Source organism: Companilactobacillus mishanensis (genome assembly GCF_003946505.1).
GTDB classification, from domain to species: domain Bacteria; phylum Bacillota; class Bacilli; order Lactobacillales; family Lactobacillaceae; genus Companilactobacillus; species Companilactobacillus mishanensis.
Window position 1 is genome coordinate 1 of the sequence record NZ_RHON01000001.1, and the last position, 57,671, is coordinate 57,671.

Annotated in this window: 59 protein-coding genes, 1 tRNA gene, 1 riboswitch and 1 other annotated feature (1 of these 62 running past the window's edge); of the genes, 53 read left to right on the forward strand and 7 right to left on the reverse strand. The window is 36.5% G+C overall.

Features of this window, described 5'->3' with window-relative positions; translation table 11 throughout:
• Positions 1–61 precede the first annotated feature (61 nt).
• Positions 62–134, reverse strand: a tRNA-Glu gene (locus EKM63_RS00005).
• A gap of 274 nt (positions 135–408) precedes the next feature.
• Entirely contained in the window at positions 409–1,083 is a 675-nt protein-coding gene (locus EKM63_RS00010; protein WP_125702439.1) for a CPBP family intramembrane glutamic endopeptidase, read from the reverse strand.
• A 100-nt stretch (positions 1,084–1,183) separates the two neighbouring features.
• Between EKM63_RS00010 and EKM63_RS00015 the strand changes: the two genes are divergently transcribed.
• From EKM63_RS00015 to EKM63_RS00025, 3 genes are read left to right on the forward strand one after another with little or no spacing between them, the layout of a single operon-like run.
• On the forward strand, positions 1,184–2,905 hold the full coding sequence (locus EKM63_RS00015; protein ID WP_125702441.1) for an ABC transporter ATP-binding protein: 1,722 nt from the start codon (positions 1,184–1,186) through the stop codon (positions 2,903–2,905).
• The gene (locus EKM63_RS00020; protein WP_125702443.1) at positions 2,905–4,794 is read left to right on the forward strand and encodes an ABC transporter ATP-binding protein; all 1,890 of its coding nucleotides are present in this window, start codon (positions 2,905–2,907) and stop codon (positions 4,792–4,794) included. Before EKM63_RS00015 ends, EKM63_RS00020 begins: the two co-directional genes overlap by 1 nt.
• Before the next feature lie 57 nt (positions 4,795–4,851).
• The gene (locus EKM63_RS00025) at positions 4,852–5,823 is read left to right on the forward strand and encodes a serine hydrolase domain-containing protein (protein WP_125702445.1); all 972 of its coding nucleotides are present in this window, start codon (positions 4,852–4,854) and stop codon (positions 5,821–5,823) included.
• A 16-nt stretch (positions 5,824–5,839) separates the two neighbouring features.
• Here the strand turns inward: EKM63_RS00025 and EKM63_RS00030 are convergent, their stop codons facing one another.
• On the reverse strand, positions 5,840–7,189 hold the full coding sequence (locus EKM63_RS00030) for a Mur ligase family protein (RefSeq protein WP_125702447.1): 1,350 nt from the start codon (positions 7,187–7,189) through the stop codon (positions 5,840–5,842).
• A gap of 150 nt (positions 7,190–7,339) precedes the next feature.
• Between EKM63_RS00030 and EKM63_RS00035 the strand changes: the two genes are divergently transcribed.
• From EKM63_RS00035 to EKM63_RS00140, 22 genes are all read left to right on the forward strand, one after another.
• On the forward strand, positions 7,340–7,921 hold the full coding sequence (locus tag EKM63_RS00035) for a thymidine kinase (RefSeq protein ID WP_125702449.1): 582 nt from the start codon (positions 7,340–7,342) through the stop codon (positions 7,919–7,921).
• Between the two features lie 14 nt (positions 7,922–7,935).
• On the forward strand, positions 7,936–9,033 hold the full coding sequence (gene prfA, locus EKM63_RS00040) for a peptide chain release factor 1 (protein WP_125702451.1): 1,098 nt from the start codon (positions 7,936–7,938) through the stop codon (positions 9,031–9,033).
• Positions 9,011–9,862, forward strand: coding sequence for a peptide chain release factor N(5)-glutamine methyltransferase (gene prmC / locus EKM63_RS00045; RefSeq protein WP_164504871.1), 852 nt, complete (start codon positions 9,011–9,013; stop codon positions 9,860–9,862). The genes prfA and prmC overlap by 23 nt, the downstream gene beginning before the upstream one ends.
• A gap of 2 nt (positions 9,863–9,864) precedes the next feature.
• Positions 9,865–10,875 (forward strand): L-threonylcarbamoyladenylate synthase, encoded by a 1,011-nt coding sequence (locus EKM63_RS00050; protein ID WP_125702455.1) that lies wholly within the window; start codon positions 9,865–9,867, stop codon positions 10,873–10,875.
• A gap of 12 nt (positions 10,876–10,887) precedes the next feature.
• The gene (upp, locus tag EKM63_RS00055; RefSeq protein WP_125702456.1) at positions 10,888–11,517 is read left to right on the forward strand and encodes a uracil phosphoribosyltransferase; all 630 of its coding nucleotides are present in this window, start codon (positions 10,888–10,890) and stop codon (positions 11,515–11,517) included.
• An 87-nt stretch (positions 11,518–11,604) separates the two neighbouring features.
• A complete protein-coding gene (gene atpB / locus EKM63_RS00060) occupies positions 11,605–12,315 on the forward strand; it encodes a F0F1 ATP synthase subunit A (RefSeq protein ID WP_125702458.1) in 711 nt (236 codons plus the stop codon).
• Positions 12,316–12,338: 23 nt separating this feature from the next.
• Positions 12,339–12,551 carry a F0F1 ATP synthase subunit C gene (gene atpE, locus EKM63_RS00065; RefSeq protein ID WP_048702666.1) on the forward strand — a complete coding sequence of 71 codons (213 nt, stop codon included), beginning with the start codon at positions 12,339–12,341 and terminating at the stop codon, positions 12,549–12,551.
• Between the two features lie 71 nt (positions 12,552–12,622).
• Entirely contained in the window at positions 12,623–13,144 is a 522-nt protein-coding gene (gene atpF, locus EKM63_RS00070) for a F0F1 ATP synthase subunit B (protein ID WP_125702460.1), read from the forward strand.
• The gene (gene atpH / locus EKM63_RS00075) at positions 13,131–13,679 is read left to right on the forward strand and encodes an ATP synthase F1 subunit delta (protein ID WP_125702462.1); all 549 of its coding nucleotides are present in this window, start codon (positions 13,131–13,133) and stop codon (positions 13,677–13,679) included. Before atpF ends, atpH begins: the two co-directional genes overlap by 14 nt.
• A 15-nt stretch (positions 13,680–13,694) precedes the next feature.
• The gene (atpA, locus tag EKM63_RS00080; protein ID WP_125702464.1) at positions 13,695–15,224 is read left to right on the forward strand and encodes a F0F1 ATP synthase subunit alpha; all 1,530 of its coding nucleotides are present in this window, start codon (positions 13,695–13,697) and stop codon (positions 15,222–15,224) included.
• A gap of 17 nt (positions 15,225–15,241) precedes the next feature.
• Positions 15,242–16,159: a F0F1 ATP synthase subunit gamma gene (locus EKM63_RS00085; protein WP_125702466.1), complete on the forward strand. Its 918-nt coding sequence runs from the start codon at positions 15,242–15,244 to the stop codon at positions 16,157–16,159.
• A gap of 20 nt (positions 16,160–16,179) precedes the next feature.
• A complete protein-coding gene (gene atpD, locus EKM63_RS00090; protein ID WP_125702468.1) occupies positions 16,180–17,631 on the forward strand; it encodes a F0F1 ATP synthase subunit beta in 1,452 nt (483 codons plus the stop codon).
• A gap of 15 nt (positions 17,632–17,646) precedes the next feature.
• On the forward strand, positions 17,647–18,078 hold the full coding sequence (locus tag EKM63_RS00095) for a F0F1 ATP synthase subunit epsilon (protein ID WP_125702470.1): 432 nt from the start codon (positions 17,647–17,649) through the stop codon (positions 18,076–18,078).
• A gap of 103 nt (positions 18,079–18,181) precedes the next feature.
• The gene (locus EKM63_RS00100; RefSeq protein ID WP_125702472.1) at positions 18,182–18,412 is read left to right on the forward strand and encodes a DUF1146 family protein; all 231 of its coding nucleotides are present in this window, start codon (positions 18,182–18,184) and stop codon (positions 18,410–18,412) included.
• A gap of 29 nt (positions 18,413–18,441) precedes the next feature.
• Positions 18,442–19,764 carry a UDP-N-acetylglucosamine 1-carboxyvinyltransferase gene (gene murA / locus EKM63_RS00105; RefSeq protein ID WP_125702474.1) on the forward strand — a complete coding sequence of 441 codons (1,323 nt, stop codon included), beginning with the start codon at positions 18,442–18,444 and terminating at the stop codon, positions 19,762–19,764.
• Positions 19,765–19,859: 95 nt separating this feature from the next.
• Positions 19,860–20,849, forward strand: coding sequence for a rod shape-determining protein (gene mreB, locus EKM63_RS00110; protein ID WP_125702476.1), 990 nt, complete (start codon positions 19,860–19,862; stop codon positions 20,847–20,849).
• 8 nt (positions 20,850–20,857) lie between these two features.
• Positions 20,858–21,040, forward strand: a complete 183-nt coding sequence (locus tag EKM63_RS00115) for a DNA-directed RNA polymerase subunit beta (RefSeq protein ID WP_125702478.1) — start codon at positions 20,858–20,860, stop codon at positions 21,038–21,040.
• A 2-nt stretch (positions 21,041–21,042) separates the two neighbouring features.
• Complete coding sequence (gene yidD / locus EKM63_RS00120; RefSeq protein ID WP_225418235.1) at positions 21,043–21,336, forward strand: membrane protein insertion efficiency factor YidD; 294 nt, start codon at positions 21,043–21,045, stop codon at positions 21,334–21,336.
• Positions 21,337–21,345: 9 nt separating this feature from the next.
• Positions 21,346–21,567: a DUF2969 domain-containing protein gene (locus EKM63_RS00125; RefSeq protein WP_125702482.1), complete on the forward strand. Its 222-nt coding sequence runs from the start codon at positions 21,346–21,348 to the stop codon at positions 21,565–21,567.
• An 11-nt stretch (positions 21,568–21,578) separates the two neighbouring features.
• A complete protein-coding gene (locus tag EKM63_RS00130) occupies positions 21,579–22,781 on the forward strand; it encodes an FtsW/RodA/SpoVE family cell cycle protein (protein ID WP_164504872.1) in 1,203 nt (400 codons plus the stop codon).
• Positions 22,782–22,796: 15 nt separating this feature from the next.
• Positions 22,797–23,090, forward strand: a complete 294-nt coding sequence (locus tag EKM63_RS00135; RefSeq protein ID WP_125702486.1) for a glycine cleavage system protein H — start codon at positions 22,797–22,799, stop codon at positions 23,088–23,090.
• Between the two features lie 101 nt (positions 23,091–23,191).
• Entirely contained in the window at positions 23,192–24,055 is an 864-nt protein-coding gene (locus EKM63_RS00140; protein ID WP_125702488.1) for a helix-turn-helix domain-containing protein, read from the forward strand.
• A gap of 62 nt (positions 24,056–24,117) precedes the next feature.
• On the opposite strand, the gene EKM63_RS00145 is transcribed toward EKM63_RS00140, so the two are convergent.
• Together EKM63_RS00145 and EKM63_RS00155 are read right to left on the reverse strand one after the other, a co-directional pair.
• On the reverse strand, positions 24,118–24,588 hold the full coding sequence (locus tag EKM63_RS00145) for a universal stress protein (protein WP_125702490.1): 471 nt from the start codon (positions 24,586–24,588) through the stop codon (positions 24,118–24,120).
• Between the two features lie 370 nt (positions 24,589–24,958).
• Positions 24,959–26,245 carry a replication-associated recombination protein A gene (locus EKM63_RS00155; RefSeq protein ID WP_125702494.1) on the reverse strand — a complete coding sequence of 429 codons (1,287 nt, stop codon included), beginning with the start codon at positions 26,243–26,245 and terminating at the stop codon, positions 24,959–24,961.
• 57 nt (positions 26,246–26,302) lie between these two features.
• On the opposite strand from EKM63_RS00155, the gene EKM63_RS00160 reads away from it, so the two are divergent.
• A complete protein-coding gene (locus EKM63_RS00160) occupies positions 26,303–26,896 on the forward strand; it encodes a DUF1054 family protein (protein ID WP_125702496.1) in 594 nt (197 codons plus the stop codon).
• A gap of 84 nt (positions 26,897–26,980) precedes the next feature.
• Here the strand turns inward: EKM63_RS00160 and rpsD are convergent, their stop codons facing one another.
• Complete coding sequence (gene rpsD, locus EKM63_RS00165) at positions 26,981–27,589, reverse strand: 30S ribosomal protein S4 (RefSeq protein ID WP_125702498.1); 609 nt, start codon at positions 27,587–27,589, stop codon at positions 26,981–26,983.
• 330 nt (positions 27,590–27,919) lie between these two features.
• Here rpsD and EKM63_RS00170 point away from each other — a divergent pair, with 330 nt between their 5' ends.
• The 12 genes from EKM63_RS00170 (at position 27,920) to thiT (ending at position 41,710) form a co-directional block, all read left to right on the forward strand.
• Positions 27,920–29,608, forward strand: coding sequence for a septation ring formation regulator EzrA (locus tag EKM63_RS00170; protein WP_125702501.1), 1,689 nt, complete (start codon positions 27,920–27,922; stop codon positions 29,606–29,608).
• Positions 29,609–29,684: 76 nt separating this feature from the next.
• Complete coding sequence (locus EKM63_RS00175) at positions 29,685–30,830, forward strand: cysteine desulfurase family protein (protein ID WP_125702503.1); 1,146 nt, start codon at positions 29,685–29,687, stop codon at positions 30,828–30,830.
• A gap of 9 nt (positions 30,831–30,839) precedes the next feature.
• Positions 30,840–32,057 carry a tRNA uracil 4-sulfurtransferase ThiI gene (gene thiI, locus EKM63_RS00180; RefSeq protein ID WP_125702505.1) on the forward strand — a complete coding sequence of 406 codons (1,218 nt, stop codon included), beginning with the start codon at positions 30,840–30,842 and terminating at the stop codon, positions 32,055–32,057.
• A gap of 38 nt (positions 32,058–32,095) precedes the next feature.
• Positions 32,096–32,286, forward strand: a binding site (T-box leader).
• Positions 32,287–32,320: 34 nt separating this feature from the next.
• Positions 32,321–34,972, forward strand: coding sequence for a valine--tRNA ligase (locus tag EKM63_RS00185; protein WP_125702507.1), 2,652 nt, complete (start codon positions 32,321–32,323; stop codon positions 34,970–34,972).
• A gap of 64 nt (positions 34,973–35,036) precedes the next feature.
• Positions 35,037–36,305: a bifunctional folylpolyglutamate synthase/dihydrofolate synthase gene (locus tag EKM63_RS00190; protein WP_125702508.1), complete on the forward strand. Its 1,269-nt coding sequence runs from the start codon at positions 35,037–35,039 to the stop codon at positions 36,303–36,305.
• Between the two features lie 8 nt (positions 36,306–36,313).
• Positions 36,314–36,955, forward strand: a complete 642-nt coding sequence (gene radC, locus EKM63_RS00195) for a RadC family protein (RefSeq protein WP_125702511.1) — start codon at positions 36,314–36,316, stop codon at positions 36,953–36,955.
• 92 nt (positions 36,956–37,047) lie between these two features.
• The gene (locus EKM63_RS00200) at positions 37,048–38,049 is read left to right on the forward strand and encodes a rod shape-determining protein (protein ID WP_125702513.1); all 1,002 of its coding nucleotides are present in this window, start codon (positions 37,048–37,050) and stop codon (positions 38,047–38,049) included.
• Positions 38,050–38,094: 45 nt separating this feature from the next.
• Entirely contained in the window at positions 38,095–38,958 is an 864-nt protein-coding gene (gene mreC, locus EKM63_RS00205) for a rod shape-determining protein MreC (RefSeq protein WP_125702515.1), read from the forward strand.
• Positions 38,958–39,500, forward strand: coding sequence for a rod shape-determining protein MreD (mreD, locus tag EKM63_RS00210; protein ID WP_125702517.1), 543 nt, complete (start codon positions 38,958–38,960; stop codon positions 39,498–39,500). The genes mreC and mreD overlap by 1 nt, the downstream gene beginning before the upstream one ends.
• Positions 39,497–40,159 (forward strand): septum site-determining protein MinC, encoded by a 663-nt coding sequence (locus EKM63_RS00215; RefSeq protein ID WP_125702519.1) that lies wholly within the window; start codon positions 39,497–39,499, stop codon positions 40,157–40,159. The genes mreD and EKM63_RS00215 overlap by 4 nt, the downstream gene beginning before the upstream one ends.
• 2 nt (positions 40,160–40,161) lie before the next feature.
• Positions 40,162–40,962: a septum site-determining protein MinD gene (gene minD, locus EKM63_RS00220; RefSeq protein ID WP_125702521.1), complete on the forward strand. Its 801-nt coding sequence runs from the start codon at positions 40,162–40,164 to the stop codon at positions 40,960–40,962.
• A gap of 29 nt (positions 40,963–40,991) precedes the next feature.
• Positions 40,992–41,091: riboswitch (TPP riboswitch) on the forward strand.
• Between the two features lie 49 nt (positions 41,092–41,140).
• On the forward strand, positions 41,141–41,710 hold the full coding sequence (gene thiT / locus EKM63_RS00225) for an energy-coupled thiamine transporter ThiT (RefSeq protein WP_125702523.1): 570 nt from the start codon (positions 41,141–41,143) through the stop codon (positions 41,708–41,710).
• Positions 41,711–41,764: 54 nt separating this feature from the next.
• Here thiT and EKM63_RS00230 read toward each other — a convergent pair whose 3' ends face one another.
• A complete protein-coding gene (locus tag EKM63_RS00230) occupies positions 41,765–41,881 on the reverse strand; it encodes a DUF4044 domain-containing protein (RefSeq protein WP_125702526.1) in 117 nt (38 codons plus the stop codon).
• 236 nt (positions 41,882–42,117) lie between these two features.
• Here EKM63_RS00230 and mraZ point away from each other — a divergent pair, with 236 nt between their 5' ends.
• The 15 genes from mraZ to ileS all read left to right on the forward strand — a co-directional run.
• Positions 42,118–42,549, forward strand: coding sequence for a division/cell wall cluster transcriptional repressor MraZ (gene mraZ, locus EKM63_RS00235; RefSeq protein WP_125702528.1), 432 nt, complete (start codon positions 42,118–42,120; stop codon positions 42,547–42,549).
• Complete coding sequence (rsmH, locus tag EKM63_RS00240) at positions 42,539–43,489, forward strand: 16S rRNA (cytosine(1402)-N(4))-methyltransferase RsmH (protein WP_125702530.1); 951 nt, start codon at positions 42,539–42,541, stop codon at positions 43,487–43,489. The genes mraZ and rsmH overlap by 11 nt, the downstream gene beginning before the upstream one ends.
• Before the next feature lie 15 nt (positions 43,490–43,504).
• Positions 43,505–43,876, forward strand: coding sequence for a cell division protein FtsL (gene ftsL, locus EKM63_RS00245; protein WP_125702532.1), 372 nt, complete (start codon positions 43,505–43,507; stop codon positions 43,874–43,876).
• Entirely contained in the window at positions 43,873–46,041 is a 2,169-nt protein-coding gene (locus EKM63_RS00250) for a penicillin-binding transpeptidase domain-containing protein (RefSeq protein ID WP_125702533.1), read from the forward strand. Before ftsL ends, EKM63_RS00250 begins: the two co-directional genes overlap by 4 nt.
• 20 nt (positions 46,042–46,061) lie before the next feature.
• Positions 46,062–47,027: a phospho-N-acetylmuramoyl-pentapeptide-transferase gene (mraY, locus tag EKM63_RS00255; RefSeq protein ID WP_125702535.1), complete on the forward strand. Its 966-nt coding sequence runs from the start codon at positions 46,062–46,064 to the stop codon at positions 47,025–47,027.
• 10 nt (positions 47,028–47,037) lie between these two features.
• Positions 47,038–48,405: a UDP-N-acetylmuramoyl-L-alanine--D-glutamate ligase gene (murD, locus tag EKM63_RS00260; RefSeq protein ID WP_125702537.1), complete on the forward strand. Its 1,368-nt coding sequence runs from the start codon at positions 47,038–47,040 to the stop codon at positions 48,403–48,405.
• Positions 48,406–48,407: 2 nt separating this feature from the next.
• On the forward strand, positions 48,408–49,517 hold the full coding sequence (gene murG, locus EKM63_RS00265; RefSeq protein ID WP_125702539.1) for an undecaprenyldiphospho-muramoylpentapeptide beta-N-acetylglucosaminyltransferase: 1,110 nt from the start codon (positions 48,408–48,410) through the stop codon (positions 49,515–49,517).
• A 14-nt stretch (positions 49,518–49,531) separates the two neighbouring features.
• Complete coding sequence (locus EKM63_RS00270) at positions 49,532–50,233, forward strand: cell division protein FtsQ/DivIB (RefSeq protein ID WP_125702541.1); 702 nt, start codon at positions 49,532–49,534, stop codon at positions 50,231–50,233.
• 76 nt (positions 50,234–50,309) lie between these two features.
• On the forward strand, positions 50,310–51,662 hold the full coding sequence (gene ftsA / locus EKM63_RS00275) for a cell division protein FtsA (protein ID WP_125702543.1): 1,353 nt from the start codon (positions 50,310–50,312) through the stop codon (positions 51,660–51,662).
• A 47-nt stretch (positions 51,663–51,709) separates the two neighbouring features.
• The gene (gene ftsZ / locus EKM63_RS00280; protein ID WP_125702545.1) at positions 51,710–52,957 is read left to right on the forward strand and encodes a cell division protein FtsZ; all 1,248 of its coding nucleotides are present in this window, start codon (positions 51,710–51,712) and stop codon (positions 52,955–52,957) included.
• A 15-nt stretch (positions 52,958–52,972) separates the two neighbouring features.
• Positions 52,973–53,383, forward strand: a complete 411-nt coding sequence (locus EKM63_RS00285) for a cell division protein SepF (RefSeq protein ID WP_125702547.1) — start codon at positions 52,973–52,975, stop codon at positions 53,381–53,383.
• A 29-nt stretch (positions 53,384–53,412) separates the two neighbouring features.
• Positions 53,413–53,667 carry a YggT family protein gene (locus tag EKM63_RS00290; RefSeq protein ID WP_225418244.1) on the forward strand — a complete coding sequence of 85 codons (255 nt, stop codon included), beginning with the start codon at positions 53,413–53,415 and terminating at the stop codon, positions 53,665–53,667.
• A complete protein-coding gene (locus tag EKM63_RS00295) occupies positions 53,667–54,467 on the forward strand; it encodes a YlmH family RNA-binding protein (RefSeq protein WP_125702551.1) in 801 nt (266 codons plus the stop codon). The genes EKM63_RS00290 and EKM63_RS00295 overlap by 1 nt, the downstream gene beginning before the upstream one ends.
• A 16-nt stretch (positions 54,468–54,483) precedes the next feature.
• Positions 54,484–55,230: a DivIVA domain-containing protein gene (locus EKM63_RS00300; protein ID WP_125702552.1), complete on the forward strand. Its 747-nt coding sequence runs from the start codon at positions 54,484–54,486 to the stop codon at positions 55,228–55,230.
• A 188-nt stretch (positions 55,231–55,418) separates the two neighbouring features.
• Positions 55,419–57,671 carry the 5' portion of an isoleucine--tRNA ligase gene (gene ileS / locus EKM63_RS00305; RefSeq protein WP_125702554.1) on the forward strand. It continues 528 nt past the right edge of the window, so the window shows 2,253 of its 2,781 coding nt (coding positions 1–2,253); it begins with the start codon at positions 55,419–55,421; its stop codon lies beyond the right edge, outside the window.

The window sequence follows — 57,671 nt, forward strand, 5'->3', positions numbered from 1 at the left end:
CGTAAACTCAACGTTTACAGCCCTTTTATAAAAATGAAAATGTTATAAAATAGTTAAAATATCACCCGTATGGGAATCGAACCCATAACTCCACCTTGAGAGGGTGGCGTCTTAAACCATTTGACCAACGGGCAATCAAACAATACTGGTATATTTTACCTTGACGATTGTCTGTCTGTCAATAAACTTTTAATCATTTTTTTATTCTAATTATTAAAACCATTAAATAAATCAATATTACAACATAGACCAGTGTTACAATAACGCCGGCAATTGCGATGTACTCAAGTATTATCCAGTGTGTTACAGATGTTGTAGCAAATAATAATATTGATAGAATTGCATACATCAAAACACTTCGAAGGGTATTTTTGAAGGATTCTTCCAATTTCTTTTGGTCTTTATTCATTAGTATGGGATGACCATGGAAAGCACATTGTTTAGGAAGTGAACAGTAATGTTTGCTTTGATATTTTTAGTTTTGTAATAAACGAAGGCAATAATGATTCCCAAAAGTATTTTGGAAATCGCATATGCCCAGTCAGTATTTGCTGAAATTGGAGCATGGGCAAATCCGAAGACAATACCACTCAAAATGGCCGAGATAACTTGATGATTTGGAAAGAACCAGTTCATGAAGATCCCTCTAAAAAGCAATTCTTCAAAAATGGGTGATATCACAATTATAGATAACATTAAGATTAGGATGTTATTGTTTCCCAATGTCATTAATGCGTCAGTGTTGGCATTGGAACTTTTGGCAAAACGCAAAGTGATGTAATTTATGGCAACAATCAAGACGATAGAAATTAATATAGTTATCCAGGTTTTTAACGTAAATTTTTTAGTAGGAAATTTCTGAGCTTTTCTGAAAACCAAGTAAAGGATTATTCCAGCTATGATCATTAATATGATCGACAAGTAGGGAGCCACTTTCATATAAGCTTGATAATTATTTCCAAGCTCTTTTTTGGTGACAACAAGAATGCTAAGTGGAAATTGTTCTACTATAAATAGCAGAATAAAGGCTATAATGTACAATAGACTTTTAAATGGATTGAATTCATTATTTTTATTAGTCAATGGAAGACCACCTTATTTTTATATATATCATAGAATTTTATCGCAATTAGTGATTTAATACTACAATGACTGTTCTGGTCAAGGAAAAGGGAGTGAAGGAATGTTTAAAGTTGTTCGAGGGCGACTGAATATATGGCAAGTTGTAGGGTCAATATTGTTTATGATCGTACAAGTTGTTGCTTCATTATATTTGCCCAACATTACTGCTGACATTGTAAACAACGGTATTGCCAAAGGTCAAACTGGTTATATCGTTCAAGCTGGTATGAAGATGATCTTTGTATCGGTAATTACAGTGATTGCATCAATCTGTAATGTTTTTCTTGCATCTCAAGCATCACAAGGATTAGGTCGAAATCTTAGATCTGATTTATTTAGAAAGGTTCTATTTTTTACCCACGATGAGTTCGATAATTTCGACACTTCATCACTTACTACTAGAACTACCAATGATGTTATGCAGATCCAAAACGTTATTATCATGGTCTTGAGAATGATGATCATGGCACCAATTTTACTAGTTGGTGCAAGTATAATGGCATATCAAAAGAATGCTGAAATGACGAAAATATTTATTGTTGTTATACCTGCTTTAGTTATCGTCGTCGGAATTGTTATGTATTTTGCTGTTCCGTTGTTCAAAGCTATGCAGAAAAAGACTGATAGATTGAATCTGATCTTCCGTGAGGGACTAACTGGTGTTCGTGTTATCAGAGCCTTCAGACAAGATACTTTTGAACAAAACAGATTCAAAGATGCCAATGAAGATTACACACATAATGCTATCAAAGTTTATACAATTGTTGCTTTAATGGCACCTTTTGTAACCTTGATCATGAGTGGTACGAATATTGGTATCACATGGTTGGGTGCACATTACATTGCCAATCAAACTATGCAAGTTGGTAACTTGATTGCTTTCATGACATACGCAATGCAGATTTTAATGAGTTTCATGATTTTGTCACTTATATTTGTTTTGATTCCTCGTGCTTCAGCTTCTGCTGCACGTATCAACGAAGTTTTTGATACAGAGAGTCAAATCGATACAGTTGCAAAACCTGCCAAAATCAAAGATGAAGTTTCACTTGAATTCAATGATGTTAACTTTAGATATTTAGGTGCGGAAAGACTTGCTTTGTCTAATATCAATTTTAAAGTTGATAGCGGTCAAACATTAGCAATCATTGGTGGTACTGGATCAGGTAAGACTACTATGATCAATTTGATACCACGATTCTATGATTCAGAGACTGGTGTCGTAAGTCTAAATGGCACTGATGTCAAAGCACTTAACTCTGCTGATATCAACGAACAAGTTGCTATGGTTCCTCAAAAAGCAGTCTTGTTCAAAGGTACTATCAAGTCAAATATGCTTTATGGTAAAGCAGATGCGACTGATGATGAGATTTGGCACGCATTAGAAGTTGCTCAAGCTGCTGAGTTTGTTAAAGAACTTGATGGTCAGTTGGATGCTGTTGTTGAACAAGGAGGAGATAACTTCTCAGGTGGTCAAAAACAACGTCTTGCTATTGCTAGAGCATTGGTTAAAGATGCATCGATCTATGTGTTTGATGATTCGTTCTCAGCACTTGATTTCAAGACTGATTTGAATCTTCGTACTGCTCTAAAAGCTGACGAAAAGATTCAACAAAGTGTTGTCGTGATCGTTGGTCAACGTATCTCAACAGTTGCTGATGCTGATCAAATCGTGGTCCTTGATAACGGTAAGATGGTCGGTTTAGGTACTCACGAAGAATTGAAAGAAAATAATAAGACTTATCAAGAAATTATCGAGTCTCAGATCAAGGAGGCAAAATAATGGCTAAAGAAAAAGATACTTCAACTACTAATTCTGGACCAGGTCCACAAGGACATCATGGCCCAGGCCCAGCTGGTCCAAAACCTGCTAAGCCAAAGAACTTTTGGAAAACGGTTGGAAGATTAGCCAAGTACATGTCTGTTTATATTTGGGGACTGATTGCTGTTGTTGTTTTGGCAGTATTGTCTTCAGTATTCCAAGTTATGACTCCTAAAGTACTGGGACAAGCTACCACAGAAATATACAAGGGATTTATGACTGGTGTTGCTCAACAAAAAGCCGGTATCAAAGTTGATCAATTTCCAATAGATTTCACAAAAATCGAACAAATTATTTTAATTGTGTTCTTGATGTACCTTGCTTCCGGTTTATTTAGTTTTATCCAACAATTCGTTATGACTCGAATCTCACAACGGACTGTTTATAAATTGAGACGTGACTTAAAAGGTAAGATGAGACGTTTGCCAATCAGCTATTATGATGAACATTCAAACGGTGATATCATGTCTCGTGCCATAAATGATATGGATAACATCGCTGGTACATTGCAACAGAGTTTGACTCAACTGGTAACAAGTACAGTGACGTTCATTGGTGTTTTGTGGATGATGTTCACGATCAGTTGGCAATTAACTCTGATTGCTCTGGCAACTATTCCTTTGAGTTTGGTAGTTGTTGGATTCATTGTTCCAAGCTCACAAAAATTCTTTGCTGCCCAGCAAAAATCACTTGGTTTATTGAACAACCAAGTTGAAGAAAATTATGCTGGACACGTGGTCGTTAAGAGTTTCAACCATGAAAAAGAAGCTATCGGTAAGTTTGATGAAGAGAATGCTACTTTGTACAAAGCTTCATGGAAAGCTCAGATGATTTCTGGTATTATCATGCCTTTGATGACACTTATCAATAACCTTGGTTATGTTTTCGTAGCCATGGTCGGTGGTATTCAAGTTGCCAATGGTAGTGTTTCTCTTGGTAATATCCAAGCTTTCTTACAGTACATGAATCAATTCTCTCAACCAATTACGCAGTTAGCTAACTTGGCCAATACTATCCAAGCTACTGTAGCTTCAGCTGAACGTATTTTTGAAGTTATCGATGAACCAGAAATGGATAATTCAGCTGTCGATGTTCCAGATATTCAAACTGATAAGAAAGTTATTTTGGATCATATGGACTTCGGATATGCTGACAAGCCATTGTTGATGAAAGATTATAATCTGGAAGTCAAACCTGGTGAGATGGTTGCTATTGTTGGTCCTACCGGTGCCGGAAAGACAACTATCATCAATTTACTGGAACGCTTTTATGATGTTAAGGGTGGTTCCATCAAATTGGATGGTAAGGATATCCGTAATATGAGTCGTGAAGATGTCAGAAGTCACTATGCAATGGTTCTTCAGGACACATGGCTGTTCACCGGAACTATTTATGACAACTTGAAATATAGTAATCAGGATGCTTCTAAAGACGAAGTTATCGCTGCTGCGAAAGCTGCTCACGTTGATGCCTTCGTTCGTCAATTGCCAGATGGATACGACACTGTCTTGAATGAGGAAGCTTCAAATATTTCTCAAGGACAACGTCAGTTGATCACAATTGCACGTGCCTTTGTGGCTGATCCAGAAATCTTGATTCTTGATGAAGCAACTTCATCTGTTGATACAAGAACTGAATTGCATATTCAACATGCGATGGAACGTCTATTGAAGAACAGAACAAGTTTCGTTGTTGCTCACAGACTTTCAACTATTCAAGATGCTGATAAGATCATTGTTATGAATGAGGGCTCTATCGTTGAGACTGGAAATCATGATGAACTTATGGCACAAAATGGATTCTATGCAGACCTTTACAATAGTCAGTTTGCTGGAAACGTTGCTATTTAAACAAATTTGGTATAATAAAAGACATGCAAAGCATGTCTTTTTTGTTTGGAGATAATTATGAAGAAATTTTTGGAAACAGAAGCTCAAATAATAGATTTAGTTAATAAGCAAGTTGTGCCTGGTGTCAGTTATGGATTTATCAGTGGCTCAAAATCTGAAATTCACGTACTTGGCAAGAAATCATGGCAACCCGAAATTACGCCTTTATCACAGGGTGACCAATATGATTTGGCGTCGCTAACCAAAGTTATGGGAACCGTACCTTTAATAATTCAATTGATCAAAGAAGGTAAGATCGGATTACACGATCCGATCCATAATTATTTACCGGGCTTCAAAGATAGTCGAGTAGAGATCTTTCATCTGTTGACTCACACTTCTGGGATTGCAGGATACATTCCTGATCGTGATAGCTTGTCAGCAGACCAATTGATTGATGCTCTGTTAAAATTACCGGTAACTGAAAATTTCGATAAAAAAGTTGTCTATACAGACACTGGCTTGATTTTTTTAGGTTTGATAATTGAACAATTCTATCGACAACCAGTTCAAAAAGTTATCGAAAACACTGTTTTAAAGAAATTGAATCTCAACGATACTACATTTGAGCCTCAAATTGGTCGTTGTGTGCCCACGTACAGAGTTGATGGAAGATATCTTATTGGTATACCAAATGATCCGAAAGCTCGTCAGTTGGGCTTACGTTGTGGTTCAGCAGGGATGTTTTCCACTATTGATGATGTTATGAAATTCACTCAAATAATGTTGGAGCCTGATAATAAAAATTTGTATCATAATTATACGCATCTTGATCCAGGTAGATCTTTGGGATGGGACATAAAACCTGAGGGATCTGGTCATGTACTTTTTCATACAGGTTATACAGGTCATTTTATTGCCGTTGATTATGAAACTCAAAATGCGATGGTAGTTCTGACTAATCGAGTTCATCCAGTTGAGCATAATGAGTTGTTTTTAAGACGCAGAGACAATATTCTTCAGGATTTTTTGAATGAAGACAAAAAATAAGAAGCCAGTTGGCTTCTTATTTTTTCTTTGTTTTAATATAGCCTTGATCACTTAAAGTCCGACGTAATGACATCATAGCTGTATATGTTGCTAAAACATATAACTTCTTTGTCGGAACATTTGGGATTTCTTTGACGAAATCTTCGATTTCAACAGTTTGACGGTTCTTATTCATATCGAGTCCGGCAATTTTGAAGCGATAGGTAACATCCTTTAATCGTTTTCCACCAGTGATCACCAGTGGGATCTTATCATAATCGAAATCTTCAAAGTTAGCGTCCCAGATCCAACTGGTATCAATACCATCTGCATAGTTAGCATTCAATAGAAATGCCAACGAGTAATCTGAATCATCACTCAAAATTGTTTCGATGACTTGATTTAGTCCAACTGGATTTTTGACTAAGATAATATTTACATCTTTTTCACCGACACGGATGGTTTCTTGACGACCAAAGACTTTCTCATCATAAGAGAAGGCTTTAGATATCTGTTTTTGGCTGATTCCAAGTTCAGATGCGACAGCGTAAGCGGCTAGTGCGTTATACACGTTATATTTTCCACCGATATTCATCTCAAATTGATTGCCATCGATTTCAAATTTGGTTTTGTTAGGTAGTAGCATACTAATGTCGGTAACTTCGTAGTCAAGTTTATTACGTTCGAATCCACAGTTTGGACAGAAATAGCTTCCCAAGTTGGCATACGAAATATTGTGATAATGCAGAATGTGGTTACATTTAGGACATAACACTCCATCAGTATTCGTTGGAGCCTTGATATCAGTATTTTCAAATCCTTTGTCTGAGAATCCATAGTAGACGATTTTGTTTGGTAATTCTTTAGAAGAGAAGATTGCGGCATCGCCATTAGCTATGATCGTAGCTTCAGGGGCCAACTTGATACCATTAAGGATTTTTTGATAAGTAGTGTAGATTTCACCATATCGGTCCATTTGGTCTCTAAAAATATTAGTGAGCACGAAATACTTAGGCTTAATATATCTACAAATAATTTCAACGTTTGCCTCATCGACTTCTAAGACGGCTAATGGTTTGTCGCTCTTTTTACGATGAGTGATGAAACTAGTAACGATACCTTGGATCATGTTAGAACCAGTTGGGTTTGTTAATACATCATCGTATTTTTGAACTAACATCTTGTTGATCAATGATGTAGTTAATGTCTTACCGTTAGTTCCAGTCACGATTATCAAATCGTAATTTTTCCCGAGACTTCCTAAAATATCGGGGTCGATCTTGTAAGCAATTTTTCCAGGATAGGAAGAACCACCATTGAAGAAATTACTAAGTACAAAATATGAAGCTTTTCCTGTAAGTGTTGCAAAACTTGATTTAAGTGTCATTCTAAAACCTCAATTTGTTTAATTAAAAATATATTATCATACCTATTTTGTATTTTATTCAATTTTGTTTGAATTTAGACAATGTTTAATGTGTCAATTCATCATGGTTTTGGGTATAATTTTCAAGGATATAATTTTGGAGGCGGAAATTTGGCTCAACTATTTTTTAAATTTGGTGCAATGAACAGTGGCAAATCAATTGAAATATTGAAGGTTGCTCATAATTACAAAGAACAAGGAAAGTCAGTGATCTTGATGACTAGCGTTTTGGATACTAGATCCGGCACTGGCAAAATCTCCAGCCGAATTGGACTCGAGGCAGATGCAATTGCCTTAAAACATGATTCTGATGTTTATGATATCGTTAAAACAAAGAATACCGACGCTGCTTGTGTTTTGATCGATGAATGTGAATTCATGACAAAAGAACAAGTTATTCAAGCAACTCAAGTTGTAGATAAACTTGGAATTCCGGTAATGGCATTCGGTTTGAAAAATGATTTTCGCAATGAATTATTTGAAGGTTCTAAATATCTGTTATTATATGCAGATAAGCTAGAAGAGATGAAAACAATCTGCTGGTTCTGTAAGAAAAAGGCTACAATGAATATGCGTATGTCTGATGGTAAGCCAGTGTATGAAGGCGACCAAATAGCAATTGGTGGAAACGAAATGTACTATCCAGTATGTCGTCGTCACTACAATAATCCTCCAATGTTAAAAGATGAATAGAAAGGATTCTTAAATTGGATAAAATTTTTGATCAATTAGAATCACTCATCGATAGATACAACGAATTACAAGAGTTAATGAGTGATCCAGAAGTTATTAATGACACAAAACGTTATATGAAGCTTTCTAAAGAAGAAGCTGATATGCGTGATGTTGTTGCTGCATTTAAGAAATATAAAGAGTTAAAACAAAGTATCAGTGATAGTGATGAGATTTTGCGTGAAACCGATGATGCAGAAATGCAAGCAATGGCTAAAGATGAATTGAACTCATCAAAAGAAGAACTTGAAAAGGTTGAACACGAAATCACACTGTTGATGTTACCAAAGGACCCTAATGATGATAAAAATATTATCATGGAGATCCGTGGAGCTGCTGGTGGTGATGAAGCCAGTTTGTTTGCTGCTGACTTATTGAGCATGTACAGCAAATATGCTGAAAAACAAGGTTGGACCTTTGAGATCATCGATGAAAATGCTACCGAAGTTGGTGGTTACAAAGATGTCGCTGTAATGATCACAGGAAACCGTGTTTACTCAAAACTCAAGTATGAGAATGGTGCACACCGTGTTCAAAGAATTCCTGCAACTGAATCAGCTGGACGTGTTCATACATCTACAGCTACCGTTGCAATCATGCCAGAATATGATGAAGTTGATGTTGATATTGATCCTAAAGATATTCGTACCGATGTTTATCGTTCATCCGGTGCTGGTGGTCAGCATATCAATAAAACATCTTCAGCTGTTCGTATGACCCATTTACCTACAGGTATCGTTGTTGCCATGCAAGACCAACGTTCACAGCAACAAAACCGTGAGAAAGCTATGCAAATTTTGCGTTCACGTGTTTATGATTACTATGAATCAGAAAACCAAAGTGAATATGATGAAAAACGTAAATCTGCCGTTGGTACTGGTGATCGTTCTGAACGCATTCGTACATATAATTATCCACAAAACCGTGTTACTGATCATAGAATTGGACTTTCTCTCAACAAACTTGATCGTATTATGAATGGTGACCTCGATGAAATTATCGATGCATTAGTTGTGTTTGATCAAACTCAAAAATTGGAGCAAATTCAAAGTGGAGAGACTAAGTTATTCTAAAGCCCTTGATAGGGCTTTTTTCATGTTAAAAGAAGCAAATAAGTTTCCTGAAGATGCGGAATACTTATTAGAAGAGCTATCAGGATTCAATTACACGCAACTACAATTGCATCGAAATGAGCCAATCCCAAATCGAACATTGCATAGATTTCGTGATGGATTGGTTAGACTGAAAAATGATGAACCAGTGCAATATATCCTTGGACACGCATATTTTATGGGAAAAGATTTCACAGTGGATGAAAACGTCTTGATTCCTAGACAGGAAACTGAAGAAATGGTTCAGAAGATAATTGATGATCATGATGAGGATAACCATGAAGTTCTCGATATTGGAACTGGATCAGGAGTTATTGCTATCAGCTTAGGACTGGCTTTTCCAGATGATGAAATCTTAGCAACTGATATTTCTGATGGTGCATTGAAAGTAGCACAGTTAAATTCTGATAATTATCAGACGAATAATGTGTATTTTCAGCAAAGTGATTTATTCAGTAAAATCAAACCACAAAAATTCAATACGATTGTTTCGAACCCTCCATACATTGCAGAATCAGAAAAAAATGTCATGGATGAGAGTGTTATAAAGTTTGAGCCGGATTTGGCTTTATATGGCGCAAATAATGGTTTAGACTTTTACCAGAACATTTCATTGAATGCTGAAAAGTATTTAACAGACGATGGTTGTTTGTATATGGAATTCGGTTATCAACAAAAATCTGAAATTAAACAAATTTTTGCTAAAAACATGCCCGAATATGTTGTAGAATTCTATAAGGATATTGATGACCATTATAGGTATTTAAAAGCATATAGGAAGAAGGTGTAACGTTGGAAACAGAAATTCTGAAGAGCGATAGATTGTCAGAAGCTGTTGATTTTTTAGCAGATGGCAAGTTAGTCGCTTTTCCAACTGAGACAGTTTACGGATTAGGAGCAGATGCAACTAGACCAGACATTGTCAAAGATGTTTATGCCGCCAAAGGTCGTCCAAGCGATAATCCATTGATAGTGCATGTTGATAGCCCAGCAATGGTTTGGGAGTATGCAGATACGAAATACAAACCATTAGCGGAGAAGTTGATGAACAAGTTTTGGCCGGGTCCATTGACAATAATCATGCCGATCCAACCTGGAAAGTTATCTAAAGAAGTAACCGGAGGGTTGACTACTGCTGCGTTTCGAATGCCCAACAATAGTTTGACTCTTAAATTGATTAAGGAATTCGGGAAGCCGATAGTTGGACCGTCCGCTAATACTAGTGGTAAACCTAGTCCTACAGAAGCAAAACACGTCTATCATGATTTGAAGGGGAAGATTTCCGCTATTTTAGATGATGGACCAACTGTCATAGGTGTCGAATCGACAGTAATTGATTTGTCAGCTGAAATTCCTACAATTCTTCGACCAGGAATGATCGATAGTGATCAATTAGAAGAAGTAATTGGAACAGTCAGAAGTGATCATCATAAAGTTACTGATAGTGAAGTTCCCAAAGCACCAGGGATGAAATACAAACACTATGCGCCCAATGCTCAAGTAATTATTATCGATGATCCAAAGGATTTTAAGAATGCACTTTCTGAATGTTGTGAACAAACTGGTCGAATCGGAATTTTAGCTACAGACGAGATTCTTGAACAATTGCCAGACAACTTTCATAAGTTCTCATTAGGTACAGATATCTACAGTGCGTCAAAACATTTATTTGCTGGACTTCGAGCTTTGGATGATGATAAAACTGCCTTCATTCTGGCACAAGGTTTTCCAGATGACGCCCATGGCGAAGCTTATAGAAACCGTTTGAATAAATCTGCTGGTCAACAACATTATAAAAATTAAGGAGAAATATTTATGTCAAAATTTCAAGTACTAAATCACCCATTGATCCAACACAAACTTACTATTATTAGAAGCAAGCACACAGGAACAAAGGTGTTCCGTGAAGTTGCCAATGAAATTGCTGAACTTATGGTTTATGAAATCACAAGGGATTTACCATTAACTGATGTCGAAGTTGAAACACCAATGGGTAAATCAACTCAGAAGATGATTGCAGGAAAGAAATTAGCTGTTATTCCTATATTACGTGCTGGACTTGGCATGGTCGACGGTGTATTACAATTGATCCCAGCTGCTAAAGTTGGACACATTGGTATGTATCGTGACGAGAAAACTCTTCAACCACATGAATATTTTGTTAAACTCCCAAGCGACATCGATCAACGTGAATTGTTTATCGTAGATCCAATGTTAGCAACTGGTGGTTCAGCCAACATGGCTATTGAAGCTTTGAAGAAGCGTGGAGCTAAACATATGAGATTGGTTGTTTTAGTTGCTGCACCTGAAGGTGTAAAAGCAGTTCAAGAAGCTCATCCTGATGTTGATATCTACGCCGCATCTCTTGATGAAAAACTTACAGATACTGGTTATATTTTCCCTGGTCTAGGTGATGCTGGAGATAGATTATTTGGTACAAAATAAATAATTCACTATTTAAATAAAGTTTTTATAGTGTTATCATTTTGAGGTATCAAATGTTCTCAATAAGCGAAGAAAGGGGGGTTATTATTGGATGATAAATATAAGTTCTTTGACGCGTTCGGATTAACCTTCAACGTTGCGAATTGCTTATCTGCAGTAGTTGCGGCAATCCTTGTTTTCATATTGGTATATTCGCTATCAAGAAAGATCACTATGAGACCTGGAAAAGCTCAGAATGTAATGGAATGGATGGTCGACTTTACGAATAGTATTGTTAAACAAGCATTCCCTGACGGTTCCGGCAAAAATTTCAATCTATATGCCTTTGTGCTGTTCTTGTTTATTTTTGTTTCTAACCAATTAGGTCTTATTCTCCAAGTTAAGGTTGGCGGATACACCTATCTAAAATCTCCAACCGCAAATCCAATGATCACAATGTCACTGGCATTGGTCTCATTGTTGCTTGCACACTATTATTCAGTTAAGAAATTTGGATTTGGTGGTTACTTAGGTAACTTTGCAAGACCGGTTGCATTTTTAACACCAGTTAACCTTCTAGAGGAGTTTACAAACTTTCTAACGTTGTCACTTCGTCTTTACGGTAATATCTTTGCTGGTGAAGTTCTTCTAGCACTTATTGGAACTGTTGCTAAAAGTTTTGGTATCGTATCTTTCGTGGTAGCAATACCTATTGAAATGATATGGCAAGGCTTTTCAGTATTTATTGGAGCCATCCAAGCGTACGTATTTACCACATTATCAATGGTTTATATTTCACGTAAAATGACAAAAGAATAACATTTATTGGAGGATTTTAAATTATGAAAGAAATCGCGGCAGCTATTGCAGCTGGTCTAGCAGCTTTTGGTGCATCAATTGGTAACGGACTTGTTATCTCTAAAACACTTGAAGGTATGGCTCGTCAACCCGAAGTATCTGGTCAATTAAGAGGTACTATGTTTATTGGTGTTGGTCTTATCGAAGCTGTTCCTATCATTGCTATTGCTATTGCATTCGTTATTCTTTTCGTATAATACATACAGTCAAACCGGCGATAATATAAATCGCCTTTTTATGTTTTATAGGAAAGGAAGGAGCAGAGAATATGGCAAGTATTTTAGTACTTGGAGCAGGTAAATTAGCTTTGGGTGACATGCTATTTATTCTTATATCTTTTATCCTTTTAACTCTTGCAGTTAAGAAGTACGCTTGGGGACCTATCACAAAGATGATGGATGCCAGATCAGAAAAAATCACTGGTGATTTGGATTATGCTGATCAAGAACGTGCTCGTGCCGATAAAATGGCAAAGGAACGTGAAGAAGCACTTAGAAATTCACGTGCGGAAGCTATTGAGATCGTAAATAAGGCAAAAGAAAATGGTGATGATCAAAAGAAAACCATTGTTGCCAGCGCTCATAGTGAAGCTGAAAATGTAAGAACAAAAGCACAGTCAGACGCTGAAAAAGCTAAACAAGATGCAATGCAAGAAGCACAAAATGACATTGCAAACTTGTCATTGGAAATTGCTTCCAAAGTCATTTCCAAAGAGCTTAATTCTGACGATCAAAAGTCACTTATCGACTCTTATATTAAGGAGTTGACTGTAAACAATGAAACTAAGTAAATTTCAAGTTGGTAAACGTTACAGCAAAGCCTTATATGAAGTCGCTGAAGAACAAAATAATGTTGATGAAGTGCTAGAAGATCTAAAAGCACTCAAGACTGTTTATACTGAAAACCCAAGTCTGAGCTTTGCTTTAGCAGGGCGCTCACTTTCTCGTATTGAGAAAGCTAAGATTTTGGATGCGTTGAAGTCTCAATTTGGTCCCTTGATGCAAGATTTCTTATCGATGCTGTTTGAACGTAATCGTTTAGACTGTGTAGATGAAATTGCTGATGCCTTTATCGCAAAATACGATGAAGACAACGGTATTGTTGAAGTTTCTGTAACTTCAACTATTGCCTTGGATTCTGAACAAGAAGACAAACTCAAAGATGTAGTTAAAAAACGTTTTTCAGTAAAAGAAGTAAACTTAACAAAAATAGTAGATCCTTCAATCATCGGTGGAGTTATTATCCGTGTTGGTGATCAAGTAATCGATGGAAGTATTCTTAAAAAGTATACTGATATCAAGAATTTGCTATTGGTTAACAAATAAGTCGAGGTGAAAAGAATGAGCATCAAAACTGAAGAGATTAGTTCACTGATCAAAGAACAGTTGAAGAACTATAAAAATGAACTCTCAGTTGATGAAGTAGGTACAGTTACATACGTTGGTGATGGTATTGCTCGTGCTAATGGCCTTGAGAATGCCATGGCAAGTGAATTACTTGAATTCCAAGACGGTACTTTTGGTGTGGCTCAAAACCTTGAAAGTGATGATGTTGGTATCATCATTTTAGGAAATTACGATCAAATCCGTGAAGGCGATACAGTTAAGAGAACTGGTCGTATCATGGAAGTTCCAGTTGGTGAAGAAATGATTGGACGTGTCGTAAATTCTTTGGGTCAACCAGTAGATGGACTTGGAGATATTAAGACTGACAAAACTAGACCTATCGAATCTCCTGCACCAGGTGTTATGCAACGTAAGTCAGTTTTCGAACCGTTACAAACAGGTTTGAAAGCTGTCGATTCATTAGTTCCTATTGGCCGTGGTCAACGTGAGTTGATTATCGGTGACCGTAAAACTGGTAAGACTTCAATCGCTATTGATACGATCATCAACCAAAAGGATCAAGATATGATCTGTGTTTATGTTGCTATTGGTCAAAAGGAATCAACTATCAGAAACCAAGTTGAAACTTTGAGACAACATGGTGCCATGGACTACACAATCGTTGTTGAAGCTGGACCTAGTCAACCAGCTCCTATGCTTTATTTCGCACCATATGCTGGTGCTGCAATGGGTGAATATTTCATGTACAACGGCAAACATGTTTTGATCGTTTATGATGATTTAAGCAAGCAAGCTACTGCTTATCGTGAAATATCACTATTGCTACGTAGACCACCTGGGCGTGAAGCATATCCTGGTGATGTTTTCTACTTACATTCACGTTTACTAGAACGTGCTGCTAAGTTGAGTGATGATTTAGGTGGTGGGTCAATGACCGCACTTCCTATCATCGAAACACAAGCCGGTGATATTTCTGCTTATATTCCAACAAACGTTATTTCTATCACTGATGGACAGATTTTCTTGAGTAGTGACTTATTCTATTCAGGTACACGTCCAGCTATTGATGCTGGTGCTTCTGTTTCTCGTGTTGGTGGGGATGCTCAAATTAAAGCCATGAAGAAAGTTGCTGGTACTTTACGTCTAGATCTTTCTTCATATCGTGAATTGGAATCATTCGCACAATTTGGATCAGATCTTGATGAAGCTACAAAAGCTAAGTTGGATCGTGGTCGTAGAACGGTTGAAGTTCTTAAACAACCTGTTCATGCTCCAGACCCTGTTGAGCATCAAGTATTGATCTTGTTTGCTTTAACACGTGGATTCCTGGATCAAGTTAAAGTTGAAGATATTCAAGAATATGAAGCTTCACTTTCTGAATTTTTCGAAGCTAACCATGCTGATCTATTGAAGACAATCAAAGAACAAGGCGTTCTGCCTGATGAAGACGATATGAAAGCTGGAGTTGATGAGTTTACTAAAAACTTCTTGGCTTCAAAGACCGTCGATGAGTCAGAGAAATAATACTGGAGGTTTGAAAAATGGCTGAGTCCCTAATGGACATTAAAAGAAGAATTTCTTCTACTAAAAAAACCGGTCAAATAACAAGAGCCATGCAAATGGTTTCTGGTGCCAAACTTTCACGTATTGAAAAACAATCTATGGCTTATCAACTTTATGCAGATAAGGTTGCAGAAATTGTCAGACATTTGACAGTGGGGGATGTATTCAAACAGATTTCCGTTGGTGGAAATTCTGCTGACCCATTGAGTCTTAATAATATTTTGCAAATTCGTGATGTTAAAAGAACTGCCTATGTAGTTTTGACGAGTGATCGTGGACTTGTTGGTGGATATAACAGTAATATTTTAAAAGCCATGATGGATATTTTTAAAAAGAAATATAACAATGACAAGAGTAAATTTACTATTATTTCACTTGGAGCCACAGGAACTGAGTTCTTTAAAACTCGTGGCTATGACATTTCGTATGAATATCGTGGTTTACCTGATGTACCTACTGTGGAGGATGTCGCTCCGATCGTGAAATCTATTTTACAGTTGTATCAAGCAGGAACTTTCGATGAAATTCATGTTTGTCATAATCATCATATTAATTCATTGGTATCTAAATTCACTGATGCAAAATTATTGCCTCTTGAAGCACCAAAGGATACAACAATGGAAGAGGAACACATAGCCAGTGAATATATTACGGAACCAAATCCGGAAGAAGTTCTATCAGCGATTGTCCCTCAATATATTGAGAGTTTAATGTTTGGCGCTATGATGGATGCTAAAACAGCAGAACATGCTGCTTCAGTTACAGCGATGAAAGCTGCTACGGATAATGCAGATGATTTGATATCTGATTTATCGTTGCATTATAATCGTGCTCGTCAAGCTCAAATAACTACTGAGATCACAGAAATCGTTGGCGGTGCTGCGGCACTAGAATAGTTTAGAAAGGAGCCAAATTAATGAGTAGCAAAGGAAAAGTTATTCAAGTTATTGGACCAGTTGTTGATGTTGAGTTTCCTTTAGATGGTGATCTACCTAAACTAAACGATGCTCTTCATATCACAAAAAGCGACGGTTCAGAAATCACCGTTGAAGTTGCGTTGGAACTTGGTGATGGCGCCTTGCGTGCTATTTCTATGAGTTCAACTGACGGACTTCAAAGAGGTGCTGATGTTGTTAATACAGGAGCTCCTATTTCAGTTCCTGTAGGTAAAGAAACACTTGGACGTGTGTTTAACGTTTTAGGTGAGACAATTGATTTCGGGGATCCATTCCCTGCAGATTACAGACGTGATAGTATTCACCGTGATGCACCTGCATACGATGAACTAAACACATCTACTGAGATCCTGGAAACAGGTATCAAAGTTATTGACTTACTCGAACCATACGTTCGTGGTGGTAAAGTTGGATTGTTCGGTGGTGCCGGTGTTGGTAAAACCGTTTTGATCCAAGAGTTGATTCATAACATTGCTGAGGAACATGATGGTATTTCAGTATTCTCAGGTGTTGGTGAAAGAACTCGTGAAGGTAATGACCTTTATTATGAAATGAAAGAATCTGGTGTTCTTAAACAGACTGCCATGGTTTATGGACAAATGAACGAATCACCTGGTGCTCGTATGCGTGTTGCCTTAACAGGTTTGACAATTGCTGAGTACTTCCGTGATGTCGAAGGACAAGATGTTCTATTGTTCATTGATAATATCTTTAGATTTACACAGGCTGGTTCTGAGGTTTCTGCCTTACTTGGTCGTATGCCTTCAGCCGTTGGTTATCAACCAACACTTGCTACAGAAATGGGTCAATTGCAGGAAAGAATCACTTCTACACAGAAGGGTTCAATTACTTCAATTCAAGCTGTTTATGTTCCAGCGGATGATTATACTGATCCCGCTCCTGCAACAACTTTCGCCCATTTGGATGCAACAACTAACCTTGAACGTAAATTGACAGAACAAGGTATTTATCCTGCAGTTGATCCACTAGCTTCATCATCATCTGCTCTAGATCCTTCTATCGTTGGTAAAGAGCATTATGCTGTTGCTACAGAGGTTCAACAAGTATTGCAACGTTATCGTGAATTACAAGATATCATTTCAATTCTTGGTATGGATGAATTATCTGATGAAGAAAAGACCGTCGTTGCACGTGCAAGACGTATACAATTCTTCTTATCACAAAACTTCAGTGTTGCTCAACAATTTACTGGTATTCCAGGATCATATGTTCCAGTTGAAGAAACAGTTAAAGACTTTAGAGCAATTCTTGATGGTAAATATGATGATGTTCCAGAAGATGCCTTTAACGGTGTTGGTGGAATCAAAGATGTATTAGAAAAAGCTAAGAAGATGGGCTGGAGTCCAGCTGGTGAACAAGGCGATGACGCAACTGAAGCAGTTGCTAACTAATAAGGAGGGAATAATATGGCTGATCAAGATAATGCAATGACGGTCAATATTGTTACTCCTGATGGTGTTGTCTATAATCATCATGCAAGTCTAATCGTTGCCAGCGCCATCAATGGAGATATTGGTATCATGTCAAATCATGAACCAATCATTGCTCCATTGAAGATTGCTGAAGTTCGTGTCAGACGACCAGATCGTCCTGATCATGAAGATGCAATTGCTGTTAACGGTGGCTTTTTGGAGTTCAGCAATGATCTAGTTTCTATTGTTGCTAACAGTGCCGAAAGAGCTCGTGATATTGATTTGAGACGTGCAAAATATGCTAAACAACAAGCTGAGGAGACAATCAAATCAGCAACTGATAAGCATAACGTCGATGATCTTGACCGCGCACAAGTTTCGTTACGTAAAGCTATTAATAGAATTAACGTTAGTGAACACAAATAAGAACTTGGGAAAATTCCCAAGTTCTTTTTTTATTTTTAAATTATTTTAATACTTCCCCAAAGGACAATAAATAAGTGTTAAAGTTTGTGAAGAGGTTTTGAATATGAGAAGTCTAGGACTAACAGCAATCATTACCATAATTAGTCATTTGCTATTTATCTGGCTAAGCTATAATGCATTACAGGCAATCGATTGGAGAAAGATATATAACAAAAGTAACCCAAAAATGTTACAATTACTTGTAGCGCTTGTTTCTATTGCGCTTGGTTATACTGTTAGCTCATTTGTTTTGAGTCTTATCAGTGTGTCACAAAACCTGACGTTACTTTTCTAATTTAATCTAACGTTTTGGAGGGAAATATATTGCAACAAATCATCGTAAATGGACCTTCCCGCTTACAGGGGACAGTTAAGATCGAAGGCGCCAAGAATGCAGTATTACCAATACTTGCTTCTACTTTGTTAGTCTCAAAAGGTGTGAATTATTTTACTAATATTCCACCATTATCAGACGTTACAACAATGTGCAAAGTGTTACGCGCACTCGATGCAAAAGTAGATTTTAATCAAAATGACGAAGTACTAACAGTTGATACATCAAACGGAATTTCAACAACAGCTCCAGAAGAGCTAGTTGATAAAATGAGAGCTTCTATTGTTGTCTTAGGACCAATTTTAGCTCGTAAAAAAGAAGCTCATGTAGCTATGCCAGGTGGATGTGCAATTGGTTCTCGACCAATTGATCTACATCTTAAGGGACTTGAAGCGATGGGCGCAAAATTCACTCAAAATGGTGGATATATTGACGCAATTACTGATGGTTTGCATGGTGCAGACATCTATTTAGATTTTCCTAGTGTTGGGGCAACTCAAAATATCATGATGGCTGCAACTTTAGCTGACGGTGAGACAGTAATCGACAACGTTGCTCGTGAACCAGAAATTGTCGACCTAGCCAATGTATTAAGTAAAATGGGTGCTGATATTACAGGTGCCGGTACTAACACCATCAAAATCAAAGGTGTTAAAGAACTACATGGCTGTGAACATTCAATCATGCAAGACCGTATCGAAGCAGGAACATTTATGGTTGCTGCTGCAGTTACAAATGGTGATATCTTTATTAAAGATGCCGTTGTTGCTCACAACAAACCATTGATTTCAAAATTAACTGAGATGGGCGTTCAAATCATTGAATCTGATGAAGGGATCCGTGTTATCGGAACTGATGATTTGAAGGCGGTAGATGTTAAGACATTGCCACATCCTGGTTTCCCAACTGACATGCAGGCACAAATGACCCTTGCTCAATTATTGAGTAATGGTACAACTGTAATGACAGAGACCGTGTTTGAAAATCGTTTTATGCATTTCCCAGAGTTTGGTAAAATGCAAGCTGATTACAAAATTGAAGGTAATTCAGTGATCATGTTTGGACCAGCCAGCTTGTCTGGTGCCAATGTTGCAGCTACAGACTTACGTGCTGCCGCTGCATTAGTTCTTGCAGGATTAGTTGCTAAGGGTGAAACAAGAGTTTCAAACTTGCAATATCTTGATCGAGGCTATTATAATTTTACAGAGAAGTTAAGAGATTTAGGTGCTAATATTAGGCGTGTTTCTGTTGATGATAACGGAAGAGAAAGTTTAGTATTTAAGACAGTAACCAGTGCTGATAAACTTGCTTAAGAAAGTGGTTGATCCACTTTCTTTTTTTATTACGAATGTAATGAGAGCGTTGGTTATGATATACTTTTTTTGTCTAGATTTTTGGAGGATATAGTATGGCGAAATATCTTGGAATTGATTTAGGAACTGCAAACGTATTAATAGATGTAAAAGGAGAGGGAATCGTCTTAAACGAACCCTCTGTTGTTGCGATCAACTCACGAACTAATGAAGTTGTCGCAGTTGGTAAGGATGCTTATCAAATGGTTGGTAGAACACCAGCTAATATTAAGGCAATTCGTCCTTTGAAGGATGGAGTTATTGCTGACTTTAATATCACAGAACAAATGTTGAAGTATTTTATCGACAAATTGAACGTAAAGAGTATGTTCTCTAAACCCGTTACTATGATCTGTGCGCCAACTAATGTAACTCCAGTTGAACAAAAATCTATTATCGAAGCAGCTGAACAAGCTGGCGGTGGTAAGGTTTATCTTCAATTAGAGCCAAAAGTTGCCGCCGTTGGTGCTGGTTTGGATATCTTCAAACCTCAAGGTAACATGGTCATTGATATCGGTGGTGGTACTAGTGATATCGCCGTGTTATCAATGGGGGATGTTGTTACAAGCCGTTCATTGAGATTTGCTGGAGATAAAATGACAACAGCCATTCAAACTTATGTAAAACAAAGTCATAGTTTGATTATTGGTGAAAGAACTTCCGAGGAAATTAAGAAACAAATTGGTGCTGCTTTAGATGGTAACGAGAACGAGACATTCTCAGCAAGTGGTATCGACATTGTTACGGGACTACCAAAAGAAATTACTTTAAATGAAAAAGAAATCGAAACAGCTCTCCATGATGGTGTTACACAGATTATTGATGCTGCTAAGGGTGTGCTAGAAGAGACACCACCTGAATTATCGGCTGATATCATTGATCGTGGAATCATGCTCACTGGTGGTGGTGCACTATTGAAGAATCTTGACAAGTTACTTTCACAAGAACTTCAAGTACCAGTTCTAATGACTGATCATCCATTGGATTCAGTTGCTTTGGGTACTGGAATATTACTAGAAAATATTGAAAAACATAAGAAATATTAAGGTGTAATATGAAACGAGATTTTGGAAAAGAGTATCGTCGCGATATCTTTAAAAAGATTGGCTGGGTTGTTTTATTCATGCTTATCTTTTTAATTTTGGGTATGTTGATTGGTTCTGGACTAGGTGGGTCTAATCCACTTGCAGTATTATGGCCAGGTACTTGGATACATATGTTCGACTTTCTGAGATAAATATGTTAAAAAAATTATTGATTGGTATAGTGAGAATATATCAAAAATTTATTTCTCCCGTGCTTCCGCCAAGTTGTCGATATTATCCAACTTGCTCAAGTTATTTTATTTCTGCGGTCCAAAAGCATGGGGCAATTTTGGGAGCAATAATGGGTACTGCAAGAATACTGCGTTGTAATCCCTTTGTCCGTGGCGGAGTTGATCCAGTTCCGGATAATTTCACAATCTTCAGAAACCCTCATCCAGAGGACTATGAGGACGAGATTATTGCAAAAAAATTTCATAGTAAAGAATAGGTAGATTTAATGGCAAAGAAGAACAAACCCATCGAAATTAATTTGAAAGATATTAGTGATGATCCTGAAACATATGAACTTTGGGATGGAAAAAAATATATTGGTACAATTCGTAAAGAAGGGGATAGATTCCTTTCTTTTGTTGATAGCAAAGACACACCATTTAAATCAGTTAAGCTAGATGATGCAATAAACGAATTGTTAATGCAATATAATCTACATAATCATTAATAGGTGTTAAAATGCAAATGAGGAATAATAATAAAGAAAATGATCTAGAATCAAGAATTGATTATGGAATTATTTTTTCAGTTATGATGCTTGCAATTATTGGCCTGTTGTCGATTTATGTGGCGACTATCCATGACTCGCAAAATCCGCTGAAGAACGTTGTTTCACAGTTGGTCTGGTATGTGATCGGTGCAGTTATCGTTGCTGTAATTATGCAGTTTGATGCTGAACAATTATGGCAAGTTGCAAATTATGCTTATTACGCTGGTTTATTTTTACTAGTATTGGTTTTAATATTCTACAGTCGAGCATATGAGGCACAGACCGGTGCAAAAAGTTGGTTTGCGCTCGGACCGTTTACCTTTCAACCGTCTGAAGTTATGAAACCTGCCTACATACTTATGTTAGGTAAGGTCATAACGAATCACAACAGTGAGTACGGCGCACATACTCTCAGAACTGATTTTCTATTATTAGGAAAATTATTATTGTGGACATTACCTGTGTTGGTACTATTGGCTTTGCAAAAAGACCTTGGTACTTTGCTAGTGTTCATCGCAATTCTGGGTGGTATGGTTCTAGTTTCAGGAATTGATTGGCGCATTATAGGAACGGTATTTGGAGTTGTCGCCATCGTTGGTGGAACAGCAATAACTTTGGCAGCAACTGATTGGGGACGCCCAATCCTTATGAACTTAGGTTTTAAATCATATCAATTTGCCAGAATTGATAGCTGGTTGAATCCTTCTCAAGATACCACTGAGAATGGTTATCAGATTTGGCAAAATATGAAGGCAATTGGCTCAGGTCAATTGTTCGGAAAAGGCTTTAACGTATCAAACGTTTATGTACCGGTACGTGAGTCTGATATGATCTTCTCCGTTATTGGAGAAAACTTTGGATTTATTGGATCTTGTGTCGTGATTTTATTGTACTTCTTGTTGATTTACCAAATGATTCAAGTTACGTTCGATACAAAAAATGAATTTTATGCCTACGTTTCCACAGGTGTTATTATGATGATCTTGTTCCATGTTTTCGAAAATATCGGTATGAGTGTTGGTTTATTGCCATTGACAGGTATACCATTACCGTTCATATCCCAAGGTGGTTCAGCTTTACTTGGTAATATGATCGGTATCGGATTAGTCATGTCGATGCGTTTCCATCACAAGAGTTACATGTTTGAAAATGGATCATTTAAACAGAGGTAGAGGTAGGTTAAAGGTATGTCAAAGAAAAATTATTTGTGGGTAAAAGACATGGATGAATCTCAACGTGTCGGATTAACAAAGGAAGGTCAACATGCTTTAGGTGACGTTAAGTTTGTCGACTTACCAATTGTTGGTAAGGATATTCATAAGGGTGATTCTACTGGTTCAGTGGAAGCTCAAAAAGCTGTTGTTGAACTACAATCACCAGTATCTGGGAAAATTGTGAATGTTAATGATAAATTGAACGACACTCCAGAACTATTGAATGGTTCTGAAGAAGAAGCTTGGCTTTTCGAAGTTAACAATTAAATTTTTTTAACATATTCTTTTATTGTTGCTTATTTCTTGCAAGTTTTTTTAAGAACTGTTTAAATTATCCTGAAATTAATAAATGAATGGGGTAGTTTTTTATGAAAATCTTGGGTGAAAAAATTCGTCATTATAGAAAACTGAGAGGTATTTCTCAGTCAGAACTAGCTGACGGTATTTGTACGCAAGCTACGGTCAGTCTTATCGAAAAGAAAGACAAAATACCTAGCATGGAAATCTTGGTTCGCATTTGTGAAAGACTGGGTATCACAATGAACCTCGTAATTGTTAATGACGATAGTCAAATTTATTCAATTATTAGCGAAATCAAAAAGTTGTTCTATCAAGACGACTATGATGGCATCGTTTCTAAATTAGATAAATTACGTGACATTAATATTAATAATAAGCAAGAAATTAAATTGATCCACTTCTTTAGTGGGTTAGTTGAATATGAAGTAGAAAAGAATTATGATAAAGCAATTTTTGACTTCAACCGTGCTATGAATGTCAATATTGTTAGTGTCGACATGTATGATATTCTTATCAATATTTATACTGCTAAGGCATATGTAAACAAGGGTTCAGATGATGAAGCTAAAGTTTACTATGATCAATCAAAAGAATTGATCAAATCTAGTGTAGAGAAAATCAACGATGAAAACTATCGCGACAGTATTTTGATCTATGCTAACATGTCTGAGTTAGCTCTAGAACTAGGTGATAACGAAAGTGTTATCGAGTATGCTAACGAAGGAATTTATATTGCTAGAAAAGAACAATCATTGTTCAAACTTGACTCAATGTATTGTTATATGGCTGAAGCTGGAACAAAAGATGGACAAAAGAGTGATGAAGATTACATCAAGGCTTATGTTATCTCAAGTATCAGCGACAACAAGAATATGTTCGACAACTTAAAATCAAAAATAAGTAAGATGAGTCTTAATATTTTCAACAATTAAATTTAAATTTAAAAAGGGCTGAATTCATTAATTGAATTCAGCCCTTTTGATATGCTATTTTTTTATTTTGGTTTCTTGATTGATTTGTTATCAAGGTCAGTTCTTACAACTAGAACATCACATGCAGCTGTACGAGTTACATATTCAGTAACTGAGCCGATCAATAGTCGTTCCATCGCATTAAGACCAGTGGCACCGATCATAATAAGATCAACGTTTAATTTTTGTGGAAATTCTGTGGCAATAATGGCCTTTGGGGCACCATATTCGATACTATAGTCAATATCATCCAAGCCTGCATCCTTGGCATTCTTTACGTAGCCTTTGACTGTGTCTTTAGCTTTTTCAGTAATTTGTTCAACCATAGTTGAATCAAAACTTGAAACATTTTGGAAAGCTCTTGTATCAATTACGTGTACTAAATGAACACTAGCTTTGTTTCTCTTTGCAACTTCAACAGCTTTTTTGAAAGCCAATTCTGATTCAAATGATCCATCAATTGGAACTAGAATGTTTTTGTATTGTTGTAACATAATATCACCCCGTAGTTTTATTTTATAAGATAGGTAATAAGATTCCTATAACTTCATTTTAGTTTATTTCATAAAATAAATACAGTTATCCACGAATATTACCCAAATAAATTGAAAAACCGGCTGCTGTTATACTTCCCAGAACTAGAGTAATGAAATTTAATTCCTTTTTCCCGAATAAGAGAATAATTACACCAATAATTGATATTATTACTAATAAAATCGCAGTGAACTTCATGGCATTTTGGAGCTTGAGGTTTTCACCAGGTGAATAGATCAGGAATTTTTTGTTAAGGTGACTCCATAAATTGTATGACAATCCTAGAAGGAATATTATAAATACAATCATTAAAAGTTGAATAAGCATTAGTTAGCTCCGTTTCTTATTTTTCTTGAGATTATTAAGTTGTGACAAGCGCATACCTAAGGCTTGTTCATATTTACCGTTTTCCTTCGGCTGATAATATTTACGATCGACCAGGTTATCAGGTAAATATTGTTGTTCGACCCAATCGTTAGGATAATTGTGTGGATAGATATATCCGACACCGTGTCCTAACTTTTTAGCTCCACTATAGTGAGCATCCTTCAAATCATCTGGGATCGATGAAGCTTTGCCATTTCTGACGTCTTCAAGTGCTGAGTCTATTGCGGCCATGGCTGTATTGGATTTTGGACACAAACATAAATCAATAACTGCATTAGCCAGCGGTATTCTGGCTTCAGGTAAACCGACTTGTTGTGCAACTTGTGTCGCCTGAACTGCTCTGGCACAAGCTTGCGGGTTCGCCAATCCAACATCTTCATAAGCACAGACGAGTAACCTTCGAATCGCAGATGTTAGTTCACCTGCCTCTAGCAATCTTGCTAGATATAGAAGGGCGGCATCGGGGTCGCTTCCACGGATTGATTTTTGGAAGGCCGAAATAACATCATAATGACTATCGCCATTTTTGTCCGCTGAAATTGCTTTTTTCTGGACAGATTCTTCAATCGTTTTCAAGGTGATATGGATTGTTCCATCTTTTTCTGGTTCTGTAGATAGGACTGATAACTCTAATCCATTCAAAATGCTACGTAAATCACCGTTGGTGGAATTTACTAATAGATCGAGTGCCTGAGTATCTAAATCGACTTTATACTTGCCTAAGCCTTTTTCTTCGTCTTTTAATGACCTTTTAACTGCAGACTTGAGGTCGTTAGGTTCTAAAGGCTTTAATTCAAAGATTTGAACTCTGGATCTGATGGCAGGGCTAATATTGATATAGGGGTTCTCAGTTGTAGCACCGATAAGGATGATTGAACCACTTTCCAAAAGTGGAAGTAAAAAATCTTGTTTAGTTTTATCTAGTCGATGTATTTCATCTAGTAATAGGACCACAGTTCCGCTCATTTTTGCTTCTTCAGCAACGATTTGAAGGTCTTTTTTTGTATCAGTGGCAGCGTTCAACATTCTAAAAGCGTATTTGGTACTACCAGCGATAGCACTGGCAATACTAGTCTTTCCGATCCCTGGTGGTCCGTAGAGTATCATTGAGCTCAGCATTTTAGCTTTTACCATGCGTCTGATTATTTTATCCTTACCTACCAGATGCTGTTGTCCAACTATTTCGTCGAGATTTGTTGGACGCATTCGGTATGCTAGTGGCTTTTGCATATTTTCTCCTTTATAATTACTAATAACTTATATTTTACCTCAAAGGAAGTCGTTGTCTTGTTTGAACAAAAAGATTTTGATGTATTTAATGATGATACGCTTGATGGCCGTTTGAATTTGATCAAGCAGAATTTAGATCCTAAATTCCAAGAGATAGGGGATCGTCTACTTTCTGCCTTGGAAAAAGAATATCAAGATAAATTTTATATGAAGATTGCAAAACATCAACGTCGCACCAAGAATCCACCACCCGATACATGGCTTGCCATCAGTATGGATAAAAAAGGATACAAACGCAATCCTCATATTGAATTGGGATTATGGCCAGATCGTTATTTTGTTACCTTTGGACTTTTGGCAGACGCCTATAATCGCCCTGACTATTATCCAGAATTGGAAAACCTATCTGATAGTATTATTTCCAACAAATGGTTAGTTTCAAATGATCATACAGTTGCTGAAATGAAGGATGCAGAAGGGTATCCAGATGTATTGAAACGATATAAAAAAGTTAAGTCCAGTGATTTGGTAGTTGGATTCAATTTAATGAAAGATGATCCGATCGTTAAAGCTGGTAGTTACGACGATTTATTATTCGATAGTTTTATGAATCTAAGTAAGTATATGGTCGACTTGAATAGAGAAGTTTAACTTAAAGCAATTGCAAAGGTGCAATTGCCTTTTTTGTTGAAAATAAAAAAACATCCACATATAAATGTGAATGTTTGATAAATATTAAAGAATTTGGTTGTAGTATTCAACAATTAGAGATTCATCAATATTTGGTTCTAGTTCGTCACGTTCTGGTAAACGTACTAGTGAGCCTGTCATTGTGTTTTCATCATAGTTAACAAAACCAGGACGACCAACAACATTTTCAAGTGAGTCCTTAACGATTTGCAAGTCTTTTGACTTATCTCTCAAGCTGATCTTTTGACCAATTTGAACTTCGTATGAAGGAATATCAACACGTTTGCCATCAACAGTGATGTGACCATGGTTTACAAGTTGACGAGCTTGTGGACGTGAACTTGCTAAACCTAATCTGTAAACCATGTTATCAAGACGTTCTTCAAGAAGAACCATCAAGTTAACACCGTGGATACCGTCAAGTTTACCGGCACGTAAGAAGAGGTTACGGAATTGACGTTCGTTAACGTCATACATGAAACGAAGCTTTTGCTTTTCACGTAATTGTGAACCGTATTCTGAAATCTTACGACGTTGGTTTTGACCATGTTGGCCAGGAGCGTAGTTACGACGAGCTAATTCTTTACCTGTACCTGAAAGTGATAGTCCTAAACGACGTGATAACTTCCAGCGAGGTCCTGTATATCTAGACATATAATTTGTCCTCCAAAAAAATTTGATTGGAGTAAAATAATTTAACAAGAGTTTAGCATTCGTTCAGTCATCGCTACAAATTTCACCTCGTGCAGCCGCAGGTTACTTATTGCACTATATCAGCCGATAACTGTTGACGAGCTTGCCGCTCTTTGCTGCATATTTTACACAAAGGCTAGTGTACCGTGATTAGAGATCAAAGTCAAAAGATTTTTAATTAGTAATATTTTAAATCTTTATTATGAAAGCTTGTGTTTACATAACTGATAGTTCTTGTTTGTTATAATTACAAGGATATTATGACTATGAAATGTCGCTAGGGGTGTAATCTTGTTTGTATTTATAATAGTAGTAATTCTATTGATTTTAGCATTTTTATGGTACATGTGGTTCTTACAAAAGAAAAATAACACAACTTTGATCTCTTATAAGTCCCGTGCTACTGATTTAAAGGAAGATAAATTAAAGGAACAAATAAAAAGTTTAGAGGATATGAAGCTTACCGGTGCCAGCCTTGAGAGTTTTGGTAAAAGTAAGAAAGATTACTCTACACAGAGAAATGATACCGTTCCAAAACTGTTGGCGGATATTAGTAATGCAGAGAGTAAAAACGCTAACTTTAACGTATTTGGTGCCTCATCAGCTTTAAAAAATATCGAAAGCAATTTGACGATTCTAGAAAAGAAATCCGATGAGATTGCTAGTGATTTTGAAAAAATTGTAAAAAGTAACGAACAAAACGCCTCAACAAGTGAAGTATTGCATGAGCAATATGAGAAATTAAGAAAAGATATTCTTACAAAGTCGTTCAATTACGGCCCAGCAACTGATAGATTAGAATCCGAATTGAATGAAATCGCCGGTTTCTTAGATCAAGAGGATAAATTGACTCAACAAGGGGATCATTTGGAAGCTCGCCAGTATTTAGATGATGCCAAAGTTAAATTAGGATTGATTGAAGACCAAGTTCAGTTGATTGTTCCACTTTATCATGGTCTAAGTGAAGTTTATCCAGGTCAAATTGAAGAAATTGAATCTGTTTTCGATAAGTTGATCAAACAACAATACAAATTTGCTGTTGATATAGGTAATAAAATTAGTACAGTCCATGACAATATGGAAAAAGCTAATGAAGAATTGAGTAGTTTGAATTTCGATGCAGTTGATCGAAACAACGAAAAAATCCACTCTGATATCAATGAACTGTATGATGAATTGAGTAAGGAAATCAATTCAAAGAGGGATGTTTTAAAACAACAAAAACCGGTACTAGATTATTTGAATCATGCCAAATTTCAACACAATCGTTTGGATGAGAATATTCAGAAGTTGGAACAAAACTATGTCTTGAATGAAGATGATATGGAATTGTTCAAAGAACACTCAAAGACTTTATCCCAAGTACGTGAAGAATACGATGCAGACGTCCAAAGTATTGCTGATAAGAGCATTGTATTTTCAAATGCTGAAGATGACTTTAAAGATATTGTTTCAAAATTGGATAACATTGAAGCTAAAGAAAAGACTATCAATGACAACATGAATCAAATGTTGTCCAGTGAACAGATTTCACGTCGAAGTGTTGAACAATATGCTAAACGGATTGAGATCCAAAAGAAAATCGTTGAGCAACTTCGCTTGAACGGATTGCCTGAAGATTACTTGGAATACTTCTATATGGTCTCAGATGAAATTAAAAAGCTATATGACGAACTCGATAGTGAACGAGTTAATATGGAAGATATCAGTAAACAAGTCATCGTTACACAAGAAGATTTAGAAAACTTAGTCCAGAAAACTGATGATTTGAGACGCGATGTTGCTCTCTCCGAAAAGCTATTACAGTATGCCAACAGATATGCTGACAAGGATGCTGGTTTCAAGGAACAATTGGTTCGTGCTAAGTCACTTTTTGATGACGACTTTGACTATGAACAGTCACTCAAGTTAATTTCAGAAGCACTTGAACAAGTTGAACCAGGTTCAGTTTCAAGAATTAAAGATACAATTAGTGCATGATTCGAAGTTTTGTAGTAACTTATAGTAGGTAAAAAAATAAAGGCCGTTAAGGCCTTTTTATTTTGGTGGGAAAATTATGATATATTTTGACAACAGTGCGACAACAAAAATTGAGGATTCGGTTTTAAAAACATACAATGTGGCGAGCCAAGAGTATTTTGGTAATCCATCAAGTTTGCATAAATTAGGTCTAAAGGCATTTGAATTACTTGAAACTTCTAGAAAAAAGATTGCAGAATTAATGAATTTCAAAACCCACGAAGTGTTTTTCACTAGTGGCGGTACGGAAGGTAACAATTGGATCATCAAGGGAACTGCTTTTAAGAAGCGCGAATTTGGTAAACATATTATTACTACTTCGATTGAACATCCATCAGTCATGAATTCAATGCGTCAGCTTGAGGAATTAGGTTATGAAGTTACTTATCTTCCTGTTGATAAAACGGGGCATATCAATGTTGATGATCTTAAAAAGGCAATCCGAGACGATACAATATTAGTTTCAACTATGGCGGTCAATAATGAAATTGGCGCAATTCAACCAATAAAAGAAATTGCTCGAGTTTTGGATAACTATCCAAGTATCAGTTTTCACGTAGATGCCGTTCAAGCCATTGGAAAAGGTATCGAGGATAAGATCATAGATCCACGTGTTGACTTCTATACTTTCTCAGGCCACAAGTTCCATGCACCTCGTGGGATAGGTTTCATCTATATGAAAGAGGGAAAACAAATAGAACCCTTGATGGCCGGTGGTGGTCAAGAAAAGAATTTACGTAGTGGAACAGAGAATACACCAGCCATTGCAGCAATGGCTCGAGCATTGCGTTTATTAAAAGAAAACGAGTCAGCAAAACATGATACAATGTTGAAGCTCAAAACAATGTTAGTTGAACATCTAGAAAAAATGGATAATACACATGTCTTTTCAAAATTAGATGATAACTTTGCACCACACATTATCTGCTTTACATTGGATGGTGTTAGAGGTGAGACTACCGTACATACATTTGAAGAACGAGATATCTACATTTCAACAACAAGTGCCTGCTCATCCAAGAAGGGTCTAGAATCAAGTACTTTAAAGGCGATGAGTACCAGAGAAAATATTGCCACAAGTGCTGTACGTGTTAGCTTGGACGAAAACAATACTGAAGCAGAAATGAATGAATTCTTGAAGAATCTCGATGAAATACATGATCACTTCCAAATTTTAAACTAGGAGAAACATATGCAATATACAGAAATCATGGTTCGCTATGGTGAACTTTCGACTAAGGGTAAAAACCGTAAGAGTTTTATTGGTCGTTTGCACGGGAATGTCACAAAAGTTTTGAAAGACTTTCCAGATTTAAAATTACAACCGCATCGTGACCGTTTACACATTAAATTAAATGGAACTGATGCTACTCCTGTGATGGATAAACTAAAGCGCGTCTTTGGTATTCAAACATTTTCACTTAGTGTGAAAGTTTCAAAAGACTTTGAAGAAGTTAAAAAGACTGCTATTGAAATGATGCACGAGGCATATAAACCTGGTGATTCATTTAAGGTCGCTACGAAGCGTTCAGATCACACATATCCATTGGATACTAATCAAATCAATTTACAACTTGGGGATGTCATCTGTGATGAATTTCCAGATATTCCAGTTGATGTTAAGCACCCTGATATCAAGATATCAGTTGAAGTTAGACAAGATGGTATTTACTTGTCATATTTAACAATCAAAGGTGCCGGTGGTTTGCCTGTCGGAACTGCTGGAAAAGCTATGTTGATGTTGTCTGGTGGAATCGACTCACCAGTTGCCGGATACTATGCGATGAAGCGTGGTGTTGATATAGAAATGGTTCATTTCTTCAGTCCTCCATACACTTCAGTTCAAGCTTTGAATAAAGCCAAGGAATTGACTAGCAAGTTGACAGTTTATGGTGGAAATATCAAATTTATTGAAGTTCCATTTACTGAGATTCAAGAAACAATAAAGAACAAAGTTCCAGAAGGTTACTTGATGACAGTTCAACGTCGATTCATGTTGAGATTGACTGATCTGATCCGTGAAAAAGAAGGTGGCCTAGCTATCTTTAACGGTGAGGCTGTTGGCCAAGTTGCATCACAGACATTAGAGAGTATGGCAGCAATAAATGATGTCACAACTACACCAATTTTGCGTCCAGTTGCCACAATGGATAAAACTGAAATTATCCGTGTTGCTGAAGATATCGATACATTTGACTTGTCTATTCAACCATTTGAAGACTGTTGTACTATCTTTGCTCCACCAAGTCCTAAGACAAAACCAAATATGGAAAAGACACGTGAATATGAAAGTGTCCTTGATATTGATGGTTTGATCCAGAGATCGATGGATGGAATCAAAGAAACCATTATCGAACATGGCGAACATTTTATGGATAATGATCAAGAGGAAATCAACGATCTTCTATAAAACGTTTGACGAATTATTAGTTTTGTTTTAATATCAATTCAACAGCTTAGAACAGGAGTATTTTTCTGAAGAATTCAAGAGAGAGTGATATTGGTGTGATTCACTTAATTCTGACGATAAATTGTTACCTGGGAGCTATCAAATATTGATCGGGCCAGCCGTTATCTGTGAGAGGAGAGTATTTAAGTACTCTCAATTTAGGTGGCACCGCGAAGCATTCGTCCTATTCAGGGATGAATGCTTTTTTTATTGGAGGAAATTATATGACAAGAGAAGTAGACATGGATACAAAATATAACCCTACCGAAGTTGAAAAGGGTCGTTACAAGACTTGGCTCGACCAAGGAGTTTTTAAACCATCTGGTGATAAAAAAGCCAAACCTTATTCAATCGTAATTCCACCACCAAATGTTACTGGAAAACTTCATTTGGGTCATGCTTGGGATACAACTATTCAAGATACTTTGATTCGTTACAAACGAATGCAAGGTTACGATACTTTGTATTTACCAGGTATGGATCATGCCGGAATTGCCACACAAGCTAAAGTTGAGGCAAAATTACGCGAACAAGGTATAACAAGATATGACCTTGGACGTGACAAGTTCATTGATGAAGTTTGGAAATGGAAAGATGAATTTGCTGGCATTATCAAAGACCAATGGGGTAAATTGGGTCTTTCGTTAGATTATGATCGTGAACGTTTTACTTTGGATGAAGGACTTTCAAAAGCTGTTCGTAAAGTCTTCGTTAAGTTGTATAACGAAGGTCTTATCTATCGTGGCGAATACATTATCAACTGGGATCCAGAACTACAAACTGCCTTGTCTGATATTGAAGTCATCCATAAAGATGACAAGGGTGCTTTCTACCATGTTAAGTATCCTTACGCAGATGGTTCAGGTTATATCGAAATTGCTACTACTCGTCCTGAAACAATGTTTGGTGATGTGGCAGTTGCTGTTAATCCAAGTGATGAAAGATATAAAGATGTTGTTGGTAAGGAAATTATCGTTCCATTAGTTGACCGTAAAATTCCAATTATTACCGACCAATATGTAACTAAGGACTTTGGTACTGGTATGGTTAAGATCACACCTGCTCATGATCCTAACGACTTCTTAGTTGGTAACCGCCATGACTTGAAGCGTATCAACACTATGAACGCTGACGGTACCATGAATGAGAATGCTGGTAAATATGTTGGTATGGACAGATTTGAGGCACGTAAGGCTATCGTTGCTGATTTGGAAGATCAAGATTACATGCTCAAAGTAGAACCAATTACCCATAGTGTTGGACATTCAGAACGTTCTGGCGCCCAAGTTGAAGCAAGACTCTCAACACAATGGTTCGTTAAAATGAAGCCATTAGCAGAAATGGCTTTGAAGAATCAAGAAGGGGACAATAAGGTCAACTTCGTTCCTGAAAGATTTGAGGGAACATTTACTCAATGGATGGACAATGTTCATGACTGGGTAATCTCACGTCAATTATGGTGGGGACACAGAATTCCTGCTTGGTATAACAATAAGACTGGCGAAACTTATGTTGGTGAAGAGGATCCAAAGGATCCAGAAAACTGGACACAAGATTCAGATGTTCTAGATACATGGTTCTCAAGTGCTCTTTGGCCATTCTCAACCATGGGTTGGCCTGATGAAGACAGTGATGATTACAAACGCTATTTCCCAACAAACACATTAGTTACTGGTTACGACATTATTTTCTTCTGGGTTTCAAGAATGATTTTCACCAGCTTGAAGTTCACTGAGAAACGTCCATTTGAACACGTTGTTATTCATGGACTTATCCGTGATGAGCAAGGTCGTAAGATGAGTAAGTCATTGGGTAATGGTATCGATCCTATGGATGTCATCGACAAGTACGGTGCCGACGCACTTCGTTGGTTCCTAATGGTCGGTTCAACTCCTGGACAAGATACTCGATTCAGCTATGACAAAATGGATTCCGCATGGAACTTCATCAATAAGATTTGGAATGCTAGTCGATTTGTTATCATGAATCTTGATGACAAGACTCCAGCTATGGATGATCTATCGAAAGTTAAGTCATACGACCTTTCAGATAAATGGATTCTTGCTAAACTAAATACAACTGTAAATGAAGTTACTCGTTTACTAGATAAATTTGAATTCGGTGAAGCTGGTAGAAATCTTTATAACTTTATCTGGAATGATTTCTGTGACTGGTACATTGAAATGAGTAAAGCAACGTTGACTGGTGAAGATGGTGAAGCCAAAGATCAAAAGAGAATGTTGCTGACTTATGTCTTGGACAAGATTTTGAGATTAATGCATCCAATCATGCCATTCGTGACCGAAAAAATTTGGTTATCAATGCCTCATAATGGAGAATCTATTTCATTAGCAGCTTATCCAGAAAATCATGATGAGTTCAAAAATGATGATGCCGTTGAACAAATGGAAGTACTGATCGACTTGATCAAGTCAGTTAGAAAGATCCGTTTGGAAGCTAACGCACCACTTTCAAGTGCCATCGATATTTTCATCAAGCCTCAATCAGAAGACATCAAGAATGTTCTTTTAAACAATAAAGAATACATTGATAGATTTGCTCATCCAAAGGAATTGAAGATTGAAACTGATCTTACTGCTCCCGAATTAGCAATGACTGCAGTAACAAATGGAACTGAAGTTTATATTCCATTGGCTGAGTTGATTGATTTGGATGAAGAAATTGCTCGTCAACAAGAAGAAATGAAGAAGATGGATGATGAAATTTCTCGTATCAATAAGAAATTATCAAATGAAAACTTCGTCAAGAAAGCACCTGAAAAGGTTGTTGCTGAACAAAAAGAAAAATTAGCTGATTATCAAACTCGTCAAGAAAAAATTAGCCAAAGAATTGAACAACTTCAAAAGAATAAATAGAAGTTGATAAACTAAAACATCTAGCCAATTTTGACTAGGTGTTTTTTGTACAAGGAAGTTTATTATGATCCAGACTTATGATGAAGCAATTAAATATATTCATTCGTTTCCTAAAATGCATGTCAGAAATAATTTGGATAATATCAAGAAAGTTTTAGCCAGACTTGATGACCCGCAAAATAGTTATCCAACAATTCACGTCACTGGAACTAACGGCAAAGGTACAACCTGCAATTACTTAGCCAACTTGATCGAAGCGACTGGGAAAAGGGTTGGAGTGTTTAGTTCACCTTTTATAAAAGTTTTTAATGAGAGAATTCAGATAAATCATGTTCAAATTTCCAATGAGGAATTACTCGATTTGGTCAATGAAGTGATCAATGCGGCCCAAGGTGTTGATTTAGTAGAGTTTGAATTTGTAACTATTATGGGATTTCTATATTTTAGGAATAAGGTGGATGTTGCAATTATTGAGGTCGGAATCGGTGCTGAGCATGACAAGACCAATGTTATTGATCCTTTACTTTCGATTATTACATCAATAGATTTGGATCATGAGAAAATAATTGGACCTACTTTAAAGGACATTGCTATTGAAAAGTCTGGAATTATTAAAAAGGGTAAACCTATAGTATGTGGAAAACTTCATGAGTCCATTGCAGATGTGATCAAAAATAAGTCAAAATCAATGAATTCAAAAATGTTTGAATATGGAAATGATTTTGAAATTACAGATTTTAAAATTAATGAGAATAAAAATCAATTTACTTATGTAGAAAAATTGGTTACAATTCAAGACATTCAGTGTCGCGGTTTCGAAAAGATCATGTCTGTTAATGCGGCGATCGCCATTAAGGCGTTTCTAATCTATCTTCAAAGTTCAAATTTAAGAGCCGATGATGATTTTATTAGAAAAAACATTGATACACATCATCTTTTGGCCCGTGAACAAATAGTTCATGAAGATCCAATGATAATAATGGATGGGGCACACAATATTGCAGCTGTCGATAATTTAATAAATTCTTTAACCGCAAGGTGGCCTAAAAAAGCTATAATTGTTTTGTACACTGGAATGAAAGACAAAGATCGTAAGGATATTTTAGATCTGTTATCTCCTAATGCTAAAATGGTCTATGTATCTAACTTAGATACACCCAGATCAGCAAAGGAATCAGATTATGATTTAATGAAATATAATAATGTAGAATTTATTTCTGATTTTCATTCAAAAGTCGATCAAATGATTGCTGAACAGTCAGAAGATGAAATCTTTGTTATAACCGGATCTTTTTATTTAATTTCTGAGTTAGAATCGAAATTTAATGCGTAGTTTATTATATGATGATAAATATACGAGAAAAATTACAAAAGTATGGAACTGAATCTTTAACAACACAAGAGTTGATAGCAGTCATTTTAGGAAACGGCACAAAGAATTGTGACGTTACCAGATTATCGGCGCAGGTTTTAATTAGTTCGCATAATCTTAAACGATTGAATCTTGACATATTGTTGGAACAAAAAGGTGTCGGACACGCTCAGGCTTGTAAGTTGTTGGCAGCTGTCGAATTGGGCGCTCGAAAAATTGAGCGTGATGAACTATCAGACAAAAGATTAACAATGGAAGAGCTTGGCGAACACTTAATAAAAAAAATCGGTAATTCACCGCAGGAAAAATTAATCGCCATATATTTGGATAATGGCTATCATGTAATTAAAGAGAAGACTATTTTTATTGGAACTGTCGATACTGCGACTGTTCATCCGAGGGATGTAATGCGACATGCACTCCGCATGTCGGCTCCACAAGTGGTTATTTGTCATAATCATCCTGGAGGCAGTTTGGCATTTTCGGACAATGATAAAAAGTTTTCCTTAAGGCTTGAACAATGTTGCCAATTGATGGGAATTAATTTGGTCGACCATATAATAGTTACTTCAAAGGATTTCCTCAGCTATAGAGCCGAAGAATTAATTTAAGGTTAAATGGTCTACTACTTTAATTTGACACGTTATATGATATAATTTTGGATAGCGTAAAATGTGGTGTGCACTTAAAGGAGAATATAAAATTGTTTGGTATAGGATCAAAAAAAGTTGGTATTGACTTAGGTACAGCAAATACACTTGTCTATGTTGAGGGCAAAGGTATAGTTTTAAATGAACCATCAGTAGTTGCAAAGAATAATAATACGGGAGAAATCGTCGCAGTTGGGTCAGATGCTCGTGAGATGATTGGTCGTACTCCCGGCAGTATATCTGCGATTCGTCCAATGAGAGACGGTGTAATTGCAGATTACGATACAACTGCTGCAATGATGAAGTACTTCATCGAAAAGACTACAGGTAACTCAAAGCCATCCGTTATGGTTTGTGTACCTAGTGGTGTTACCGAAGTTGAGAAGAGAGCTGTTATTGAAGCTACTCAACATGCCGGTGCTAAAGAAGCATATGTAATCGAAGAACCATTTGCAGCCGCTATTGGAGCCGGTCTTCCAGTTATGGACCCAACCGGTAACATGGTTGTTGATATTGGTGGTGGTACAACTGATGTTGCTACGATTTCATTAGGTGGTATCGTATCCTCACGTTCAATTCGTGTAGCTGGAGATAAATTCGACGAATCTATTTCAGCTTATATCAAGACAAACTTTAATCTTCAAATCGGTGAAAGAACTGCCGAAGAAGTTAAAATGCAGGTCGGTTCAGCTTCAATTGAGAAATCAAAAGAACTAGAATCAATGCAAATTCGTGGTAGAGACTTAGTAACAGGACTTCCAAAAACAATTTCATTAACTGGTGAAGATATTGCTACAGCCATTCATGAAGATGTTCAAGAAATCATTGAGACAATCAAAGAAACCCTTGAAGAAACATCTCCTGAAATTGCAGCTGACGTTATTGATCACGGTATTGTTTTAACTGGTGGTGGAGCTTTGTTGCATCATTTACCTGAGGTAATCTCCGAAGCAACTGGAGTGCCTGTATTCATAGCTCAAGACCCACTAGATTGTGTAGCCATCGGTACTGGAGAATCACTTAAAAATATCGATGTAATGCGTCGTCAAAAATAAGCGGGTTAATCCCGCTTTTTTATTTGTTTGATGTAGGAGGAAGCAATGCAAAAGTTTTTTTCAAATAAAAAATTGATTATTTTAATGGTCATTATTATCGTGACTTTTGGACTTTTGGCGGTATCTGTTAGCGTCAGAGATAAGAAACAAACTCCTCCTGTTGTTCAACAAGTCGGTAATGATGTTGTTAGTGTAGTAGGAAGTGTATTTTCATATCCAACTAACGCCGTTAAAAACGTGTCATCGGAATTTTCAGATCTGTATAACACTTATGCAGAAAATAGACGTTTAAAATCTAAAATCGAAGATTTGGCACAAAATCAAGTTAAATTAAAAGTTGTCCAAGATGAGAATAAGAAATTAAAAACTGAATTAAACTTAAATAGTACATTGACCGATTATGAATCAGTTAATGCATCTGTTTTGACTCGCTCTCCAAGCAGTTGGCAAAACTACTTGACGATCAATCGTGGTCAGACAAGTGGCATTAAGAAGAATATGCCGGTTATGTCAGGAAAAGGATTGATCGGTCGTATTATTGAAGTCGACAAGGTAAGCTCTAAAGTTGAGTTGATTTCAACGGATAATGAAATCAATGATAAGTTTGCTGCTGAAATACTTGATGACAATAAGACCGACGTTACTGGAGTTGTAAGCCGTTTTGACAACAGTACCGGAGACTTGGTTATGGAAAACGTTAACTCAGTCAAGGGAATCAAGAAGGGCCAAAGAGTTATTACTTCTGGACTTGGAGGTAGAACACCAAGAGGTCTTTATATTGGTAAAGTTTATGGAATCAAGAAAGACAATTATGGAATGACAAATTCCATTTATATTACTCCTGCTGCCGAACTTAGGAACTTTACCGTTGTTACAGTTATTAAATCAACTGTGCGTGGTGAGAAATAATGCCTATTAAAACTCAAAAAATTATTGGTCAAGTTGTTTTTGTAATGTTGGCCTTTTACTTAGATGGCCTCATGAAATGGTCATTTCTTAATAATATGAATAAAAGTTCATTTACTATCGTCCCACAACTAATGCTGATGGCTTTAGTATTGCTCACGATGCGTATTGATAACCGAAGGACAATATTGATTTATGGTATTGTCTTTGGTTTGATTTATGACTCCTATTATTTTGGGATCATTGGGTTATATACAATTTTGTTGCCATTGATATTAGTAGGGGTAGATCATTATAAATTTTTATTTATCAAAAATACTGTTGGTTATGAACTTTCAATCTACTTTTTAGCATTAACTGCAATGCAGTCAGGGATTTATTTGCTGGAACGTTTATTCAGACTTACTACATCAAATTTTGGTGACTTTATAACTTACGTATTAGGACCAACTTTATTGTGGAACGTGGTTGTATTCTTTATTTTATACGTCCCACTTGCAAACTTAAGTGATTGGTTGGTCAAGTATAGGAGGGAATCGAAATGAGTAGCATCACTCTGAAAGGAAGCAAAGAGGGCTTTTCAGTAATCGTTGATGATTCGGCTGATTTTGACGAAGCAATTTCTGATCTTAAAAATATGATAGTCGAGCAGACCATTGGTACTGACGAAGATGATGTCATTCGATTTGCAATCAAGACTGGCAATCGACTTTTTGATAAAGAACAAATTAAAAAAATTAAAAGTGTCTTTGGTAAATATCCACAGATTGAGTTGACCTCTGTCGATGCAGATGTTCAGCCAAAAAGTGAAGCTGCACAAATTATCGAAGATAATAAAGTTAACATTGAGACTGGCATTGTAAGAAGTGGTCAAAAGAAGGACTTCAAAGGAGACCTTCTTTTCCTTGGTACCTTGCATGAAGGAGCTCAGATAACTACTACCGGATCCATTTATATATTAGGAGAAGTGCATGGAATTGTTCATGCAGGTTTTCCAGATGATACAAGTGCCGCAATTCTTGGTAACCTCGAGGGAGCTACTCAAGTAAGAATTGCTGATGTGGTCGAAATCGTTACTGAAGATAATTCTGACAAATATAGTAATAGAAAATATGCACACATCGATGATCTACATTCGATAAGTGTTGATGACATTCAGAACTTTAAAGAATCAATTAACGAACCAAGAAAGAGGAACGATTAGCTATGGGAATTTCTATTGTTGTAACTTCTGGTAAAGGTGGAGTTGGTAAAACAACAACTACCGCCAACATCAGTACAGTTTTAGCATCGATGGGGAAAAAAGTCTGCATGGTCGATCTAGACATTGGACTAAGAAACCTTGATGCGGTTCTAGGACTGACAAATCGTATAGTTTATGACATCGTTGATGTTGCACAAGAAAGGGTCGTGCTTTCACAAGCCTTGGTCAGAGATCCAAGATTTGGTGACAACCTTTATTTACTTGCAGCTTCGCAGTTTTCTGACAAATACGTTTTGGACAATGATTCCGTTGCTACGATCATTAACTATTTAAAACAACGTTTTGATTTTGTAATGATCGATTGTCCTGCTGGTATCGAATATGGATTTAAGAATGCTGTTAATTCTGCAGATGCTGCCTTGGTAGTTACAAATCCTGAAATTGCATCAGTTAGTGATTCTGATCGAGTTGTTGGTATTTTGGAAAGTTTAGATATGCCAATTACACCACATCTTATAATTAATAGAATTCGTAAAAACATGATCAACGAAGGAACTTCTATGAAGATAGATGATATTGTCAATCATTTAGGTATCCCACTTATCGGGATAATCGTTGATGAAGATGAAGTCATTTCAGCTTCTAACTCCGGACAAACAGTTGTTTCAGATCCAAATAGTGATGCTGGACACGGATATAGTAATATTGCACACCGTATGCTCGGTGAGAATATTCCATTAACATTATTCGAACATCCAAAAAAACAAGGTTTTATAGGTCGAGTTTTTGGAAGAAAGAAATAGTTCATGCTATACTATCTTTAAATTTAAATAGTCAACACAAGGGGAGCCATTTGGCTGAGAGTGATGAGATATCAGACCCTTCTAACCTGTATGATAATGCATGCGTAGGGATTGTGTTCTGCACATAAAGTGCAGGTGGACTCTCTTGTGATGACAATAATCAAAGGGAGTTTTTTTTATGGCAAAAAATCAACATTTAATAGTACTGACTGAAGGTGCCTTGATTACGGCAGCTGCACAAGTTTTAAATTTTGTTCCACATTCTGCCGGAATATCTTCCATTCAATTTCAATATGGCCTTATTCCAATGGCAATCTTTGCTTTAAGAAGAGGTCTAAAACCTGGACTTATGGCTGGACTTTGTTGGGGCCTTCTTGATCTTATCCTGAGAGGATTTAGTAGCGGTAGTTTTTTGAATCCGCTTCAAGGATTTATTGAATATCCAGTTGCCTTTGCTGCAGTTGGACTGATAGGTCTCGGCAGTATCAAAGTTAAACAAGTTATTAAGGATGGTAAAAATTCCATCGGTTGGATATTACTGTTTAGTTCAATTGGGTTCGTGATCAAGTATTTCTGCCATTTCGTGGCAGGTGGTGTTTTCTGGGGTGCATTTGCTCCAAAGACAATGAATCCTTGGATTTACTCATTAGTAATAAACGGCGGTAGCTTTATTGCCAATATGATAATGCTCTTTGTACTGTTGATCGTCTTACACAAATTATTTGATAGATTGATCATTGTAAGATAAATATAAAATTAAAAAGGCTTAACTGAGAATTATTTCTCAGTTAAGCCTTTTTGTTTATAAGAAACTCATAGCAGCGGTAAGTAGAACACCGCCGATAGTAACAATGATCATTAACCAAACAACAACTTGAATGATTTTAGATAAAGTACTTTTTGGTTTTTTGTCGTCCAAAGTTCACACCACCTAGTGTATTTATAAGTGAAATATTACTTCAGATACTGTAATTATGCAACTATTCACCCAATATTAGGGATAATCTCCCACTTTGCCACCACTTTTATAAACGCCGATATTAAAGGCATTTGAGCAATATTCTGAAACAAATTATGATTATTTTAACTTAATGTGGTTAATTGTGGTGAATTGTGGTAAATTAGAAAGTGTTAAAGATTTGAGGTGAGCTTTGGATGTTCATGGGTGAATTTCATCACACAATAGATAGCAAGGGCAGATTAATAATTCCATCAAAATTTCGTCAAGAAATTGGTGAGAGCTTTGTTGTCACACGTGGGATGGATGGATGCTTGTTCGGATATCCAATGGACCAATGGAATAAATTGGAGGCTCAGCTAGACAAATTACCATTAACAAAGAAAGACGCACGTGCGTTTACTAGATTTTTCTATTCAGCAGCTACAGAGGTCGAGTTTGATAAGCAAGGTAGAATTAATTTATCTGCACCTTTAGTTAGTTTCTCGAAATTAGAGAAGAATTGTGTAATCGTAGGTGTTTCGGACCGTATTGAAATATGGGACGAAGAGAATTGGAACAAGTTCAGTCAAGAGGCTGAAGAAAACTTTGAAGATATTTCGGAGAAGATGACAGATTTTGACTTCTAATGAATTTACACACAAAACAGTTCTCTTAAAAGAGACCATTGATCAATTAGATCCACATGATGAGGGTATCTACGTAGATGCCACATTTGGGCGTGGGGGGCACACCAAAGAACTTCTCAGTAGAATTCACCATAGTACTGTTTATGCGTTTGACAGAGACGAGAGCGCTATTCAGACGGGTGAAGAAATTGAGAATGATTCAAGTATTATTGGTGACAACAAACTTATTTTAATAAGAGATAATTTTGAGAATATGCAAGAACGATTAAACGAACTAGACGTTTATGGCGTCAACGGGGTCGTTTATGACTTAGGCGTTTCCTCTCCACAATTCGATGATGCAGTTCGAGGCTTCAGTTATAAAAAAGAAGCTAGATTAGATATGAGAATGGATCAGAGACAAGATCTTGATGCTGAAACAATCGTCAACGATTGGTCTTATAATGATATGGTTCGAATATTTTTTAGATATAGTGATGAGAAGTTTTCCAAACAAATCGCTAGATCAATCGAGAGAACTAGAGCAGATCATCGGATCACATCTACGTTGGAATTAGCAGATATTATAAAAAATGCTATTCCAGCCGCTAGAAGACGTACAGGAGGACATCCAGCAAAACGAATTTTCCAAGCTATACGAATCGCAGTTAACGATGAGTTAGGTTCCTTAGAAAGATCGTTAGATCAAGCAATTGATTTGCTGGTGCCAACAGGAAGAATTAGCTGTATTACTTTCCAATCTTTGGAAGATAGGATCGTAAAACACACTTTCAAAGAAAATTCTGAAGTTGACATTCCCCACGGACTTCCAGTGATACCCGATAACTTAAAACCCATTTTAAAATTGGTGACAAGGAAGCCAATTTTGCCGAATCAAGATGAGTTAGCAGAAAATAATAGAGCACATAGTGCGAAGTTACGTGTTGTAGAAAAGATTTAATATGGAGTGTAGGAAATGATAGAAAGTACAGCCAGAGACTTAACAAACTATGAAACAGTCGTAGCTCAACCAAAACAGGAGACAAATACTCAGACACTAACAGTTACGCATAAAGTAGCTATTTCAAAGACTGAGAGTCTTCTCTTGATCGGATTAGGAATTCTAACAGTTTGCCTTATGACAGCACTAGTTTCTGTTAAAGTCTCAATGACGTCTGCACAAAACCATCTGGACGCAATTACAACACAAATTACTAATACAAATACCAACAACGTAAACTTGCAACAGGAAGTCTCAGAGATGACTAGTTATGATAGACTTTCAAAATTTGCTAAGAAACATAATCTTAAAATGAGCAATAAAAATGTAAGGAACGTTACGAAATGAAAAACTTTTTAAAATTTCTAAAAAATAAGGCACGAATCAATCACTATGTTATTGGCTTTTTAATAGTGGTTGTGACGGCCTTTTCTTTTATCGCTTTTATTTATAGGTTTACAAGTATCGCCACTACCAAGGAGTATGACGGTGTCAATTTGGAACAACGTACTAAACAAAAATATCAAAACGTGGATCAGGTAAATGCTAAGCGTGGTGACGTTTTAGACACTAGTGGTGAAATGATTTCTGGAAATTCCAGCATATATAACATATATGCTGTTCTTTCGCATTCAGCCAAAACAACGGATGGAAAACCAGAATATGTCGAAAACAAATCCTCAACAGCTGAAAAATTGTCAAAATATTTGCCATTATCAAAGAAGCAAATTTTAGATTACTTAACACCTGAAAATAAGAAACAATATCAAGTTGAATTTGGGCCAGAAGGTCGTGGGCTTTCAATAGAAATAAAAAATAAAATTGCCCAGGAAAATATCCAAGGTATTAAATTTACAGAGTTACCTTCCAGAGCTTATCCAAATGGAATTTTTGCAACCAATCAAGTTGGAATAACTAAGGCAGATAACGCTAATGATAAGAACAGTAATATTAGTGGTGTTATGGGAATTGAAAAATATTTCAATAAAACTCTTGCTGGGACTAATGGTAAGAAAATAACCAAAATTGATTCACACGGTAATGAATTACCTGGATCTGAAGTTACCGAGAAGCAAGCAATCAACGGATCAAATGTCTATTTGACCTTGGATAGCAAAATCCAACAGTATGTTGAAATACTTACTCAAAATGTTGAATCTAAGTATCAACCTAAGAATTTGAATGTGTTAGTAATGGATGCCAAGACTGGGCAAATAAAGGCCGCTACGCAGCGTCCAACGTTTAATCCAACAACTGGTAAAGGGTTGGACGAAAGTTGGCGAGATACGCTTGTAGAGGATCAATTTGAACCTGGTTCTGTTATGAAAATTTTGACGCTATCTGCCTCGATTGATTCAGGTAATTACAAACCAGACGAACTTTATCGTTCAGGAGCTGTCGAAGTAGGCGGTAGAACCATCAGGGATTGGAACAATGTTGGATGGGGTTATATCCCTGCATCTGAAGCATTTCCACGTTCCTCCAATACAGGTATGGTCCATCTAGAACAAGAGATGGGTCCAGATACTTGGATGGATTATATGAAGAGATTCAAAATTGGTGTTAAGACGGGAATTCCTTTACCTGGTGAAATTGCGGGTGGTATTTCATACAAGCATGCATCTGACCAGGCAATGACTTCATTTGGACAAAGTGTGAATGTTAATACTATTCAAATGTTGCAGGCATTCTCTGCTGTTGCTAATAACGGAAAAATGATCAAACCGCAAATTGTTAAAAAAATCGTAGATCCTAACACGGATAAGACGACTAAGAAATTTAAAGTTGAAACTGTTGGTCATCCAATCAAAGCGTCGACTGCTAAACAGGTCCGTAAAGCTATGCGTGAGGTTGTAACTGAGCCTTATGGTACCGGAATGGTCTACAAAATCCCTGGAGTCAAAGTGGGTGTAAAGACTGGTACTGCTCAAATTGCTTCACCAACAGGTGGATATATGAGTGGAGCAAGTAATTATATTTATTCTGTCGCAGGTATGGCTCCATACAAAGATCCTAAATACATTGTCTATATTACGATGCGTCAGCCTCAGATCATGTCGACTGGTGCTGAACAAATGATTTCAGAAATATTCAATCCTCTAATGAAGAGGTTAATGACAAATTCTGATTCAGCTGGTACTGACATTGCTGCAAATAGTCAATACGTCGACATGCCAGATTTCTTGAACAGCTCTGTCGGGGATGCTCAGAAACAAATAGAGAAATTGAATTTACAAACTGGTATTATTGGTACCGGAGATAAAATTGTTCAACAATTACCAGCAAATGGTGAAAAAGTCATGCCTGGTCAACGTATCGTTATGTTGACGAATGGCGCCATGACTATGCCAGATTTGACCGGTTGGTCAAAGAACGACGTTTTGAAATTTGCTGAAATCACTGGAAAAACTGTTGATACCGATGGTGATGGATATGTTACATCACAATCGATAAAAGCAGGTGATGTAATAAATGACAGTGGTAAAATTAAAGTAACTTTGAAAAATAATTAACATTTTAAGTGGGGATTTCCATGGAACTTAGCAAAATAATCATAGATGTAATTAGTAGTTTTGCCATCGTAGCGATTTTTATGCCATTTCTTATTGGCTACTTGATTGCTCATAAAGAAGGTCAGTCGATCAGAGAAGAAGGACCAAAATGGCATGAGAAAAAATCTGGAACACCTACAATGGGTGGACTATTGATCATAATTGCGATGACCATTTCTAATATTTGGGTCGGTGCTTGGTTAGGTCAGATGACCCATGCTCTAGTGATTACAACCTTAGTTGTGATCCTTTTTGGGTGTATTGGATTTATTGATGACTTCATCAAAGTCTTTAAGAAAAGAAATCTTGGATTAAAGGCATTACAAAAATTAGCATTACAAATCGTTGTTGCTATTATCTTTCTATATGTTTATATGAACGATAATTTACCAATGAATTTTTCGATTCCAGGATTGTTCTCAATTGATTCAAGAATAGTATTTGTTCTGTTCACAATTTTTTGGTTAGTTGGATTCTCAAATGCTACTAATTTAACTGATGGATTAGACGGTCTATTAGGTGGCTTAGGAACAATTTCTTATTTGACGTATGCAATTATTGCGTTGAACCAAGACAGAATCGATATAGCCATCGTATGTTTCTCAGTTGTTGGTGCTTTGTTAGGCTTCATGATGTTCAACCATAAGCCTGCCAAAATATTCATGGGTGATGTTGGTTCCTTAGCTTTAGGTGCTGGCTTAGCCGCTATTTCAATACTATTAGGTCGCTATTGGTCACTATTATTGATTGGACTTGTTTATGTGATCGAAACAGCAAGTGTCATGTTACAAGTTTTCTCGTTTAAAGTTTTCCACAGGCGAATATTTAAAATGACACCGATCCACCATCATTTTGAGATGCTTGGTTGGAGTGAGTGGAAAGTTGATATAGTATTTTGGTTAGTTAGTGCAATTTGTTCAGCAGTTTATTTATTAATCTTTGTATAGGAAGTAAGTCATGGTAGAGAAGAGTAATTATTCAGACAAAAAGATTCTTGTTTTAGGTTTAGCTAAGAGCGGTTTTGCCGTTGCTAGATTATTGAAAAAAATGGGTGCAGAAGTCACAGTTGTTGACTCAAATCCACTAGAAGGTAATGCTGAAGCTAAAGAGCTTTTGAATGAAGGTTTTGACGTTATCACTGGAAGCAATCAAGCTAAATTGATTGATGATTCTTATGATTATTTAGTTAAAAACCCAGGTATCACATATTCTAACGAGCTAGTTGCTAGGGCGCTAGAGTTGAAGATTCCTGTAATTACTGAACCAGAGGTAGCATACGAGTATTCAAAAGCAACAATGGTCGCAGTGACAGGTACGAATGGTAAGACAACTGTTACGACATTGATTCAATTGATGCTTGATCATTCTCCACAATTTAATAAATCTTATTATGCTGGCAATATCGGTATTCCTATCTCTGATGTTGTCCAAAAAGCTACTAAACAAGATGTGATCGTAACTGAACTATCAAGTTTCCAACTAGAAGGAACCATCAATTTACATCCTCATGTTGCAGTTTTGAATAACATATATTCAGCTCACCTTGATTTTCATGGCTCAAGGGAAAACTATATTAATGCAAAAATGCATATAACAAAAAATCAAACACCAGATGACTACTTCATCGTTAACTGGAACGAAAATGAATGGCGTCAACTTTCAAAACAATCTTCTGCACAAGTAATTCCATTTTCTGACAAACAAGAATTAGGTTTTGGTGCATATGCTTCAGAAGGTAATATTTATTACAATCGTCATCTCATCATGAATGAAGACGAGATTAAAGTTCCTGGAGAACATAATGTTCAAAATGCCTTGGCAGCAATAAATGTTGCCAAAATTTTTGGTGTCTCAGATGGTGACATCATCGAAGTATTAAGTAAGTTCGCTGGTGTAAAACATCGAATCCAATTTGTTGATGAATTCAATAAACGCAAATTCTATAACGATTCAAAAGCTACAAATATCGAAGCCACAATTGTTGCATTAAGTGCTTTCAAACAACCTATCACTTTGATAGCAGGTGGTTTGGATCGAGGTAATGGTTTCGACGAATTAGTTCCTTATTTAAAACGGAACGTAACTAATATCGTTGTTTATGGTGAAACTGCTGAAAAAATGATCGATGCTGCTAAAAAGGCAGATATCAGTAATATCATCGAGGTCAAAGATCTCCAAGATGCTGTTCCCGAAGCTTATAAGCAAAGTGCAGAAGGAGAGGTCGTCTTACTTTCACCTGCTGCAGCTAGTTGGGATCAGTTCGATAATTTTGAACAACGTGGTGATCAATTTATTGATGAAGTTAAGAAATTAAAAGGAGAATAATTATGACTAAACTCCGCATAATCGTATCCGGTGGTGGTACAGGTGGCCATATTTATCCAGCGATGGCACTCATTAAGCGTTTGAAGGAACGTGACATGATTGAAGATGTTTTATATGTTGGAACTGAAAATGGCCTTGAAAGTAAAATAGTTACCAAAGCTGGGATTGATTTCAAGACTATTAAAATCAGTGGTTTTAAAAGAAAATTGACTTTTGAAAATATTAAAGTTTTGAATATGTTCTTTTCGTCAATTGGAAAATCAAAGAAAATAATTAAAGAATTTAAGCCTGATATTGTTGTGGGTACTGGTGGATATGTTTCAAGTGCTGTTGTTTATGCAGCTCACACGTTGCATATCCCCACGGTGATCCATGAGCAAAATACCATTGCCGGTGTTACCAATAAATTTTTAGGTCATTTCGTTGATCGAATTGCCATTGCGTTTAAAGATGCCCAGGATCAGTTTTCCGAGAAATCTAAGATTGTTTATACCGGGAATCCAAGGGCACAAGAAGCGGCCGCAATTAAGGCCAATGATAGATTGAAGGATTTTGATTTATCTCCTGAAAAAAATACCGTAATGATTTTCGGCGGATCTCGTGGTGCTGAGCCAATAAATAAAGCGGTAATAGATTCTCTAGAGAGTTTTTCTAAAGCTGATTTTCAAATGATATTCGTGACCGGCAGGGTTCATTATGATGGTGTGGTAAAACGAATCGATGAGAAGTACATGTCAGCACCAAATATCTCAATCGAACCATACATCGATAACATGCCAGAAATCCTTCCGGATTTGAAATTGATTGTTGGACGAAGTGGAGCTACAAGTATTGCAGAGATCACCGCATTAGGAATTCCCGCAATTTTCATACCAAGTCCATATGTTACACATGATCACCAAACAAAAAATGCTAGGGCAATTGCCGCCAATGGTGCAGCAAATATTTTGCCTGAAAGTGAACTAACTGGTGAAAAGTTATTTAATAATGTTTCTGAAATAATGAATAGCGTAGATATTCAAAATAAGATGTCTGCTGCTTCAAAAGAAATCGGAGTTCCCGATGCTTCGGACAAACTGATCAGTGTATTAACTGGATTAGTCCGTAAGTAATTTGCGAGGTCGATATGTCAAAAAAGCGTAAGAGCGTTGATAAGAGCCTGATTATTAGTTTGATTGCAATAGTCATTATATTTATTGCTTATCTGGGTTCGCCATTGAGTAAAGTGAGAAATATTTCTGTCAAAGGAGTTAATGATTTAGGTGCTCAACAAGTAATTGATGCAACTGAATTGAATGATAATTCTTTATTGATAGGAGTTTTTCTCAGAAAAAACTCGATATCAAACAAAACGCATGAAAAATTACCGTCAGTTAAATCACTTGATTTTCAGACTAAGAATTTTCGTGACTTGGTTATTAATGTGCATGAATATCAAACACTTGGATTAATTTATAAACATGGTTATTACTACCGAATAATCACTGGTGGTAAGGTGTTATCCAATAAGATCAAAGCACCGATCGGGAATTATCCAATTTACAGTGGATTTGATAAAAAGTCACAATTGAAAAAAATTACTGAAATATATCGACAATTTCCTGCAAGCGTAAAAAATAACACATCAGAAATATATAATGCGCATACAAAAGTCAATCCTTACAGGCTAAAAATTGATATGAATGATGGTAATAAAGTGATTGCGGATAGTCGCACCGTTGCAAAAAAGATGAAGTATTATCCAGGTATTGCGTCACAAATGAAGCAAAAGGGTGTCGTTGATCTTGAAGTTGGTGCTTATTCATATGCATTTGATGACAAGAAATAGGTTTAATATAATAGTTTTTGTGTTAAAATTTTCTAATGAATGGTTTTTAACAAGTTAAGGGAGGCAACCACTGTTTATGGACAATTCAAAGTTCTATGTGGGTCTTGATATAGGTACCAGCTCAATTAAAGTGGTGGTCGCTGAAGCGTCAGATGACAAATTGAGTGTTGTTGGCGTCGGAAGTGAACGATCTGAGGGAGTTAGCCGTGGCGTTATTGTCGATATAGACAAGGCATCCGGTGCGATCAAACGTGCTGTCAAAAAGGCTGAGACTCAAGCAAACATAACGATAAAAGAAGTAGTCGTCGGAATTTCGGCAAATATGCTACAGATTGAAAAGTGTCAAGGAATGATTGCAGTTGGCACACAATCAAAAGAAATTACAGAAAATGATGTAAGACAAGTTATGGCAGCTGCCATGATCCAGAACTTACCAGGTGAAAGAGAAGTTGTTTCTCTTGTACCTAAACAATTTTCTGTTGACGGATTTAATAATATTCGTGATCCAAGAGGAATGATCGGTGTTCGTCTTGAAATGAAAGGTATTATTTACACCGCTCCAAAAACTATTGTTCACAATACTAAGAAAGCTATACAACAAGCCGGTCTTAATATTGTTCATAAAGTTATAACGCCGATGGCATTGAGCCAAGTCGTTTTAAACGATGGTGAGAGTGATTTTGGTGCGGTCATTATCGATATGGGTGCAGGTCAAACCACTGCTTCAGTTGTTCATGATCATAATTTGAAACTTTCAACAGTTGATTTTGAAGGTGGAGATTACGTCACTCATGACATCTCAGTTGTTTTAAACACAACAATGGAAAATGCCTCACAATTAAAAGTATATTATGGGACTGCAGATTCGGAACAAGCCGATACTGATGATACAATAAGCGTTGAAGTAGTCGGACAAAGCGAACCAGAAACAATTTCTGAAGAGTATTTGTCTGAAATTATAGAAGCCAGATTGCAACAAATTTTCACCAGACTTCAGGGTCCTCTTGAAGATGCTGGTGCTTTGTCATTGCCGGGCGGAATTGTCTTGACTGGTGGGGTTGCAGCTACACCACAAATTGAAGATTTAGCCAAAAAGGTATTTGGAGTTAAAGTCAGAAGTTATGTACCTGCTCAAATGGGTATGAGATATCCATCTTACTCATTAGGGTTAGGTCTTGTGACATATGCTTCAAACTTGAATGACATTGGAATTATTGCTGACAATGTAGTCAACGGTGCTGCGATTAATCAAAATGATTCAGCCTCAAGACCATCTGTTCAGACTCAGTCTGTTCCAGATAATCGTCAAACTACTACTCAAGCAAAACCAAAGAGTAAGCAACAAAAGAAACAATCTCCAAAGAAAAAGGCTGAAAAAGGTTCTAGAATGGACAGAGTCAAAGATTTCTGGAGTAAGTTTTTTGATTAATAAATAAGTTAACTATATTCAAGATAGGTAATAGGAGGAACTCCTTAATGGAATATTCATTAGATTCAAGCGAAAATATGGGGGCAGTCATCAAAGTTATTGGTGTTGGTGGCGCTGGTGGTAATGCTGTTAACCGAATGGTCGATACAGGTATCAAAGGTGTTCAGTTTATTGCTGCGAATACAGATGTACAAGCACTTGAAAGCTCTTCAGCTGAAACAAAGATCCAACTTGGACCAAAGCTTACTAGAGGTCTAGGAGCTGGTTCTAACCCTGAAATTGGACAAAAAGCTGCACAAGAGAGTGAAGAAGCAATCAAAGAAGCACTCGAAGGTGCAGACATGATCTTTATCACTGCAGGAATGGGTGGTGGTACCGGTACTGGTGCTGCACCTATCGTTGCAAATATCGCAAAAGAAAGTGGCGCACTTACTGTTGGCGTCGTTACTCGTCCTTTTGCTTTTGAAGGATCAAAACGTTCACGCTTTGCTGCTGATGGTATCAGTGAGCTTAAAAAAGATGTTGATACACTTGTATTGATCTCAAATAGTAAATTGCTCGAAATCGTTGATAAGAAGACTCCTATGGGTGAGGCATTCAGTATTGCTGATGATGTTTTACGTCAAGGTGTTCAAAGCATTTCTGACTTGATCACATCACCAGGATTCGTTAACTTGGACTTTGCTGATGTTAAAACAGTAATGTCTGACCAAGGTTCTGCTCTTATGGGTATTGGTACAGCTAATGGTGAAAACAGAATTACTGATGCTACAAACAAAGCTATTTCTTCACCACTACTTGAAGTATCTATTGATGGTGCTAAGCAAGTATTACTTAACATTACTGGTGGACCTGATCTTTCATTGTTTGAAGCACAAGATGCTGCTCAAATCGTTACAGATCAAGCAACCAAAGACGTTAATATTATCTTTGGTACATCAATTGATGAAACACTTGGTGATCAAGTTAAAGTTACTGTTATTGCAACAGGTGTTGAGAGTGAAAACAGTAAGGACAAAGTTCGTCGTCCAAATCTAAACAACCCTAACGCAGTATTCAATGTAAATAACAATAATAATGATCAAAATGATAATGCCCAACAAGCACAACCACAAAGACCAGCAACTGATCCTTTGGCAGATTGGGATATCAACCAAGCAAACAGTGATAACTCAAACAATAATGTTTCAGGTGAAAAGAGTGATTTTGATATCTTCCAAAAACCAGAAACAATTGATTTAAGTGATGATGACGATGACTCAACACCACCTATCTTTAAACGTAGAAATAAATAATAAGGAGTTCAAATTATGGCATTTGAAAAACTAGGTAATTTCTTTGGTATCAGTGACGAAGAAAACTATGATGGCAATCAAGCCCAAACTACTACCACAAATGAAGCTAACGATTATTCTAACAATGAGAAGGTAGTTTCAATGGATTCAAGTAGCACAGTGAAGAACGCAAGTAGCAAGATCGCTATCTATCAACCAAGAGTTTATGCTGATGCTAAAGTTGTTTCTAAACAACTATTGAACAACAAAGCAGTAATAGTTAATTTTAATAATATAAGTGATGATCAGGCTAAGAGAATCGTTGATTTCCTTACTGGCACTGTTTTTGCTCTTAACGGCGAAATCAAACGTGTTGGAGACAAGATTTTCTTGTGCACACCACCCAAGTTTCAAATAGATGGTAGCATTCCTGACATTGGTGAATAACTAACGGAGGAAAATAAATGGATCGAGTAATGACCGGACTACCCGGAATAATAGGTCTGCTTTTCAGTGCCTATGAATTGATAATCATTGTGTTCTGTGTATTGACTTTCATTCCGAGATTGTACAACTCGGCATTTGGTCGTTTTATAGCAGGTATGGTAGCGCCATTTTTAAATTTGATTTCTAGAATTATTCCTACTCGATTTGGATTCATTGATATTTCTCCTATCATTGCGTTAATACTTGTACAAATAGCAGAGAAAGTGATTTTTTACATAATTTAATGGACGATGAAGAAAAGGTAAGTCTAAATAGTAGTTATTTCAGACCTGAAGAGAAGCCCTTTATCGACAAGATTGGTGATTTATTACTTCGAACTCAAACAATGTATATTCCACAATTAACTGATTTTCTCAACATGAGAGAACGTGCCATTCTGGACAATTTGGTCAATAAATATGACGATTTGTTTGTCCATTATTATGGTGGTTATGAAGGAGCAGAAAGAGTCAGGGGCATAATTGCTCCTGATTATTTTGTACCTAAGGAAAGCGATTTTAAAATTTCTTTGTTTGAGGTCAGATATCCTGAAAGATTTGCGAACTTGCATCATGGACAAATACTGGGTTCGTTAACCGGTTCTGGCGTAGAACGAGATCATTTTGGTGATATTATTACCAATGGTAAAGCATGGCAATTTTTTGTATTTAAAGATATGGCCAAATTTATTAGTGAACAAGTTGATAAAATTGGTTCCTTTAAGGTACATTTGACCGAGAAAGATATCAAAAAGGATTTGATTATGCCGATCGACGAGTCGGCTGATGAAACTGTCAACGTCCAATCCTTGCGACTGGATACGATAATATCAACTATCTATGATATTTCTCGAACTCAATCTAAGGCATTAGTTGATCATGGTAAAATTCAGCTTAACTGGGTACCTAATCGCAATGCCAGTGCATTTGTGACCTTATATGATACTATTAGTGTCAGAGGCTACGGCCGAATAAGAATAAATGATATCATGGGCAAATCAAAAAATAATAAGTATATAATTTTTGTGAACGTTATTAGGAAATGATGAGGGGTGTGGTTTTATGGTTTTGTCACCAATCGAAATACATAACAAAGAATTTGACCGAAAGTTTCGTGGGTATGATCGTGAACAAGTTGATCAATTTTTAAATCAAGTTGTTAACGATTATGATTTGGCACTACAACAGAATTCGCAATTACAAAAAGACTTGAAACAAGTTCAATCACAACTGAAGTATTTTACAGAAATGAAAGATGCTTTGAATCAGTCTATAATTGTTGCACAAGATGCTGCTGATAAAGTCAAAGCAAATGCTGAAAAAGAAGCACAGATCATTTCCGAAGATGCCCAACAAAAAGCTAGAGATTTGTTGGACCAATCAACCACAAAATCTAATCAAATATTAGAAGATGCTTCCGACAAGGCTAGACAAGTCACGATTGAAACTGATGATTTGAAAGGTAAGACAAATGCATTTCGTATTACTCTTCAAAACATGCTTCAGCAACAATTGGATTATGTTGAAAGTCCTGACTGGAATAATCTTCTTGATACGACCCAGACTAGCGATTTGAAAGAAAGAATCGGTATGACAAATAATTCAGAATCAGATCAAAATCAGATTCCAAATGAAAGTCAAACTGAAGATTTTCAAAAAAATAAAGATAATGTTTCAAATCAAAGGCAAGAGGATTATAATAAAAACATTCCAGATAACGAGACTTCAGATTCATATACGATCAACAATGATCAGAATGGTCCTACATTCAATTTTGATTCTGATGCCGATAACAATGGAAATAACTAATGAAAAGAACAAGTACTCAACTCAAAACATTTTCAGCGAGCTAATGTATGGTGTGAGATTAGCAAATTAAGTGGGTTAGGTATATCAGCTTTTCTATAAAAACTAGAATTTATACCAATAGGTGGTACAGCGAGAATTCGTCCTAATTTGGATGGATTCTTTTTTTATTACAAAAAGGGAGTGGAAAGATGCGAGTAAAAGACACATTAAACTTAGGTAAAACGAAATTTCCAATGCGCGGAAATCTTCCTAATAAAGAAGCCGAATGGCAAAAAGACTGGGAAGAAAATAAAGTATATGAGAAACGTCAAAAGTTAAATGAAGGCAAACCAACTTTTGAATTATTAGATGGACCTCCATTTGCTAATGGTGACATCCATATGGGACATGCACTTAACAAAATCTCAAAAGATATCATTATTCGTTACAAATCGATGGATGGATATCGTTCACCTTATGTACCTGGTTGGGATACTCATGGTCTTCCAATTGAACAACAACTTGCAAAAAAAGGTGTTAAACGTAAGGAAATCGGTATGTCAGAATACCGTAAGATGTGCCTTGATTTTGCTGAAAATGAAATCAAAAAACAGATGGCAGGTTTCAAACGTTTAGGAGTATCTGCTGACTGGGATCATCCATACATCACATATCAACCAGAATTCGAAAAAGAAGAAGTTAAAGTTTTCGGTGAAATGGTAGACAAAGGATACATTTATCGTGGTAAAAAACCAGTTTATTGGTCACCTTCATCTGAATCAACATTAGCTGAAGCTGAAATTGAATATCACGACATTAAGTCACCATCTATCTTTGTTGCTTTTAAAGTTCGTGATGGAAAAGATTTGTTGGATAAGGATACATCATTCATCATCTGGACAACTACACCATGGACAATGCCTTCTAACTTGGCTATTTGTGTAAATCCAAAATTCGATTATGCACAAATCAATGCTGATGGGAAGAAATATGTTGTAGCTGAAGAACGTATCAGCTTCCTTAAAGAAAAATTGGGCTGGGATAATGTTGTGATCCTTAAGACTTTCAAGGGTGCTGAACTTGAAGGATTATCTGCAACACACCCATTCTATGATCGTGAATCAAAACTTATCCTTGGTAATCATGTTACTTTAGACGATGGTACTGGTTTAGTTCATACAGCTCCTGGATTTGGTGCTGATGACTTCGTTGTTGGTATGAAATACAAACTTCCTGTTTTCTCACCAATTGACGCTCACGGTTGCTTTACAGACGAAGTACCTGAATATGAGGGTGTCTTCTATGATGATGCCAATAAAATGATCACAGAACGTATGAAGGAAAATGGTTCATTATTGAAACTTGATTTCTTCACACATAGTTACCCACATGATTGGCGTACTAAGAAACCTGTTATTTTCCGTGCCACTCCACAATGGTTTGCATCCATCGATAAATTTAGACCACAATTACTTGAAGAATTAGAAAAAGTAAGTTTCATTCCTGATTGGGGTAAAACTCGACTTTATAATATGATTCGTGACCGTGGTGACTGGGTAATCTCTAGACAACGTGCTTGGGGTGTTCCACTACCAATTTTCTATGCAGAAAATGGTGAACCAATCATGACCAAAGAAATCATTGATCATGTTGCCGACTTATTTGGTAAATATGGTTCTGATATTTGGTTCGAAAAAGATGCTAAAGATTTGCTACCTGAAGGCTACACAAATCCTAATAGTCCAAATGGTGAATTTACTAAAGAAACAGATATCATGGATGTTTGGTTTGACTCAGGGACAGCACATGCAGGTGTTGCTAAATTAAGAGATAACTTAGTATTTCCTGCTGATTTAGTACTTGAAGGTTCTGACCAATATCGTGGTTGGTTTAACTCACTATTGATCACTTCAGTCGCAGCATTTGGAGTTGCTCCATACAAAGCTATTCTTTCTCAAGGATTCACTCTTGATAAGAATGGTGTCAAGATGAGTAAATCACTTGGTAATGTTATTGCACCAAAGGATATTGAAAGACAATTTGGTGCTGAAATTATTCGTCTTTGGGTTGCTTCTGTAGATTCAAGTTCAGATGTGTCAGTATCAGTTGATTCATTTAAACAAGTATCTGAATCATATCGTAAGATCCGTAACACTATCAGATTTATGTTGGCTAACACAACTGATTATGATCCAAAAGAAAATCGTGTTGCATACGACGACTTGCGTCCAGAAGACAAATACATTGTTATGAAATTGAACAAGTTGATCGAAGATGTTTTAAATGATTATGATCACTATGATTTTGCTAGTGTGAATAAATCAGTTTTGAAGTTCCTAACAAATGATCTTTCAACATTCTATTTAGATTTTGCTAAAGATGTTGTTTATATCGATGCTGAAGATTCTCATTCACGTCGTTCAATGCAAACTGTAATTTACGATTCTGTAGTTGCAATGGCA

What these genes read in the sequence shown, in the direction of transcription:
- atpH (WP_125702462.1), top strand. Translation starts at nt 13,131, where the DNA reads ATGAAACTAAGTAAATTTCAAGTTGGTAAACGTTACAGCAAAGCCTTA.
- atpF (WP_125702460.1), top strand. Translation starts at nt 12,623, where the DNA reads ATGGCAAGTATTTTAGTACTTGGAGCAGGTAAATTAGCTTTGGGTGAC.
- atpE (WP_048702666.1), top strand. Translation starts at nt 12,339, where the DNA reads ATGAAAGAAATCGCGGCAGCTATTGCAGCTGGTCTAGCAGCTTTTGGT.
- ftsA (WP_125702543.1), top strand. Translation starts at nt 50,310, where the DNA reads ATGGACAATTCAAAGTTCTATGTGGGTCTTGATATAGGTACCAGCTCA.
- EKM63_RS00025 (WP_125702445.1), top strand. Translation starts at nt 4,852, where the DNA reads ATGAAGAAATTTTTGGAAACAGAAGCTCAAATAATAGATTTAGTTAAT.
- EKM63_RS00190 (WP_125702508.1), top strand. Translation starts at nt 35,037, where the DNA reads ATGATCCAGACTTATGATGAAGCAATTAAATATATTCATTCGTTTCCT.
- murG (WP_125702539.1), top strand. Translation starts at nt 48,408, where the DNA reads ATGACTAAACTCCGCATAATCGTATCCGGTGGTGGTACAGGTGGCCAT.
- EKM63_RS00015 (WP_125702441.1), top strand. Translation starts at nt 1,184, where the DNA reads ATGTTTAAAGTTGTTCGAGGGCGACTGAATATATGGCAAGTTGTAGGG.
- mraZ (WP_125702528.1), top strand. Translation starts at nt 42,118, where the DNA reads ATGTTCATGGGTGAATTTCATCACACAATAGATAGCAAGGGCAGATTA.
- EKM63_RS00085 (WP_125702466.1), top strand. Translation starts at nt 15,242, where the DNA reads ATGGCTGAGTCCCTAATGGACATTAAAAGAAGAATTTCTTCTACTAAA.
- mreD (WP_125702517.1), top strand. Translation starts at nt 38,958, where the DNA reads ATGCCTATTAAAACTCAAAAAATTATTGGTCAAGTTGTTTTTGTAATG.
- thiT (WP_125702523.1), top strand. Translation starts at nt 41,141, where the DNA reads ATGGCAAAAAATCAACATTTAATAGTACTGACTGAAGGTGCCTTGATT.
- minD (WP_125702521.1), top strand. Translation starts at nt 40,162, where the DNA reads ATGGGAATTTCTATTGTTGTAACTTCTGGTAAAGGTGGAGTTGGTAAA.
- yidD (WP_225418235.1), top strand. Translation starts at nt 21,043, where the DNA reads ATGTTAAAAAAATTATTGATTGGTATAGTGAGAATATATCAAAAATTT.
- EKM63_RS00095 (WP_125702470.1), top strand. Translation starts at nt 17,647, where the DNA reads ATGGCTGATCAAGATAATGCAATGACGGTCAATATTGTTACTCCTGAT.
- EKM63_RS00295 (WP_125702551.1), top strand. Translation starts at nt 53,667, where the DNA reads ATGGACGATGAAGAAAAGGTAAGTCTAAATAGTAGTTATTTCAGACCT.
- EKM63_RS00115 (WP_125702478.1), top strand. Translation starts at nt 20,858, where the DNA reads ATGAAACGAGATTTTGGAAAAGAGTATCGTCGCGATATCTTTAAAAAG.
- thiI (WP_125702505.1), top strand. Translation starts at nt 30,840, where the DNA reads ATGCAATATACAGAAATCATGGTTCGCTATGGTGAACTTTCGACTAAG.
- ftsZ (WP_125702545.1), top strand. Translation starts at nt 51,710, where the DNA reads ATGGAATATTCATTAGATTCAAGCGAAAATATGGGGGCAGTCATCAAA.
- EKM63_RS00250 (WP_125702533.1), top strand. Translation starts at nt 43,873, where the DNA reads ATGAAAAACTTTTTAAAATTTCTAAAAAATAAGGCACGAATCAATCAC.
- EKM63_RS00290 (WP_225418244.1), top strand. Translation starts at nt 53,413, where the DNA reads ATGACCGGACTACCCGGAATAATAGGTCTGCTTTTCAGTGCCTATGAA.
- upp (WP_125702456.1), top strand. Translation starts at nt 10,888, where the DNA reads ATGTCAAAATTTCAAGTACTAAATCACCCATTGATCCAACACAAACTT.
- EKM63_RS00270 (WP_125702541.1), top strand. Translation starts at nt 49,532, where the DNA reads ATGTCAAAAAAGCGTAAGAGCGTTGATAAGAGCCTGATTATTAGTTTG.
- EKM63_RS00285 (WP_125702547.1), top strand. Translation starts at nt 52,973, where the DNA reads ATGGCATTTGAAAAACTAGGTAATTTCTTTGGTATCAGTGACGAAGAA.
- EKM63_RS00155 (WP_125702494.1), bottom strand. Translation starts at nt 26,245, where the DNA reads ATGCAAAAGCCACTAGCATACCGAATGCGTCCAACAAATCTCGACGAA.
- mreB (WP_125702476.1), top strand. Translation starts at nt 19,860, where the DNA reads ATGGCGAAATATCTTGGAATTGATTTAGGAACTGCAAACGTATTAATA.
- EKM63_RS00130 (WP_164504872.1), top strand. Translation starts at nt 21,579, where the DNA reads ATGCAAATGAGGAATAATAATAAAGAAAATGATCTAGAATCAAGAATT.
- EKM63_RS00300 (WP_125702552.1), top strand. Translation starts at nt 54,484, where the DNA reads ATGGTTTTGTCACCAATCGAAATACATAACAAAGAATTTGACCGAAAG.
- EKM63_RS00185 (WP_125702507.1), top strand. Translation starts at nt 32,321, where the DNA reads ATGACAAGAGAAGTAGACATGGATACAAAATATAACCCTACCGAAGTT.
- mreC (WP_125702515.1), top strand. Translation starts at nt 38,095, where the DNA reads ATGCAAAAGTTTTTTTCAAATAAAAAATTGATTATTTTAATGGTCATT.
- EKM63_RS00175 (WP_125702503.1), top strand. Translation starts at nt 29,685, where the DNA reads ATGATATATTTTGACAACAGTGCGACAACAAAAATTGAGGATTCGGTT.
- EKM63_RS00020 (WP_125702443.1), top strand. Translation starts at nt 2,905, where the DNA reads ATGGCTAAAGAAAAAGATACTTCAACTACTAATTCTGGACCAGGTCCA.
- radC (WP_125702511.1), top strand. Translation starts at nt 36,314, where the DNA reads ATGATGATAAATATACGAGAAAAATTACAAAAGTATGGAACTGAATCT.
- atpD (WP_125702468.1), top strand. Translation starts at nt 16,180, where the DNA reads ATGAGTAGCAAAGGAAAAGTTATTCAAGTTATTGGACCAGTTGTTGAT.
- atpA (WP_125702464.1), top strand. Translation starts at nt 13,695, where the DNA reads ATGAGCATCAAAACTGAAGAGATTAGTTCACTGATCAAAGAACAGTTG.
- ftsL (WP_125702532.1), top strand. Translation starts at nt 43,505, where the DNA reads ATGATAGAAAGTACAGCCAGAGACTTAACAAACTATGAAACAGTCGTA.
- EKM63_RS00135 (WP_125702486.1), top strand. Translation starts at nt 22,797, where the DNA reads ATGTCAAAGAAAAATTATTTGTGGGTAAAAGACATGGATGAATCTCAA.
- mraY (WP_125702535.1), top strand. Translation starts at nt 46,062, where the DNA reads ATGGAACTTAGCAAAATAATCATAGATGTAATTAGTAGTTTTGCCATC.
- EKM63_RS00140 (WP_125702488.1), top strand. Translation starts at nt 23,192, where the DNA reads ATGAAAATCTTGGGTGAAAAAATTCGTCATTATAGAAAACTGAGAGGT.
- EKM63_RS00030 (WP_125702447.1), bottom strand. Translation starts at nt 7,189, where the DNA reads ATGACACTTAAATCAAGTTTTGCAACACTTACAGGAAAAGCTTCATAT.
- EKM63_RS00145 (WP_125702490.1), bottom strand. Translation starts at nt 24,588, where the DNA reads ATGTTACAACAATACAAAAACATTCTAGTTCCAATTGATGGATCATTT.
- murD (WP_125702537.1), top strand. Translation starts at nt 47,038, where the DNA reads ATGGTAGAGAAGAGTAATTATTCAGACAAAAAGATTCTTGTTTTAGGT.
- rpsD (WP_125702498.1), bottom strand. Translation starts at nt 27,589, where the DNA reads ATGTCTAGATATACAGGACCTCGCTGGAAGTTATCACGTCGTTTAGGA.
- EKM63_RS00100 (WP_125702472.1), top strand. Translation starts at nt 18,182, where the DNA reads ATGAGAAGTCTAGGACTAACAGCAATCATTACCATAATTAGTCATTTG.
- EKM63_RS00215 (WP_125702519.1), top strand. Translation starts at nt 39,497, where the DNA reads ATGAGTAGCATCACTCTGAAAGGAAGCAAAGAGGGCTTTTCAGTAATC.
- EKM63_RS00125 (WP_125702482.1), top strand. Translation starts at nt 21,346, where the DNA reads ATGGCAAAGAAGAACAAACCCATCGAAATTAATTTGAAAGATATTAGT.